Here is a 57,671-nt window from a genome sequence, read left to right on the forward strand (position 1 = left end):
AAATATGCAAAGAACCATCTAGTAAGCTTTCATGAATTTCTCTACGTTTTTTTGTTTTGGTAGATCCTGTTAATAATTCAACTTTAATATCGGTTTTCTCTAATAACTCTATAATCCCATTATAGTGCTGTGTTGCAAGAATTTCAGTTGGAGCCATAATTGTAGCTTGATAACCATTATCAATAGCTAACAACATAGTTAATAGTGCTACAATCGTTTTTCCAGAACCTACATCACCTTGTAATAATCGATTCATATGTGCTCCAGAGCCTACATCTTTACGAATCTCTTTTAATACTCGCTTTTGAGCATTCGTTAAGTCAAAAGGTAAAAGATTGTTGTAAAAATTGGTAAACTCCTCTCCTACCTGTTCAAAAACAAATCCTTTTAGTTTTGATTTTCGTATGAGTTTTTTCTGTAGTAATTGTAACTGAATAAAGAATAATTCTTCAAACTTCAATCGATATTGCGCTTTGGCTAATAATTCTTGATTTTTAGGAAAGTGAATATTTAATAACGATTCTTTTTTACCTAAGAATTGATATTCTTCAATAAAATAAGCCGGAAAAGTTTCTTCTATTTCATTATACGCTTGTTGAAACAAGTTTTGAATCATCGTACGCATAACCTTGTTACTTATTCCTTTCGTGCTTAATTTTTCAGTAGAAGGATATACCGGTTGCATAGCCATTTGTAGCTTGCTTTTGTATTCTTTTACTGTTTCCATTTCTGGGTGTGGCATATTAGGAGTTCCATTATACCAATTTAATTTCCCATAAATAACATATGGAGTATTTACTTTTAAACTATCTTTAATCCACTTTACACCTTTAAACCAAACCAATTCCATAGTACCTGTAGCATCTGAAAAAGTAGCCACTAACCTACTTCCTCTTTTTTGCTTTACGGTTTTTACGCCCGTAATCTTACCTACTATTTGTACTTCAGCAGAGTTTTGTTGCAACTGATTAATCGTATAAAACTGTGTTTTATCAATATATCTAAACGGAAAAAGATGCAACAGGTCATTACAAGTCTTAATACCTAACTCGGTAAATAGTAACTCTGCTCTGGCAACACTAATTCCTTTTATATATGTTACGGGGTGGTTTAAATTCATTAAGAACGAAAATACAAAAAGCCATTAAAATCAACTATCTTTGCACTCTTAAATTCATCAAATGAGATTACATAGAAATTTAGTTTTCGCGGTTATTGATAGCTTACGCGATATTTTTAATGAAGATGTGTATGCAGACAAAGCTGTTGAAAAAGCTTTAAAGAGAGATAAACGCTGGGGAGCACGTGATAGAAAGTTTGTTGCTGAAACTATTTATGATGTGGTTCGTTGGAAACGATTATATGCAGAAATAGCAAATGTAAAAGCACCGTATTCTCGTCCTGATTTATGGCGATTATTTGCTGTTTGGTGTGTACTAAAAGGAATTCAGTTACCAGATTGGAATCAAATAGAACCTACCCCTACTAGAAGAATTAAAGGTAAGTTTGATGAGCTATTAAAAACAAGAAAATTTAGAGAGTCTATTCCTGACTGGATTGATGAAGTAGGTGTACAAGAATTAGGTGAAGAGGTTTGGACCAAAGAAATAGCTGCTTTAAACAAACAAGCAGAAGTTATCTTACGTACAAATACTTTAAATACAACCAAAGCTCATTTACAAAAACAGTTAGCTTCTGAAGGAATTGACACTGAATTTATCAAAGGATATGATGATGCTTTAAAATTAGTAGAAAGGGCGAATGTTTTTAAAACAGAAGCCTTTAAAAAAGGTTTTTTTGAAGTTCAAGATGCTTCGTCACAATTAGTAGCTGCTTATTTAGATGTAGAACCAGGTATGAAAGTGGTAGATACATGTGCTGGTGCTGGTGGAAAGACATTACACTTGGCTTCTTTAATGAAAAATAAAGGACAAATCATAGCAATGGATATTTACGAAAGTAAATTGAAAAAACTAAAAGTGCGCGCTCGTAGAAATGGAGTTCATAATATTGATACTCGTGTAATTGATTCAACAAAAGTAATTAAGAAGTTACAAGGGAAAGCTGATAGAGTATTAATTGACGCTCCATGTTCAGGTTTAGGAGTAATTAGAAGAAACCCTGACAGTAAGTGGAAATTACAACCTGAGTTTTTAGATAAAATTCGTGGTACACAACAAGAAGTATTACAACAATACTCTAAAATGGTAAAGTCAGGTGGGAAAATGGTATATGCCACTTGCTCAGTATTACCTTCAGAAAATCAACAACAAGTTGAGTTCTTTTTAGCTTCTGATGCAGGAAAAGATTTTAAATTTATAAAAGACGAAAAAGTACTATCGCATAAATCTGGTTACGACGGATTTTATATGGCTTTATTAGAAAGAAAGTAAGCTGTAAAAATAAAATATATTAAAAAAGGCTCGGGATAATATCTCGAGCCTTTCCTTTCAATCAACTATTAAAAACTAACTAATCACTAAACATTACTTGTTAAGTAATTATATGTTTATATGACGACTATTTTCTTGTGTCGTTACACTAATTACTAGTCTTTAACATTATTTTATGAAAGCCTACTATTTACAAGCTAATCACTTTCTTTTTTACTTGTACACTACCCTTTGATTTACAGTCTGTTTTGGATTTTGAGTTATTTATAACTACATTTAACAGTAACTAACTAAAAAACTATATTTTATGACAGATTCAAACAAACCCGCCACACTTTTTTGGATTATTAGTATTGCAGCCTTAGTTTGGAATGGACTAGGTGTTATGTCTTATATTGGTCAAGCTTACATGACAGATGAAGTCAGAGCTGCTTTACCTGAAGCAGAAAGGGCTTTATATGAAAATGTTCCTACTTGGGTTACCGCTGCTTTTGCTATAGCCGTTTTTGGAGGATTACTTGGTAGTGCTTTTTTATTAATGAGAAAAAAGTTAGCAAGACCTATGTTTTTAATTTCACTAATAGCTATTGTAGTTCAAATGTCGTATAACTTATTTATGAGTAGAGCAGCTGAAGTATACGGACCTGGAAGCATTATAATGCCTATAATGGTAATTGTTATAGGTGTGTTTTTATTAATGTATTCAAAAAAGACAATAGCGAAAGGCTGGTTGTCATAATACTAAGAAATATAAAACTTTAAATGCTGTCTTTCTTAAGGCAGCTTTTTTTATTCAAATAGAACAAAAATAAATTCGGCAACACAGGCTGGTTTTTCCTGTCCCTTTATTTCTATCGTACAATCAAAAGTTAACTTTTTACCCTTTTGAAAGTCTTCTATTAGTTTAACAGAGCTAATTAAACGTAATTCACTATTTACAGGTACAGGATTAGGAAAACGAACTTTATTCAATCCGTAGTTTAACCCCATAGTTACACTTTTTACTTCAAATTGTTTAGAAATTAACTCCGACAACATAGAAACAGACATAAATCCGTGTGCAATTGTTGTTTTTGTTGGAGAATATTTAGCAGCTTTTTCTTCATCGATGTGAATCCACTGTTTATCTAATGTAGCATTGGCAAAATCATTAATCATTTGTTGAGTTACAGTATACCACTCTCCTACCGGTAACTGTTTTCCTTCTATATTAGAAAGTTCTTTTAAATTTTCAAAAACTAATTTTTTCATATCCTTTATTTACCAAATACATCTTTTTTTATTCGAGGAAGCTCCAATTTATACTGTACAGCAATTGTTCTTACAAGAATAATTATTCCTGCAGAAATAACAAAAAGTACATCTTCATTGATGTTTAAAGGATATAAAAGTAGGTATACAATACCTCCTGCTAAACAGGCTGACGCATATATTTCTCTATGAAAAATTAACGGAATTTCATTTGTTAGCACATCCCTAATTACACCTCCCATTACTGCGGAAGACATTCCCATAACTAAGGCTACAAATGGATGTAAATTAAAATTTATTCCTTTTTGAACACCTAATAACGTAAACACACTTATACCAATAGTATCAAACAAAAACATTGTTCTTCTTAACGGTGCTATTTTACTTCGAAATAAAAAAGTTGCAGCAACAGCTATTAATATTGTCCAGATATAGTTAATATCTCCAATCCAGTTTATAGGATGTGCATTAATAAGTACATCTCTAGTCATTCCACCTCCAACGGCAGTCACAAAAGCTATGATAATGACTCCAAAAACATCAAACTTTTTTCTAATAGCAACTAATGCTCCACTAATAGCAAAGGCAAAAGTTCCAGCAATGTCTATGGCGTAAATTACATCCATTTATATTGATATTTCAGAGAATTGTATTTGTAATGTTCTTTCTACTTCAGCTAAACGACTTCTTTCATTTTGAAGAATTAAAGCTAAAGAAACTCCTCTTTTCCCTGCTCTAGCAGTTCTACCACTTCGGTGTGTATAGTACTCTAGTTGTTCTGGTAATTGATGATGAATAACAAAAGCTAAGTTTTGAACATCAATTCCTCTGGCTGAAACATCTGTTGACACCAATACTTGTAGGTTTCCATTTTTAAAAGCACGCATTACCTTATCACGTTCTTTTTGTTGCATGTCCCCTTCAAGAGCTTCTACCGAAAACCCATCTTCTTGTAATTCTTTCGTTAGTTTTTGAGCTCCTGCTTTGGTTCTTGAGAAAATGATTCCTCTTTCAGCATGTCTTTTTTCCAAAAACTTAATAATAACATCGGTTTTTTCAGGGATCGTAGTTGTTACAAACTGATGTGTAATGTTGGCATTCACCAATACATTTTTGTTTACTTCAACTTGTTTTGCTGAAGCATTCATGTATTTTTTTACAATGCTTCGAATTTCATCTGGCATTGTTGCCGAAAACAACCATGTTTTACGAGTACCAGAAGTATATTTTAAAATACGATTTAACTCTAATTTAAACCCCATACTAAGCATTTCATCTGCCTCATCAAGTACTAAGGTTTTGATATTTTTTAAATTTACATCACCCCTTTCTATTAAATCAATCAAACGTCCTGGAGTTGCTACAATAATATGCGTGGTTCTTTTTAAATTGTTGATTTGGCGCTCTATTTTTTCTCCACCATACACTGCTTCTACAAAAATTTTATCATCAACATATTTTGTAAACTTAAATAGTTGTTTCTTTATCTGTTGTACCAATTCTCTTGTAGGTGATAAAATTAACGCTTGTACATTATCTTTTGAAGCATCTATTTTATGCAAAATAGGCAAGCCATAAGCAGCTGTTTTACCTGTTCCTGTTTGTGCTAATCCTATAAAATCTGAATTATTTTCAAGTAAATAAGGTATAGTTTCTTGTTGTACTTCAGTAGGAGTTGTTATTCCTAACTCTTTCAATCCCTTAACATATTCTTTTCGTACTCCTAATGCGGTAAATGTTGTCATTCTATAAATTTATAAGTGCAAAGATATTGTTTCTTTTACGGTAACAATAAGTTTGTTACTTCTTTCGTAATTCTTTTAGGCTTTTTTGTGTTAGCGTCTAACAAACAAAAAGTAGTTTGAGATTTTACTAATAAAGTTTCTCCTCTATACATTTCAAAATGACGTACAGATCTTATCCCTTCTGTTTTTCCAACCCATGTTCTAAGCGTAACTTCATCTCCTAATACGGCTTGATTTTTATAATCAACTTCATGTCTAATAACAAACCAAACATAATCGATGTTTTGAACGTTTTTAGAAAGTTCTTTCCAATGAGCATCTGAAATGTTTTGCATCCATTGTACATACACCACATTGTTTACATGGTTGTATTCATCTATTTCTTCTGGAGTTACAATATGTTTTTGTTCAAATAAATTCATAAGACAAACTTACAGGATTGATGTTAATTATTACTTAAATCTAACGCTGTTTTTCTTTTGGATGAATAATTCACACTAATTTAGTCAGCATGAATACAATTGCCAACGATCTGGGTACGAAAAGCATTAGTCAACTTATTTTAAAACAAGCCATTCCTGCTTCTATTGGTATTTTAGTCATGTCGATTAATATGATTGTAGATACCATTTTTGTGGGGAGATGGATTGGTGTACTCGCTATTGCAGCAATTACTGTAGTACTCCCCATTGCTTTTTTAATTTCGTCGATTGGTATGGGAGTCGGAATTGGAGGAAGCTCTATAATTTCTAGAGCTTTAGGAGCTAATAAAGAAGATAAAGCCTTTGAAGTTTTTGGGAATCAAATTTCATTAACTATTGTATTATCTGTTTTATTTGTTCTTTTAGGAACATTTTTTAGTATTCCTATTTTACAACTTTTTGGGGCTAATGGAGATATTATAACTCCTGCTACTGAATATTTTGATGTAATTGTTTGGGGTGTTCCGTTTTTGGCTTTTGCTATGATGGGAAACCCCGTTGTTAGAGCTGTAGGGAAACCTAATTATGCGATGCTTACCATGCTCTTCCCTGCAATTGCTAATATTTTTTTAGATATTATTTTCATTAAGTTTATGAATTTAGGAATGTACGGCGCAGGTTTGGCTACCTCTATTTCGTATGCTGTTAGTGGAGTATTTATTCTTTGGTTTTTTATTTCAAAAAAGACTGAATTAAAAATTATTCCGAAGTATTTTAAATTGAATTTTTCTATTGTAAAAGAGATTGTGTCTTTAGGAGGAGTAACTATAGTAAGGCAAGGAACAATAAGTATATTAACTATAGTCTTAAACTATTCTCTTTTTAAGTATGGAGGTGAAATTTCAATTGCAGTCTATGGTATTATTAATAGGGTTATGTTATTTGCTTTATTTCCTGTTTTAGGAGTTACGCAAGGTTTTTTACCTATTGCAGGATATAATTATGGAGCCAATAATACAGAAAGAGTAAAGGAAACTATAAATAAATCTATCCTTTTTGGTACGGGAATAGCTGTTTTAATTTTTATTCTGATAATGCTATTTCCAACTGAATTAGTTGGTGTTTTTACAGAAGACGAAAAACTATTAAAACTTACTCCAGATGCATTAATAGTAGCTTTTTTGGCAACACCTGTAATAACCACTCAACTAATTGGATCAGCATACTTTCAAGCAGCAGGTAAAGCGTTGCCTGCACTATTATTAACACTTTTAAAACAAGGGTTCTTTTTAATTCCTTTAGTGTATTTACTTCCTAAATTTTATGGCGTAAATGGTGTATGGATGTCTTTTCCTATTGCAGATGTTTTATCCACTGTGCTTACTTATGCTTATTTGAAAAGAGAAGTGAGATTACACCTAAATTAATCTAAAATACTCTCTCCGTTTAAATTTGTAGTTAGCACATCACTCATATAATTAAAAAAAGGACGAAGTGCTTTAAAAGAGTCATCTACTTTTGTTAGAAAATCGGGAGCTAATACTTCTTTGTCTGTAAAACGTTGAATAGCTATATATCCTTTTTTGCGAATCAAATCGATATCTGGATGTTGCTTATCAAATCCTTTAGGAGCTGTTTTAAGCTCATCTCCTTCTAATTTACCTCCAAAATGTTGTACGTAATTCTTTTCTTTTAAAATTTCTCTAATTTCAGAAGCATCTACTTCAAATTCCTTTCGAATACGTAAAAGATCTTCTTTATTAGGCTCCCAGAATCCGCCAGCAACAAAACTATCGCCTGGGGAAATATGTAAATAATACCCTCCCCTTAATGCTGGTTTCTTTCTATGAAAAGAACCTCCAAAATGTGTTTTATATGGTGTTTTATCTTTTGAAAAACGTACATCTCTGTAAATTCTAAATAACTTAAACTTATCTATCTCATCATGCTTGTTTAAATTATCTTGAATGGTTTTGTATACAGCTTTTGCGTTATTTTGAGCTTCTGTGAATCGAGGTTTGTGTTCTGTAAACCATTCGCGATTGTTGTTTTCTTTTAAGTCTTTTAAAAACTGAAATGTTTGTTTTTCTATTTGCATAGTAAGTAAGCGATTTAGAATTTCTAAGGTACAAAAAAACTCCACTAGATTTTAGTGGAGTTTAGACTTTATTAAGTAAAAAATTATACGTTAAATCTAAAGTGCATAATATCACCATCTTTAACGATATACTCCTTTCCTTCTACTCTCATTTTACCTGCTTCTTTCACTTTAGCTTCACTACCAAATGATACATAATCATCATAACTAATAGTCTCAGCGCGGATAAACCCCTTTTCAAAATCAGTGTGAATAACTCCTGCCGCTTGAGGTGCAGTAGCACCTACAGGAATTGTCCAAGCTCTTACTTCTTTTACACCTGCAGTGAAATAAGTTTGTAAGTTTAATAACTTATAAGCCGAACGAACTAAGCGAGAAACTCCTGCTTCTTCTAATCCTATATCAGCTAAGAACATCTGACGCTCTTCGTAATCATCCAACTCTGTAATATCTGCTTCCGTACCTACAGCCAATACAATAACTTCAGCATTTTCGTGTGCTACAGCTTCTTTTACCTTATCAACATAAGCATTTCCTGAAACAGCAGAACCTTCATCAACATTACACACATATAAAACTGGTTTTGCAGTAATGAACTGTAATGGTTTTACAAATTCCTCTTCTTTTTCTGTAAATTCAATAGAGCGAACAGATTTTCCTTCTAATAATGTTTCTTCAACCTTTAATAGAATTTCTAATTCTACTTGCGCCTCCTTATTACCTGTTTTAGCTGTTCTTTTTACACGCTCCAAACGTTTTTGAACAGTTTCTAAATCTTTTAACTGAAGTTCTATATCAATAGTTTCCTTATCTCTTATAGGATCAACAGAGCCATCTACGTGTACTATATTATCGTTATCAAAACAACGCAATACATGTAAAATAGCATCTGTTTCACGAATGTTTGCCAAGAACTGGTTACCTAAACCTTCTCCTTTACTAGCTCCTTTTACTAAACCAGCAATATCTACAATTTCTACAGTTGCAGGTAAAACTCTTTCAGGGTTTACTAATTCTTCTAGCTTTTCTAAACGAGTATCTGGCACGTTTACTACTCCTAAATTAGGTTCAATGGTACAAAACGGAAAGTTTGCACTCTGCGCTTTTGCGTTAGATAAACAGTTAAATAAGGTTGATTTCCCTACGTTTGGTAATCCTACAATTCCAGCTTTCATTCTATTGTTTTATTGAAATTTTGCGAGTGCAAATATAGTGCTTTGCTTTCTAAATTTTCTAATTATTTAAGATTCATTTAAGTTAGTTTATAGCTCTTTAATTTATGGTTTTAACATTTTTTTAAGACTTAGGTTGATTTTTTACTATTTTTAATAAATTAACTTAAAAAATATTTTCACATGAAAAAACGTACCCTTCTTATTATTTACCTATTTTTTGGTGGACTTTACTTGTTAAATGCTCAAACATTAATTAGAGGAACAGTAAAAGATATAAATAACGAACCTTTGCCAGGAGCTAACATTGTAGAAAAAGGAACCTCTAATGGTACATCTACAGATTTTAACGGCGAGTTTTCACTTAATGTTAATATAGATGGAACTTTAATAGTTAGTTTTTCAGGTTTTGAAACACAAGAAATTCCTATTAATGGAAAAACTAATTTTAATATTGTTTTAAAAGAAGGTTTAGAATTAGATGAAGTTGTTATCGTAGGGTCTAGAAACCCTAAAAGAACAGCTATTGACACACCTGTACCTGTTGATATAATTGATGTAGGAGATTTAGCAACTAAAAATGGTAAAGTAGAAGTAAATGATATATTACAGTATGCAGCTCCGTCATTTAATGCTACTAAGCAATCAGGGTCAGATGGTGCCGACCATATCGTACCTGCTTCCTTAAGAGGTTTAGGTCCAGACCAAACTTTGGTACTTATCAACGGTAAAAGACGCCATCAATCATCATTAGTTAATATTTTTGGAACACGTGGACGCGGAAATTCAGGAACCGATTTAAATGCAATTCCTGCTGCTGCTATTAAAAGAATTGAAGTTCTAAGAGATGGAGCGTCTGCTCAGTATGGTTCTGATGCTATTGCAGGAGTTATTAATATTGTTTTAAAAGATAATACCGACGGTGTTTCAGGAAGTATTGGTTATGGAGTTTATAGCACAGCAATAGGAAGTGGATGGGCTGAAGCTACAGGAGAAACTTTATACAATGTTGAAGGAAAAAACAGATTAGATGGAGAAGACAAAAGTTTTGATGGTGGAACTTTTAAACTAGATTTAAACTACGGAGCTAAATTGAATGATAAAGGAGGTTTTGTAAACTTTACTACCGAATTATTGTCAAAAGAAAGAACATTGAGACCTGGTTTTTCTTGGCGAAAAGGATATGGTAGCGCTGCTATAGATGGATTCAATTTTATGGTAAATGCTAGTTTACCTATAAATGACAATACCGAAGCATATGCTTTTGGAGGTAGAAATTATAGAGATACTGATGCGTATGCTTTTTCAAGAGATAGTTTTGATGAAGGCGACAATAGAAGTGTTCCTAGCATACATCCTAATGGATTTACTCCTAGAATTACTTCAAACATCACTGATATATCTGTATCAGCAGGAATTAAACATAAATTAGAAAATGGTTGGGAGATTGACTTCAATAATACGTATGGAGAAAACAAGTTTCATTATTTCATCAAAGACTCAAACAACGCTTCTTTAAAAGATGCTTCACCTACCGATTTTAATGCAGGAGGTCATAGTTTATCACAAAATACTACTGGATTAGATTTTAGTAAGTACTTAGAAGATTTAATGAGTGGAGTTAACCTTGCTTTCGGTTTAGAATATAGAACGGAAAACTTTATCATTTTTGCTGGTGAAGAAGCTTCTTATGGATTATATGATGATAACGGAGTATTAATGACAAATCCTGCTGTTCAACCAGTAGCTGTTGACAGTAATGGTGATGAATTACCTGGTGGTTCTCAAGGGTTCCCTGGATATGGACCTGATAATGAAGTTGACCGTTCAAGAAGTAATGTAGGTATCTATTTTGATTCTGAATTTAACTTTACAGAAAAATTCTTAGTAGGCGCAGCTGTTCGTTATGAAGATTACAGTGATTTTGGTAGTACATTTAACTTTAAGTTAGCTTCAAGATTTAAAGCAAGTGATAACTTAACCTTGAGAGGCTCTATTTCCTCAGGTTTCAGAGCACCATCTTTAGCTCAATTATATTATAATTTAAAGTTTACCAATATTGTTAATGGGGAATCTTTACCATCATTATTATCTGCAAATAACAGTACTGTAACTAGAGCTTTCGGAATAGAACAATTAAAAGAAGAGACAGCATTCAATGCTAGTTTAGGGTTTACTTATAAAATTGGTGGATTTACAGCTACCATTGATGCATATTCTATTACTGTTGATGATCGCATTATTTTAACAGATAACTTTGATGCTTCTGGATTGAATTTAGGCGTTGATGCAGCACAATTCTTTGCAAATGGTGTTGATACAAAAACTCAAGGATTAGATATTGTTTTAAACTATAAAAAGTCTTTTGAAGATCATAGAATAGATGTAGGATTGGTAGGAAACTTTAACGATACTAAAATTGAAAAGATAAAGAACGGAAACTTAAACAAATTTACTTTCTTTAGTCCTTTTTCTGAAGCTTATTTAAAAGCAGCAGCTCCAGATCACAAATTCGGTTTAAACCTAAGGTATGGATATAAGAAGTTTGATGTGTCTCTAAATCTAACTAAATTCAGTGATGTTGAGTTGTTTGATTTTCAATGGGTACAGTACTCTCCTGCCAATGAAAGTGAAGCTTTAAATTTTGATACTGATGAGGATGGTATTGGAGATACTAATTTATATAAAGCAGGAAATGATGTGTATAAATCAGCTATTACAACTGATTTAAGTCTAAGCTATGCTTTTACAGATAAAATTACCTTTACGATTGGAGGAAACAATATTTTCAATGTATATCCTACTCCACAGTTTGATGGATGGACTGATCAAGGTGGGTTAGCAGATTCTGTTCAAATGGGGTCAGACGGTGCTTACTTTTTTACTAGACTAGGATTTAAACTTTAATAGTTTTTCATAAAAACAAAAAATCCTGAGAATATTCTCAGGATTTTTTTATTTCATATCTCCAAAAATTTGGAGTTTATTAATCGTTATGCATAAAACGTTGTTTAGCTAATAACTCTTCTTCTGTTTCTACATTATCTTCATCAGGAACACAACAATCAACAGGACAAACAGCAGCACATTGTGGCTCCTCATGAAAACCTTTACATTCTGTACATTTATCTACAACAATGTAATAAATTTCATCCGAAATTGGCTCTTGATCTTCATTCGCATTGGCAGATTTACCGTTTGGTAAAACAATATTTCCTGTTAAATCAGTACCGTCAGCATATTTCCAGTCATCTGCACCTTCGTAAATTGCTGTATTAGGACATTCAGGTTCGCAAGCACCACAGTTTATACATTCATCAGTTATTATAATTGCCATAATTAATCTCTTTCAGTTTTGTAACTTTGCATTTGCAAAAATAGTTCCAATTTAATTTAGAACCAAAATAAATGGATAGTATAAAAAGTAGAATTAACGCTTTTCATAAACTAGGAGAATTTTTAAGTCAATTTTCTCAAGAAAAAATAGAGAAAAAAGAACATATAGAACATAACGAATTGTTTTTTGATGGATTTAAGCATCAATTAAAAATAGCAGGAGAAAATAACACCTGGTTTACCAGAGAAAACATATTATTCTCTATAGAAAATTGGGCAAAAGCACTCACTTCTGAAAACTTAACTCAGTGGATTGCTAACGAAAACTTAGGTAACAACGAACCTAAATTAGTCGCTGTTATCATGGCTGGAAACATTCCGTTAGTAGGCTTTCATGACTTTTTATCAGTTCTAATTTCTGGGCACTCGGTATTAGTTAAACAATCTTCTAACGATAAACATTTATTGCCTTTTTTAGCAAAATATTTAGAATATATTGATCCTGAATTAAAAAGAAAAATCACGTTTACTGAAGAAAAACTAACAGGGTTTGATGCGGTAATAGCTACTGGTAGTAATAATACAGCACGTTATTTTGAATATTACTTTAAAGATAAACCTAGCATTATAAGAAAAAACAGAAATTCTGTTGCGGTTTTAACAGGAAATGAATCGGAAGAACAACTGCAAAATTTAAGCGAAGATGTTTTTCGTTATTTCGGATTAGGTTGTCGTTCTGTTTCAAAAGTATTTGTTCCTAAAGACTATAATTTCGACGCTTTTTTCAATGGAATGTATCAACAACATGAAATCATTAACAATGTTAAATACGCTAATAATTACGATTACAATAAGGCAGTGTATTTAATGAGTGAGTTTGATATTTTAGAAAATGGGTTTTTAATGATTAAAGAAGATGAAAGCTACGCCTCTCCTATCGCTTCTGTTTTTTATGAGTACTATGATAATGCAGATGATTTAAAAATTAAATTGTGGGAAGACAGAGAGCAAATTCAGTGTATAGTGGCCAATAATTTTATTGAAAATGAAATAGCATTCGGACAGACACAACACCCCAAGTTATGGGACTATGCTGACGGCGTAAACACACTAGAATTTTTAGCTAAAATTTAAAAGAGTCTCTATATAAATTTGCACCTTTGTGTAGCAAAACACAACAACACAAATGAAAAAACATAACTTTAGTGCAGGGCCTTGTATTTTACCTGAAGAAGTGCTAAAAAAAGCATCAGAAGCAGTCATTGACTTTAATAATGACAATTTATCTTTAATCGAAATTTCACACAGAAGTCAACCCTTTGTAGATGTAATTGAAAAAGCAAGAAGCTTAGCACTAGAATTATTAGGTCTTGAAAATAAAGGCTACAAAGCATTGTTTTTGCAAGGTGGAGCCAGTATGCAGTTTTTAATGGTTGCTTATAACTTACTAAATAAAAAAGCAGCTTACTTAAATACAGGGACTTGGAGTGATAAAGCAATTAAAGAAGCTAAATTATTTGGCGAATTAGTAGAAGTAGCTTCCTCAAAAGATAAGAACTTCAGTTATATTCCCAAAACATATGAAATTCCTACAGATGTAGATTACTTCCATTGTACTAGCAATAATACCATTTACGGAACACAAATGAAGAGTTTTCCTAAGACTTCTGTTCCAATGATATGTGATATGAGTTCTGATATTTTTTCTCGTCAACTGGATTTTTCAAAATTTGATTTAATTTACGCAGGAGCTCAAAAAAATATGGGACCAGCTGGTACTACCCTTGTTGTAATAAAAGAAGACATTTTAGGAAAAGTTGAGCGCCAAATTCCTTCAATGTTAAATTACCAAGTATTTCTTGACAAAGAAAGTATGTTTAATACACCACCTGTATTTGCAGTATATACTTCCATGTTAACCTTAGAGTGGTTAAAAGATTTAGGAGGTATCGAATTCATTGAAAAAGTGAATGAGAAGAAATCAGCTCTTTTATACAGTGAAATAGACAGAAATCCTTTATTTAAAGGAGTCGCTGCTATAGAAGACCGAAGTCATATGAATGCTACTTTTACCTTAGCTGATAAAAACTTGCAAGCTAAGTTTGATAAAATGTGGCAAGAAGCCAATATTAATGGATTAAGCGGCCATAGAAGTGTTGGTGGTTATCGTGCAAGTATGTACAACGCTTTACCTTTATACAGTGTACAAGCTTTAGTAGATGTAATGCAAGAATTAGAAAGAATAAGTTAGATACAACGTCATTTTTCACAATGACATTTTAATATAAAGAACGATGAAGATATTAGTGAATGATGGAATTTCCGCTAGCGGAATACAAGCTTTAGAAAACAAAGGTTTTGAAGTTATAAATACAAAAGTTGCACAAGAGCAGCTAGAAAATTATATAAACGATCATGCTATTGATGCTATTACAGTAGGTAATACTACACAAGTGCGACAAGAGTTAATTGATGCTTGCCCAAGCATTAAACTTATTGCTTGTTTAGGAACCGAAATGGACAACATTGATGTTGATTATGCTATTGATAATGGAGTTCATATTGTGAATAGTGAAGATGCTTCAGCTACTTCAATTGCAGAACTAGTATTTGCGCATTTATTTGGAATGGTTCGTTTTTTACACCAGTCAAACCGTGAAATGCCTTTAGAAGGAGATATGCGCTTTAACGCCTTAAAAAAGCAATACTCGCAAGGAACTGAGCTAAGAGGTAAAACATTAGGTATTATTGGGTTTGATACTGTAGGACAAGAAGTTGCAAAAACTGCACTAGCTTTAGGTATGGAAGTGATAGCAACTGATGTAGAAATAGACAATGCAACTATCACAATTCCTTTTTTCGATGGTCAATCAGTAGACTTCTTTATTGAAACGGAAAGTATAGATAACCTATTATCAAAATCAGACTTTATTACACTACATCTTCCTGCTCAAGAGGGATATGTTATAGAAACATCTTTGTTTGACAAGATGAAAAATGGTGTAGGAATTATAAACACTTCTCATGGAGGTATTCTAAATGAAGTTGATTTAGTTAATGCTATTGATAGTGGAAAGGTTAAATATGCAGGATTAGACGTTTTTGAAAGCCAACCAAGACCTGAAATTCAACTATTAATGAACCCTGAAATATCGATGACACCTCATATTGGTGCTTCAACAGTTGAAGCACAAGATAGAGCTGGAATTGAACTTGCTAACAAAATCATCGAATTACTAAGCGAATAATCTATGGCAATTGTAAAACCTTTTAAAGCTGTTAGAGCTACCAGAGATAAAGTTGCTTTAGTATCTTCTAAATCGTATGAAATTTATACTCCTGCGGAAATCGGTGCAAAACTCGATTTTAATCCATACACTTTTTTGCATGTAATTAATCCTGGATATAAATACCATAAACAAGATGTAACAGGAGAACAACGTTTTAAGTTGGTACACAATCGTTACTTAGAATTCAAAGAAAATGAAGTCTTTAAGCAAGATGAAACTCCTGCTTATTACATATATCAAAAAATAACTCCAAATGATAATTTCTGTGGAATAATCGCAGCAACCTCTGTAGAAGATTATCATAATGAAGTAATAAAAAAGCACGAAGACACTTTAAAAGAACGTGAGTTACTATTTGAAAACTACTTAAAAAATACAGGTTTTAATGCAGAACCAGTACTACTCACCTACCCTGACAATGATGTAATTAATGTTATTATAAAAAAATATCAGGAAGAAAGAGCCGAATACGAGTTTTCTACATCTGATAGGGATTTACATTTTTTATGGGTAATAAACGAAGAGAAAGATGTAGAGCAAATAGCCAAAGCTTTTAAAGAAGTTAACACCCTATATATTGCTGATGGACATCATCGTTCAACATCTTCATGTTTATTGGCACAAAATTTAGCAGAGAATAATCCAAAACATACAGGTAAAGAAGACTATAATTTTTTCATGAGTTACCTATTACCTGAAAGTCAGGTAAAAATTTATGAATTCAATAGATTTATAAGAGATTTAAACGGGTTAACTCCAGAGGAGCTTTTAATAGAATTAGATACTCATTTTAGAATTGAGAATCGTGGACAGGAATTATATAAACCTAAAGAAAAACACCATTTTAGCATGTATTTAAATGGTGAATTTTATGCTTTGTATTTACGTAAATCAGCTTATGAATTTACTGACTGTTTAAGTGAATTAGATGCTTATATTTTATATACAACCGTATTAGAACCTATTTTAGGAATTGAGGATATTAGAAACGCTTCTAAAATTGTATATTCTCAAGACAAATCTGACGGGTTAGAATTAAAAACAAAGGTTGACAGTGGTGAGTTTAAAGTTTCTTTTGGAATGCTACCTACCAATATTCAAGAACTAAAAACTATTGTTGATGCTGGCTTAATGATGCCACCGAAAACAACCTACATAGAACCTAAGTTAAGAAGTGCTTTAACTATTTACGAGTTTTAGTATAAAGTCTGATAAACAATTATTATGATTACAGAAATTAAAGAAAATCTTCAAAAAATAAAATCAACACTACCAGAAAATGTAACGTTAGTTGCTGTTTCTAAAACCAAACCTATTGCAGATTTAAAAGAAGCTTACGATGCTGGTCAGCGAATATTTGGTGAGAATAAAATACAAGAAATGGTAGCTAAGTATGATGAATTGCCTAAGGACATAAAATGGCATATGATTGGTCATTTACAACGTAATAAGGTAAAGTATATGGCTCATTTTGTTGATTTAATTCATGGTGTAGATAGTTTTAAAACACTGAAAGAAATAAACAAACAGGCTAAAAAACATAATAGAGTTATTAATTGTTTGTTACAAGCACGAATTGCTAAAGAAGATACTAAATTTGGGTTACCTTTTGAAGATATTGAAGCTATTTTAGCGTCAGATCAGTTAGAAGAGCTTGAAAATATAAAAATTGTTGGTTTAATGGGAATGGCTACGTTTACAGATAACCAAAAACAATTACAAGAAGAATTTTCTTCATTAGCTAATTTCTTTAATGGAAATAAAGAAAACTATCCTAATTTACAAACATTATCTATGGGAATGAGTGGAGATTATGAATTAGCCATAAAAAATGGTAGTACAATGGTACGAATAGGAAGCTCAATTTTTGGAGTTAGAAATTATATTGCTTAGATTTACATAAACTAGCTTAAAAAAGGGAGAGATTTGTACGCTATTTTAGACATTGAAACTACTGGAGGGAAATATAACGAAGAAGGGATTACAGAAATTGCCATCTATAAATATGATGGACATCAAATTGTAGATCAATTCATTAGTTTAGTTAATCCAGAAAGGGAAATTCAGGAATTTGTTGTAAAACTTACTGGTATTAATAATAAAATGCTACGAAATGCGCCCAAGTTTTATGAAATAGCAAAAAGAATTGTTGAAATAACTCAAGATTGTTTTATTGTGGCTCATAATGCTAATTTTGATTATCGTATTCTTCGTACCGAATTTGACAGGTTAGGTTATAAATACAAACGAAATACACTATGTACAGTTAGTTTAAGCAAAAAACTAATTCCAGAGTCACCATCTCATAGTCTAGGAAAACTCTGTAAGTTTTTAGGAATTCCTATGTCTGATCGTCACAGAGCAACAGGTGACGCATTAGCTACGGTACAATTATTTAAACTATTAATAGATAAAGATGTTGAAAAAGGTATTATTCAACAATCTATAAAGTATTTTGACAACAGACATGAAAAGTTTCGTATTCAAAGAATATTAGATAGTTTACCTGAAAAAGAAGGTCTTTTTTATGTTCATAACCACGAAGGAACAATCATTTTTGTAGGGAGAGGTAAAAATATAAAGCAAGAAACTAATAAACTCTTTTTAAAAGAAACTAGAAAAGCATTAAAAGTAATAAAAAGAGTTAGTAAAGTTTCTTATGAAGAAACTGGGAATATGCTTTTTACCCGTTTAAAATATCATTTAGAACTTGAAAAGCTAAAACCTAAGTACAATATCATTAGAAAAAGAAAAATTACAGATAAAAACTTTAATCACGATAATATGCTTATTGTTGATAAAGGCAGAATTCCTGAAGAACACGCCGTAATTTTAATCGAAAAAAACGAAGTTATAGGATATACATATACCAATCTTGCTTTTCAGGAAAACCAGTTATCTATTCTAAAATCAATGCTTACTCCTATTGAATACAAAGAGTTAGCAAAAACTATCATTAAAAACTACTTACTAAAAAATAAAGTCTCTAAAATAGTACGATTACAAGTTGAAAATAATTTATAATATGCTATAAAGCATTCAAAAACCTAATCTTTTGGATAGTAAAAAACTTAATTGGAGAGAAAAATTACATGAAGTAATCTATGAAGCAGATACTCCTGCAGGACGATTATTTGACATCATCTTGTTATTTGCAATCTTAGCAAGTATTGTACTGGTTATGCTTGAAAGTATTGAAAGTTTTGATAACAAACATCATAATTTCCTATATATTTCAGAATGGATTATTACCATTTTTTTTTCCATTGAGTATATCCTAAGAATTATTTCAATAAACAAGCCAACAAAATACATTTTTAGCTTTTATGGTATTATAGATTTACTTTCTACTATTCCTATGTACCTAACGTTCTTTTTTGTAGGTACACATAGTAGTTTAATAGCTTTGAGAGCATTACGCCTATTAAGAGTTTTTAGGATTTTAAAAGTCTCTAGGTATATTGGAGAGTCAAATCAATTAATAAAAGCTTTAAATGCTAGTAAAGCTAAAATTGGAGTCTTTCTTTATTTTGTGTTGATTATCTGTATCATTTTAGGTTCCGTAATGTATTTTATTGAAGGGGCTGAAAACGGCTTTACAAGTATTCCTAGAAGCATTTATTGGTCAATAGTAACACTTACAACCGTTGGTTATGGAGATATTGCTCCGCAAACCGCTTTAGGACAATTTATTGCAAGTATTACAGTAATTATTGGTTATGCTATTATTGCGATACCTACAGGAATTGTAAGTTCCGAAATGACTAAAAAAAAGGTACACCTAAACACTCAATCTTGCCCAAATTGCTCCTATGAAGGACATAAAGATGATGCAGAATTTTGTTATCATTGCGGAACAAAACTGAACTAAATGTCTCAAAAAAACACATTAATTACGATTGTTGGTGCAACTGCTATTGGTAAAACAGCACTAAGCATTAAACTAGCTCAGCACTTTAATTGTGAAATTATTTCGTGTGACTCTCGTCAGTTTTATAAGGAAATGACTATAGGAACAGCGGTTCCTGACCCCGAAGAACTGGATGCTGCTCCACATCATTTTATTCAAAACAGAAGTGTTTTTGAAAATTATTCAGTAGGACAGTTTGAAAAAGATGCATTAAAAACTCTAAACGAACTATTTACTAAAAAACCTATTCAAATAATGGTAGGCGGAAGTGGTTTGTATGTAGATGCTGTTTTAAAAGGATTAGATTATTTTCCTGATGTAGATCCACAAATAAGAATAGATTTAACTACTGAGTTAGAAAACAAAGGTATAGAACATCTTCAAAAAAGATTAAAAAAACTTGATATTGAAGCTTACAATACGATTGCTATTGACAATCCACATCGATTAATCCGTTCTTTAGAGATTTGTATAGGAACTGGAGAAACATACAGTTCTTTTAAAAATAAACCTAAAGCACCTCGTAATTTTCAATCTATAAAAATTGGATTGACAGCCGATAGAGAAATTATGTATGATCGTATTAATCGTCGTGTAGCTATTATGATTGAAAAAGGTTTGATAGAAGAAGCTAAAAAACTACATCCTTATAAAAACCTAAACGCATTGCAAACAGTAGGATACAGAGAGTTATTCGAATATTTTGAAGGTAACTTTGCTAAAGAATTTGCTATTGAGGAAATTAAGAAGAACTCAAGAAGGTTTGCCAAACGACAAGGAACATGGTTTCGTAAAGATTCAAACATTTTATGGTTTGATTTCCAAGAAGATCTTCAAAATATCATAAAAACTATTGAAAATAAACTTTAACGCTTTTTAAGAGCACTAAAAAAATCACTTTTTTATATTTGTCAAAAAACAGAAATACATGAAACTAAAAATCACTTTTATACTAACTTTATTTTTTATAGGATTTTCAAATGCGCAAACCAAAGTAGGAACGGTAGATAGCGAATTAGTCATTAGTAAAATGCCTCAAATGAAAGGGGTCTTACAACGAGTAGAAAATTATGGTAAAAAACTAGATTCTAGTTTTCAAATAAAAGCTACAGAATATAAGACAAAAGTTGATTCTTTTAAAGCAGAAGAAAAACTAATGACCGATGATGATAAGAAAACTAGAATTCAAGAATTAAGAACTCTTGAACAAGAAATGGGTAAATTTCGTCAGAATGGATCAGCTATGATGCAAGTGCAAAGAGAGCAGAGTTTAAGACCACTATATAAAAAACTAAGCGAAGTAATAGCTGAAGTAGCAAAAGCTAATGGTTATACACAAATTTTAACTACTACTGGAAACGAATTTGGTTATATCGATGAACGTTTTGATATCACTAAATTGGTATTAGATAAACTAGGAATTAAAGAGTAAATCTTTTATGTCCCTAAAACAAAAAGACTTACAATTACAATATGAAGGATTTTTAAAAACACCTTTTCTATGGCATGGAAAAGGTGTTTTTAATTTAGAACAATTCTCCATATTAAAAATTAAAACAATCTCGTTTAATGAAGAAATCAAACAAAAACTACGTTTGGGTAAATTGGTTGAACGTTTTGTTTCATTTGAATTAAATCAAAATAGTTCTGTATCAATCCTTGCTGAGAACATTCAAATTCAAAATGAAAAAATTACTGTAGGAGAGTTAGATTGTTTATTGTTAAAGGATAAAGAATCAATTCATTTAGAAATTATATATAAGTTCTACTTATATGATGTTTCTGTTGGAAACTCTGAAATTGAACATTGGATTGGCCCAAATCGACGCGATTCTCTTATTCAAAAGCTAACAAAACTTCAAGAAAAACAATTACCACTACTCTATTCTAATCACACTAAAACTTATTTAGATAAATTAAAGTTGGTTATAGATGAAATAATACAACAAGTATATTTTAAAGCACAATTGTTTGTTCCTCTAAAGGATTTCGGGAAAAAAATCAAACAGCTAAATAATGAGTGTATCTATGGTTTTTATATTTACCCGAAAGAATTACCACAATTCTCAGATTGTAAATTCTATATTCCTAATAAACATAACTGGTTAGTAAATCCACATTCAAATATTGACTGGTTAACTTTTGAAACCTTTCAAGATAAACTTCAACAATTTTTAAATGAAGAAAATACTCCTCTTTGTTGGCTAAAGAAACCAAACGGCGAACTTTTTAAGTTTTTTATAGTTTGGTGGAATAATTAGTGTATTTCAAATTACTTATTAAATTTGCTGCTAAAAAATCATGAAAAATTCAAATATATTTCTCTTACTACTTTTCATCATAACTTTTTTTTCTTCTTGTTTTAAGGGTGATGAGCCCATTACTTGTGTTGAAGCTAATGAAGTTTCTCTCGACTATTTTCAACTAGAATCTAAAATACACACAAGTAAAAAGTCAGAATTTAAACTTTCAAATGTATGTGATGTAGATACAAGGATAACTGAAATACTTCTTAAAGGAGATAATCCTAAAGATTTTAGGATTGAAGGATTGTCCATAGGAACAAGTATTAGCAGAAAAGGTACTTATTTCAATCTAGTATTTACACCAACTAAAGTTGGCACAAGAAAAACTATCGTAATAATAAGACATGATACAGGAGAACTAGTTATGTATTTATCAGGTAAAGGAATATAATTACTATGCTTAAAACACTACTAAAACACTCCTGTTAATAGAAGTTTATACTTTTTGTGGTTTAGAAGTTACTTTAAGTTTTGATATTCGTTTTCTTGATGTAATAAAATAAACTCCTGATAATAATACAATAGACGCTATTACCGATTGTGTTGTTAAGGTTTCATCTAAAAAATACCATCCTAAAAACAAGGCTACTACAGGATTTACATACGCTGATGTTGATACTTTTTCTGTTGGAACAATTTTTAACAAGTAGTTAAAAGATGTAAAAGCTACAATACTTCCAAAAACTATTAATAAAAACATAGCTCCTTGCGCTTTAAAAGACCAATCCAAGGGAGAAGACCAGTTTTCACCTAATAATAAAGATGCAGTAAAAAGTAAGCCACCTGCAAAAAGCATTTGGTAACCTGTACTTACAAAAAAGTTTTTAGGAAGTTTGGCTTTAGAAACAAATACACTACCATAACTCCAACTTAAAACACAAGAAAAAATCATAAAAATTCCTATTAGCATATCTTTTGAAGTTGTTATTTCATTTTGACTAACCAATAAATACATTCCTATAATCCCTAAAACTACTCCTATAATTGATTGTCGTTGCATCTTTTTTCCATCAATTAAACGTAGTAGTAATAATACAAATAATGGCTGTGTTGCCGCTAATAACGCTCCAAAACCGCTATCAACAAACTTTAATGCCCAAACAAACATTCCATTTCCATATACTAAAAAAAGGAAGCCTGCTATCGCAGAGTTTAAAAGTTGCTTTTTGGTTACTGTAATAGGTACTTTTAAAAACTTAGCTATTAACATAATTAATGCTCCCGATATAGAAAAACGAATGGCTGCTAATAATAACGGAGATACTTCTGTAACAACAATTTTATTCAATAAATAAGTGGATCCCCAAATAACATAAATAGCAATAAAAGCCGCTATAATTAGTGGTTTAGATTCTTTCATTTTTTTATTCTTAGGCGTTAAATATACAATAAAACCTTTTTACTTATACCTAAAAAATAAAAATCGGCTAAAAATATTTTTAACCGATTTTTATTTTAATATTCTCCCTTAGAATAACTATAATTTTGCCAGTAATTTTTCAGCTACTAACTCTGATGAAGCTGGGTTTTGTCCTGTAATTAAATTTCCGTCTTCAATAACATATTCTTGCCAATCTCCTGCTTTACTATAAATTCCGCCTTTGTTTTTTAGCTCATCTTCCACTAAAAATGGCACAATTGAAGTTAATTGCATTATCTCTTCTTCTGTATTAGAAAAACCAGTTACTTTTTTATTTTTAACTAAAGGCTCTCCATTTACTTGTGCATCTTTTAATACTATAGGCGCATGACAAACAGCACCAACTGGCTTATCGTTTGTATAAAAAGCTTCTATTAAAGCTATAGAATGTTTATCTTCAGCTAAATCCCATAAAGGTCCATGTCCTCCTGGATAAAAAATAGCATCATAATCAGCCTCACTAATATCACTTAACTTTGCAGTGTTCGCCATGACATTTTGAAGTTCTTCATCTTTATTAAAACGAAGTGTTGCTGGTGTTTGAAAATCTGGTTCATTACTTTTAGGGTCAATTGGTGGTTGTCCTCCTTTTGGAGATGCTAGAGTCACTTCTACTCCTTTGTCTTTTAATAGATAATAAGGTGCTGCAAATTCTTCAATCCAAAAACCTGTTTTTTCTCCTGTATTTCCTAGCTCTTCATGACTAGTTAGTACAAATACTACTTTTTTCATGTTATTTATATTTTTAAGTTACTCCAAAATTAGAACATGAAAGTTAAAAAAAAATTGATGTATGGTAATAAAGAGGCTTATAATGTATCTTTTCGTATTCTACTTAAACTTTCGGTTGTTATTCCTAAATAAGATGCTAAATGATAGTTTTTAATTTGTTGCTCTATGTTTGGATAGGTTTGTAAAAACAAATGATACCTCTCTTTAGCTGATAACACCAAATTATTTAAGATTCTTTTTTGAAATCGCACTGTTGAACGCTCTAACTTTTTTCTAAAAAAATGTTCTATTTTAGGAACTTTTTCATAAATACTATCCAAATTACTCTTAGCTACTTTTAACACAACAGCATCGGTAATACATTCAATGGCAAGTATCGATTCTGATTCAGAAAAGTAACCTATATAATCACTAATCCACCAATCGTGAATTGCAAATTGTATGGTATGTTCTTTTCCTTTAGTATCCATAAAAAAAGTTCGTAAACAACCTTTTATTACATAATATTGATAGTATACTTTCTCGTTAGTATGTAATATCATATCACCTTTTTTATAAGTTACTTCTGAAAAAATATCCTCAACCTCCTTTAATTCTTCATTTTCTAACTGAAGATCTTTAAACACATTACTAACAGATGTATTCATTATAAAAAGTTATAGTAAGCCCTCTAAATAGTGTTGTTCTATTTGATAAGCTCCTTTTAAATCTGAAATTTTAGCTTCAATACGTTTTTTATCTACCTTTCTAGATGATTTAGCACCTATCAGCATTACATTTTTACGTGTATGTTCGTTGCTTATAAATTCAAAAACTTTTGTAGTATAATTATTCTTCTCTAAAATTAAAGCGCGTATGGTGTCAGTAACCATTTCAAACTGACGTTCTTTAAAAATACCATATTTTAACAAAGGACTCTCCTGCTCTTTTCCTTTTACTTGCTGACGGATTTGTTTATGACAACACGGTGCACAAATGATTAACTCTGCTTTAGAAACCAACCCTTTGTATATAGCATCATCTGTAGCTGTATCACAAGCATGTAAAGCTATTAAAATATCTATTTTATCATTGTCATACTCCTGAATAGGTTGTGCTACAAATAATAAACCTTTGAACCCGCATTTTTTAGCAATATTATTACAATAATTTACCAAACTTTCACGCAATTCAATACCTGTAACACTAGCTGTATACCCTTTTTGATTTACCAAATAATCATATAAAGCAAAGGTTAAATACCCCTTTCCTGACCCCATGTCAACAATATTGATATGATTAGGTAACTTAACCGATTGTATTTGCGCTTCTATAATTTCTAAATACTTATTAATTTGACGGTATTTATCCGCCATTTTGGGGATTACCTTTCCCTCTTTATCAGTTATTCCCAAATGATATAAATACTCGCTGTTTTTGGCTCTTTTCTCTTTGGGTTTGTCATGGGTTTCTGGTAACTTATTTTTAAAACTAGGTTGTGTAGTTTTATAGCTTACTTTCTTCTTCTTAGAAAGAAACACTAATAAATCATTTTCCAACGTAAATAATGTCGCCGCTCTAAACTTTTCTGAAAGTAAAAGAGTTAATTCTTCTATACTCTCTTCAAATGAATAATTTTTTGCCTGGTCGTTTGTTTTATATCGATATAAAAACTGAAAACACACGTCTCCTTTTAGCGTTATTTGACGAACGTATACATTCGACAAGTCATCACTTTTACGAATTGGTTTACTTAAAGTCAATTTTACAAAATCGTTTTTTTGTATACTATTTTGAAACTCTGTAAACAGTTGGTGTAAGTCTTCTTTCATACCGTAAAAATAGACAATCGATTATTAATATTTCTCATATTTCTTATCATCCTTAACATTTTTTATTCAAAATCGTCTTTAAGAAAATTAAACTGTATTAAATATCTAAAAGTTAATAATTTATTATCTACATCTTTCTTCTTACTTAACTTTAAAAAGAATAATTATAAGTTTTATAATTAATATTAGCACATAACCTTCCCTAATAGTTGACTTTATAAACTTTCTATAAAGGAGGTTGTAACATGTTAACTAACTTTTTTTAATTTCTATTTTTCAAAACACTTTCAATATCTGTTAGCTTAAAACCTTTTGCCTTTAATAAAATTAAATAATGATATAGTAAATCAGCAGCCTCATTTTTAAATAGTTCATCGTTATTATCTTTTGCTTCGATGACTACTTCTACAGCCTCCTCTCCTACTTTTTGAGCTACTTTATTAATACCTCTTTTAAAAAGTTTATTAGTGTAAGAGGTTTCTACATCATTATCTATTCGATCAGCAATAATGCTCTCTAACGAGTATAAAAAACCTTTAGAGGTCTCTTCTGCAAAGCAAGAAGTAGTTCCTTTGTGGCATGTAGGTCCTTTTGGAGTTACTTTAATTAACAAAGTGTCATTGTCACAGTCTAATTGAATGTCTTTCACCCATAAAAAGTTTCCTGATTCTTCACCTTTTGTCCAAAGTCTATTTTTACTTCGGCTATAAAAAGTAACTTTTCCTTCTTTTTGTGTTTTGATAAAGGCTTCTTTATTCATATAACCCAGCATTAACACCTGCAAAGTAGTATTGTTTTGAATAACAACAGGAATTAACCCGTTTCCTTTTGTAAAATCTATATTCATCGTATAGCTATGTTTTGTTTTTTTAATTCGTTTTTTAGTACGGGTACTGGTATTTCATCAAAGTGAAAGATACTAGCAGCTAATCCTGCACTAGCTTGGGTTTTGGTAAAGACTTCAGTAAAGTGCTCTACTTTTCCAGCACCACCAGAAGCAATCACAGGAATATTAACAGCTTTACTCACTGCATTGGTTACTTCAATGTCAAATCCGTTTTTAGTACCATCACTATTCATAGAAGTTAATAGAATTTCACCTGCGCCTAATTTTTCAACCCCTGTAGCCCAACTCACAGTTTCTAGTTCGGTTTCAAAAGTACCTCCTTTGGTGAACACTTTCCATTCCCCATTTACATTTTTCGTATCAATAGCTACAACTACAAACTGACTCCCAAACCGATTTTTTAAATCCGTAATTAATTGTGGATTTTTTACTGCGGAAGAATTGATGCTTACTTTATCTGCTCCAGCTTGTATTAACGCCACTGCATCTTCAACAGTACTAATACCTCCACCAACAGTAAAAGGAATATTAATCTCTCGTGCAATTGTTTTTACTAATGTAACTAAGGTTTTTCTATTTTCTAAAGTAGCTGTAATATCTAAAAATACTAATTCATCCGCTCCTTGTTTTACATATTGTTTTGCTAATTCTACTGGATCTCCAGCATCTTTAATATCTATAAAATTGACCCCTTTAACCGTTCTTCCATTTTTTATATCCAAACATGGAATAATTCTTTTCTTTAACATGTTTTAACTTATAAATTCTTGTAATTCTTTTAAACTTATATTTCCTTCATAAATGGCTTTTCCTACAATGGCTCCTTCACAACCAATTTCTTTTAATCGATGTAAGTCATTGATATTGGCTACTCCTCCACTCGCTATTAAGTTGACTGAAGTTTTACTCAAAATTTCTAAATATAAATCTAAAGAAGCTCCTTGTAACATCCCGTCTTTAGCTACATCGGTACAAATTGTGTTTAAAATACCTATTTCTTGATATTCACTTATAAATTCAACAACATCAACTTCTGAGGTTTGTAACCAACCATTAGTCGCAATTTTTCTATCTTTACAATCAGCTCCCAAAATTATTTTATCCTTTCCGTATTTAGTAAGCCATCCAATAAATATATCTGGATTTTTTACCGCTATACTTCCTCCTGTTATTTGGTTTGCACCACTTTCAAATGCAGTTCGAGCATCTTCATCTGACTTTAGACCTCCTCCAAAATCAATTTTTAAATTCGTTTTCGTTGCTATTTGCTCTAATACTTTGTGGTTTATAATTCGACTAGATTTTGCGCCATCTAAATCAACAACATGTAAGTATTCTATTCCGTTTGCCTCAAATTCTTTTGCTACTTCTAACGGACTTTCATTATATATTTTTTTGGTATCATAATCGCCCTTAGTCAAGCGGACACATTTTCCTTCTATAATATCTATTGCGGGTATAATTCTCATTTTAATTTCTTTTTATAACTCTAAAAAATTCTTCAATAACTGCTCTCCAACATCAGCTGATTTTTCTGGATGAAATTGCATCGCATAAAAATTATCTTGCTGCATAACGGTACTAAACGGAAGAATATAATCGCAGATTGCCAGTGTGTTTTTAGATACTTCTGCATAATATCCGTGAACATAGTATACATCGTCTTCTAAAGCTATGTTTTTAAACAGTTTAGATGATTTTAATTCAAAAAAGTTATTCCATCCCATATGTGGGACTTTTTCTTTTGGTGGAAATTGTTTTGTGCACGCATCAAAAATGCCCAAACATTCGGTATTTCCTTCTTCTGAGTATGTGCACATTAACTGTAATCCTAGACAAATTCCTAGTACAGGTTGTTTTAGGGAAACAATTAACTCATCAAGATTTCTTTCTTTTAAGTATTGCATTGCTGAACTTGCTTCTCCAACCCCAGGAAATATTACTTTATCTGCCAATTGTATTTCTTCTGGATTATCAGTTATAATACTTTCGTACCCCAAGCGAGTTAGTGCATTTTGTACCGATCGTATATTTCCAGCATTATATTTTATAATAGCTATCATATTTTTCAATTATCATTTATCAATCATCAGTTACCTATTATTCTCTTTAACCATTGTCTACCGATAATTGATTATTGTTCATTGTTATAAAACTCCTTTTGTTGATGGTAAAATCATCTTATCTACATCTCTTTTTACTGCTACTTTTATAGCCTTAGCAAAGGCTTTAAAAATGGCTTCTATTTTATGATGTTCGTTTGTTCCTTCTGCTTTGATATTCAAATTACACTTAGCACCATCGGTAAACGACTTAAAGAAGTGATAAAACATTTCCGTAGGCATTTTCCCTATCATTTCTCGTTTAAAATCTGCCTCCCAAACTAACCAGTTTCTTCCACCAAAGTCAATGGCTATTTGAGCTAAGCAATCATCCATTGGTAAACAAAACCCGTAACGTTCAATTCCTAGTTTATTTCCCAATGCTTTATAAAATACTTCTCCTAAAGCAATTGCAGTATCTTCAATGGTGTGGTGTTCATCTACGTCTAAATCACCTGTTACTTGGATGTTTAAATCCATTTGACCGTGACGCGCTATTTGATCTAACATGTGATCGAAAAAAGCAATACCAGTATTTATTGTACTTTTTCCCGTTCCATCTAAATTCAAATCAATTTTAATTTGAGTTTCATTTGTATTACGTTCAATAGTTGCTGAACGTTCTTCTAATTTTAAAAACTCATAAATAGTGTTCCAATCGTTACTCTCTAAAACTATAAAATCATCTAGTTCCTCTCTTTTTACAGTAATTTCATCAGTTCCTAAATTTGTTTCATCATTTATGTAAATTCCTTGAGTTCCCAAGTTTTTAGCAAGTTCTATATCGGTTAAACGGTCACCAATCACAAAAGAGTTTTTCAAATCATATTCTTTAGAGAAATATTTTGTTAATAAGCCTGTGTTTGGTTTTCTTGTAGGTTGGTTGTCTTTGGCAAAGGTTCTGTCAATGATTTCTTCTACGAACTCAATACCTTCTTCTTTTAAGGTGTTCATCACAAAGTTATGTACTGGCCAAAACGTATTTTCTGGATATGCTTCTGTTCCTAATCCGTCTTGATTAGTAACTAACACTAATTCAAAGTCAAGCTCTTTGGCTATTTTACTCAATCCTTGAAAAACCTTTGGATAGAATTGTAATTTCTCAAACGAATCTGTTTGTTCATCTGCTGGTTCTTTAATTAAGGTACCATCTCTATCTATAAATAATATTTTTTTCATCGTTTTTTTAAAATTTAAAATGAATTTTCAACTTCATCAGGTGTAACACTCAATTCCTTTAATGCAGTCATTAATTTCTTGTTTTCTTTCTCGCTTCCTACCGTAATTCGTATGCAATTATTTACTAAATTATTCCTGTTTCTAGTTATAATTTTTTGAGCTACTAATGAGTTATACAATTCATTAGCGTTTGTAACTTCAATTAGTATAAAATTAGCTTCAGAAGGATATATCTTTTTTATCAATTCAATTTCTTGTAGCTGTTTTTCTAGTTTTTCCTTTTCATTGAGAATGATATTTTTCTCAATCTCAAACTGAGCTAAATTATCTAACTTATTAAGTACAGCTTCTTGATTTAAAGCACTGATATTATAAGGAGGCTTCACCTTGTTGTATATATCAATGATTTCTTTACTAGCATAGGCTGCTCCTACTCTAACACCTGCCAATCCCCATGCTTTACTAAAGGTTTGACTTATAATTAGATTTTGATAATTTTTTAATTGATTTATAAAAGACTCTTCAGTGCTAAAATCAATATAAGCTTCATCAATAATTACAATTCCTTTAAATTTACTAAGAATAAACTCAATTGTTTCATCTTCAAAACAGTTACCTGTTGGGTTATTTGGTGAACAAATGAATATTATTTTTAAATTTTCATCTTCTAAATAACATTCTAAAACATCTGTATTTATCTGAAATTCTTGATTTAAAGCTAATTCAATCAATTCAACATCATTAATAGCTGCGGAAACATTATACATTCCATAAGAGGGTGTAAAAGTTAAGGCTTTGTCTTTCCCCGGATTACAAAATATTCTAAATGCTAAATCGATTACTTCATCACTTCCATTTCCTATAAAAATTTGATTCTCTTTTACACCTTTAATCTCAGACAATCGTTTTTTAATTGCTATTTGTTGCGGATCTGGATAGCGATTCAAAGTACCAAACGGATTCTCATTAGCGTCTAAATACACTTCAGCAACACCTTTAAATTCATCTCTAGCAGAAGAATAAGCTTTTAATTGCTGAATGTTTGTGCGTACTATCTTGTTTAAGTTTATTTTTTTCATTGTTAACTATTTTGAGGTGTTACTCAATAAGGTTAAGATTTCTCATATTCATTCGAAATGACGCTTAGCCATTTAACTCTTTTAATCTAACTGTAATGGCATTTTTGTGCGCTTGTAAGCCTTCTGCTTCTGCCATTAATTCTATGGCTTCACCTATATTTTCAATTCCTTCTTTAGTTACTTCTTGAAAAGTAATTTTCTTTACAAAACTGTCTAACGAAACTCCGCTATAGTTTTTTGCATAACCGTTAGTTGGCAAGGTGTGATTGGTGCCACTAGCATAATCACCTGCACTTTCACAACTGTAATTTCCTAAGAATACTGAACCAGCATTTACAATTCCTTCGATATATTCAGAAGCTTTTTCTGATGCTATAATTAAGTGCTCTGGAGCATATTCATTACTAAACTGAATACATTCTTCAGAAGAATTTAAAACAACTGCAAAACTATTCCCTATTGCTTTTTTAGCTAATTCTTTTCTAGGTAATTCTTCTATTTGTTTGTTTAGTTCTGTTATAACATTTTGAGCAACTTTTTCAGAAGTAGTAGCTAAAATAGCTTGACTATCTGCTCCGTGTTCTGCTTGTGATAATAAATCGGAAGCTACAAAAACAGGGTTTGATGTTTCATCTGCAATTACAAGTACTTCACTAGGGCCTGCAGGCATATCAATAGCTACCCCTTGTTGTTGTACCAATTCTTTGGCTTTAGTCACAAACTGATTCCCTGGTCCTAATATTTTATATACTTGAGGAACGGTTTCTGTTCCGTACGCCATCGCTCCAATAGCCTGAGCTCCTCCAACTTTAAAAATTTTAGTTACTCCTACCATAGAAGCAGTGTATAGAATAGCTGGGTTAATCTTACCTTCTTTATTCGTTGGAGTACACAATACTATTTCTTTACAACCCGCTATTTTTGCTGGAACTCCTAACATTAAAATAGTAGAAAATAATGGAGCAGAACCTCCAGGAATATACAAGCCTACTTTTTCTACTGCTACACTTTTTCTCCAACAAGTTACTCCTTTTGTTGTTGTTATTTTTTTAGGTGTTTCTTTTTGGCTGTTGTGAAAAGCTTCAATATTATTTTTTGCTAATTGTATAGCTAATTTTAATTCTTCTGAAACTAAGTTTTGTGCTTCTTTTAACTCTTTTTTAGAAACTTCTAACTCGGTTAATAACACTCCATCAAATAACTGTGTATATTTTTTTAAAGCTCTATCTTTATTAAGCTTTACATCATTTAATATTGTTTGTACTGTTTCCTGTAAACTGTTTTCACTTAAAGTAACTCTTTTACACAGTAACTCCCAAGTTTTTTTTCCTGGATTTTTTATAATTTTCATCTGTTTATTTTTATTGTTTTTAGCTATAATTATTGGCTACTTTTCTGTTATTAAACAACCATTTTTTCTATTGGACACACCAAAATACCTTCTGCTCCATTACTTTTTAATTCGTCTATAATTTCCCAAAATTGATTTTTATTCAATACAGAGTGCACAGAACTCCACCCTTCTTCAGCTAAAGGAAGTACCGTTGGACTACGCATTCCTGGTAAAATATTAATAATTGTTTCTAATTTTTCATTCGGAGCGTTTAATAGCACATACCTTGATTGTCTTGCTTTTAATACTGATTGAATTCTAAACTGTAACTTGTTAAGTATTACTTGTTGTTGCTCTTTTATTTGAGGAGAAACCGCTAATACTGCTTCTGATTTTAATAAAACTTCTACCTCCTTTAAATTGTTTTTAAATAAAGTTGAACCACTAGAAACAATATCACAAATACCATCGGCTAATCCAATATTTGGAGCTATTTCTACTGAACCATTAATAATATGTAATTGTGCTTTTATGTTCTCTTTTTCTAGAAATTTTAAAACTGTATTCGGGTATGAGGTTGCTATTTTTTTATTCTGAAAATAGTTTATTCCTGTATATTTCTCATTTTTAGGAATTGCTAAGGATACTTTACATTTTGAAAAACCTAATTTTTCTATAAATTGAATCTCCTCTCCTTTTTCTATTAATAAATTCTCGCCAATGATGGCTATATCTACAACTCCATCTTTTAAATATTGCGGAATATCACCATTTCTTAGATAAAAAACCTCTAAAGGGAAATTGTTTGCAGAAGCTTTTAATTGATCTTTACCGTTATCAATAGAAACTCCACAATCTTTTAAAATTTGTAAGGAATCTTGGTTGAGTCTTCCTGATTTTTGTATGGCTATTTTTAATTTACTCATTTTAGTTTTGAATGGGTTTGAGCAAATCTTTTGGGAAGTATTTTCGTGGCGCCTTGTTGAAAATAAAAACCCGTTTGATTTACTCAAACGGGTTTAAAATATATCTTGATTTTATTCAATACATTTTCAGCTCGCCTGAGTGCAAGTATGAAAATGATGATGATGTAATTGAATAAAATTCATTTCTTTGTTTTTGTTGTTACAAATATTTGAAATAAAAATTGAATTATGCAAGTATTTTTTTTAAAAAAAACCTGTAATTCAGGTGGTTTTTGGTTTTATCTAAGCGTGTAATATTACTTTACAAAGTTAATTTTACGCATACGTAAACTTTCTGGGGTAACTTCTAAATACTCATCTGGTCTAATATACTCCATACATTCTTCTAATGAGAAATCAATTTTTGGAGCAATTTTCACGCCGTCATCTGAACCTGAAGCACGTACGTTAGTTAACTTCTTTCCTTTAATTAAGTTAACTGCCATATCATCTGCCTTGGCATTTTCACCTACCACCTGACCTTTGTAAATCTCTTGGTTTGGATCAATAAAGAAACGTCCTCTATCTTGTAAACGGTCAATTGCATAAGCAGTTGCTTTTCCTGTTTCAGAAGAAACAATAGCACCTTTTAACTCTTCTGCAAACTCTCCTTTATAAGGTCCATATTCGCTGAATCGGTGGTTTATAATTGCTTGACCAGCTGTTGCTGTTAATATTTTATTACGTAAACCAATTAATCCTCTTGATGGAATGGTAAATTCTAAATGTTGTAAATCTCCTTTTGGCTCCATTACTAATAAGTCTCCTTTACGTAAAGAAACTAAGTTAATTGCTTTAGAAGCTACATCTTCAGGAACATCAATTGATAATGTTTCGTATGGTTCACACTTAACTCCGTCAATCTCTTTTAAAATTACTTGAGGACGACCTACTTGTAATTCGTATCCTTCACGACGCATCGTTTCAATTAATACTGATAAGTGTAATACTCCACGTCCGAAAACGTTAAATTTATCCTCTGTATCTGTTTCATCAACACGTAACGCTAAGTTTTTCTCCATCTCTTTAAATAAGCGATCACGTAAGTGACGAGACGTTACAAACTTACCTTCTTTACCAAAGAATGGAGAGTTATTAATAGTAAATAACATACTCATAGTAGGTTGATCTACTTCAATTCTTGGTAAAGCTTCTGGATTATCTACATCGGCAATCGTATCTCCAATTTCAAAATCATCTAAACCTGTTACTGCACAAATATCTCCACTACGAACTTTTTCTGCTTCAGCCTTACCCATTCCTTCAAAAACGTGTAATTCTTTAATACGGACTTTTTTCGTACTTCCATCTGCTTTACAAAGCATGTAGTCTTTGTTCTTTTCTAAATCTCCACGGTAAACACGTCCAATAGCTATTCTTCCTTTAAATGAAGAATAATCTAACGATGTAATTTGCATTTGAGGAGATCCTTCACGATATGGTGCTTCTGGAATTGTTTCTAAAACAGCATCTAACAAAGGAACAATATCTTCAGTTGGTTTTTGCCAATCTGTACTCATCCAACCATTTTTAGCTGAACCGTAAATAGTTGTAAAGTCTAATTGATCTTCATTTGCTTCTAAAGCAAACATTAAATCAAATACTTTTTCATGTACTAAGTCTGGTGTACAGTTTTCTTTATCTACTTTGTTTACTACTACAATAGGAGTTAACCCTAATTCAATAGCTTTTCCTAATACGAAACGTGTTTGAGGCATTGGTCCTTCAAAAGCATCAACCAATAATAAAACTCCATCTGCCATTTTTAGTACACGTTCTACTTCTCCACCAAAATCGGCGTGACCAGGAGTATCAATTACATTAATCTTCACCCCTTTGTAGTTTACGGATACATTTTTAGATAAAATGGTAATACCACGTTCACGTTCTAAGTCGTTATTATCTAATAATAAATCAGTACGCTCTTTACGTTCATCTAAAATTTTGGCTTGATCTATAATTTTGTCTACCAAGGTTGTCTTACCGTGGTCAACGTGTGCTATAATAGCAATGTTTCTTATTGATTGCATTCGTGCTTATTTTGAAGCTGCAAAAGTAGTGTTTTATTGTTTACGATTAACGAAATTTTATTTATGAATTCGTAATATTTTATTTAAAGCTTTACAAAAAGTACTTTTTTATAACAATATACTACTATTTCTACTTTCATTTAAAGGAATTTTGTAGCTTTAATTAATGCCTAAAAAGGGAGTAATAGATAATTTTTGTGCTATTTTAACTTTCTATTTTCTAGCTCTTCATCATCTTCTCTAAAAGCACTAGGTAAAATATCAGGAATTAATTTTATAAGTAAAGGCAAAAGTAATGCTCCTCCTGGTAGCATAAACACTGTAAAGGCAGGAATTGCTTTACAAATATCAAGTGTTTGTTCTTTTACTTTTGCCTTTTCTTCGTCTGTTAATGAAGTTGTTAGTGATTTTCTAACAAGAAATATAAGCTCTCTGCTTTCTTGAAGCTCTTTTGCTAATCTTTTTTTATTTTTATAGATAGCTTCTTTTATTTCATCAACTGTATTCATTAAAGCTTTCTACGTGCTTTTTCAGTTTTAAGTAAATTCAATTCTCTGGAAGTTTGCCCAGCTACTGAAGTGTTTTCTTCTGCTCTTCGAATTAGGTATGGCATCACATCACGAACAGGTCCAAATGGAACATACTTCGCTACATTATATCCTTCTTTGGCTAAATTGAAACTAATATGATCACTCATACCATATAATTGACCAAACCACATACGTTTATCATCTTTAGCAATATTATGTTCTTTAGCTAAATCCATTAATAAATATGAACTTTCTTCATTGTGAGTTCCTGCAAAAATTGCCATATTTTTATGGTCCATCATATACCGAACTGCTTCATTATAATTGTCATCTGTTGCTTGTTTGTCCACACAGATAGGAGACTCGTAACCATTTTCTTTAGCTCTTTCACGCTCTTTTTCCATATAAGCTCCACGAACAACTTTCATTCCAATATGATATCCCTTTTGGTGAGCTCTTTGGTGTAGCTTTCGTAGATATTCCATACGATCATGACGATACATTTGTAGCGTATTAAAAACAATGGCTTTTTCTTTATTGTAAATTTCCATTAACTCCTCAATTAAATCATCTGCAGCATCTTGCATCCAGCTTTCTTCTGCATCAATTAGTAATGGAACATCTTTTTCTTTTGCAGCCTTACACACGGTATGAAAACGCTCTACAACTCTATCCCACTCTACTTTTTCTTCTGAAGTAAACTCTTTTCCTTCAGTTAATTTTTGATATAAAGCGAAACGTCCGAAACCTGTAGGTTTAAAAACTGCATAAGGAATAGATTGCTTTTCTTCAGCAAAATTGATTGTTTTCAACGTCATTTTTAAAGCATCATCAAACTGGGCTTCATCTTCCTTCCCTTCTACTGAATAATCTAAAACACTGTGTACATTACCTTGTTCGTACATTTTTTCGATATTAGGTAAGCAATCATCTTCACTTACTCCTCCACAAAAATGATCAAAAACTGTTGAACGGATTAATCCTTCAACTGGTAAGTGTGCTTTTAAAGCAAAGTTTGTTACCGCTGTACCTATTCGAACCATTGGTTGGCTCTGAATCATTTTAAACAAAAAATATGCACGTTCTAACTCTGAGTCAGATTTTAATTTAAAAGCAGTTTCTGTATTATCAAAAAGTCTCATTATCGAGGTAATATTATTTCTTTATTTATTGAGACAAATATAATTGAGTAGACTGATATATTTTAATTTTTTCTATTTAATTTCGCCTTATATTTTTTTGTTATTATGACCACAATTAATGCAGCAACATACCCTATTCATTTTGAAGAAAAAGGCTATAATGAATTAACCTATTTAGTTTCTGAAAGAAACTATTCTTCAGTTTTTATTTTAGTGGATGACAACACTTTAGATTGTTGCTATCCTCGATTCATTCAGTTATTTGCTACAGATAAACCTATTGAAGTCATTCAAATTGATGCTGGTGAAGTTCATAAAAACATAGAAACTTGTATGGGAGTTTGGAATGTAATGACTGAATTAGGAGCTGATAGAAAAAGCTTATTAATTACCTTAGGTGGTGGTGTGATTACTGATTTAGGTGGTTTTGTTGCATCTACATTTAAACGTGGAATTGATTTTGTGAATATTCCTACAACCTTATTAAGCATGGTAGATGCTTCTGTTGGCGGAAAAACAGGTGTTGATTTAGGTGTATTAAAAAACCAGATTGGTGTATTTGCTAATCCAGAGTTAATTATTATTGATCCTGAATACTTACACACCGTAACTCCCAGAGAAATTCGTTCTGGTACTGCGGAAATTATTAAGTATGGAATGACCCACGATATCAAGTTATTTAACGAAATTAAAGATAACGATAAACTTAATATTGTTGATTTGATTCATCGTTCTATAGAAATTAAGAATGAAGTTGTTTTGGAAGATCCTAAAGAACAAGGTATTCGTAAGGTTTTAAACTGGGGACATACTATTGGGCATGGTGTAGAGTCTTATTTTTTAGAGAACCCGAAAAAGGAAGCTCTAACACATGGTGAAGCTATTGCCATTGGAATGGTTTGTGAAGCTTACTTATCATCAAAAGTATTAGATTTTCCTGAAGATAAAGTCTCTGAAATAAAAGATACTATTATTAAAATTTATGGTAAAGTAACATTGGTAGAAGAAGATTTTCAGCCTATTCTTGAATTGATGAAACATGATAAAAAGAATATAGGAGGAGAGATTAACTTTGTGCTTCTTAACGATTATGAATATTTTAAAATAAATAATAAAGCTTCTGATGGTTTAATTAGGGAGAGTCTTAGTTATTATAATTCATAAAAAAAAGCAACCCCGTGGGTTGCTTTTTTTATTTTGTTACTGTAATTGGAATACTGTCTTGTGAACCGTATAGTTTTATTTCTGTAATATCTGCAGGCATGTTTAGCCCGTTTTTTATTATCACGTTTTTTACGTTTTTAATTACATCACTTTTAACTTCGAGTGCGCCTCGTTTGTATTCTTTAGTTTTAGTCCAAAAAATAACTTTTAAATTTACAGTACTTACTCCTAAACCGTCTACCGTAACAAAACATTGATGTTCATCTGTATCAATAACTCCTAAAGTATTAACTACCGCATTTATGATTACTTTTTTTGCTGTATCTATGTCATCATCATAATCAATCCCAACCACAAAGTCTGAACGGTAAAAACCATCTTCAGTATAGTTATATACAGCTTTCTTTACAATGTCACTATTGGGAATGTATACATCTCTTCCATCGAATGTTTTTAATTTGGTAAATCTAAATTCCATCATTTTTACTTTACCAAAAATATCTCCAATCATTACTGTATCATTAACATCGAAAGGGCGATTAAAGGATAATATTACCCCTGAGATAAAATTCTCTCCTACATCTTTAAAAGCAAATCCAAAAATTATAGCTGAGGCTCCAGCTGCAGTTAACAATCCAGCAGCAATGCCTCCTAAACCTGCTATCTTTAAAGCAAGCATGATTACCAAAATACTAAAACTAATTTTTATTGTTTTGGCTAAAAAATTAGTCATTAAAGGATCATTTGTTTTCTTAGAAATTGTTTTTCTAAAAAAATTTGATATAAGATTAGCAATAATAATACCTACAGCCACTATAAGAATAGCTATAATTATTTTTGGAATTTGGTTTATAAACTCATTCCAGTATAATTGAACAGATTCTTTTAATTTGGCTATGGTGCTGCTAAAATTCATGTAGGAGAAAGTAGTTTTTGTTTTTAGTTATTAGATAAATTCAACAATAATTTTATGACAATACAATATCCTCATTTAATTGCTCTACGGTACTTTTGCTCCAAGCGTTCAACATCCAACTTGTTTTTTCTAAAGAAGCAATATATCCTCCCATTAAATCTATCGTTCCCTCATCTTCTGCTTCTTCCGCTTTTTTTATCACATTTGCCATTTGCTTTAATAATGTTTTATGATCATCTAATAAAATATAAATCATATCACTATCTGTTTGAAAAGGACTTTCTTCTGATATATTTGCTATCTTTAAATACTTACTATATCTACTAATTGGATGATACTGTAAAGTTAAAATACGTTCTGCGATCTCATCTATTTTAACTCTAGCATCACTATACATTTCTTCAAATTTTTCATGTAGTTCAAAAAAGTTTTTCCCCACAATATTCCAATGAAAATTTCTTAACTTTTGATAGTATATGTGATATTCAGCCAATAATTGGTTTAATTCTTTTGCTACTGGTAATACTTTTTCTGTTTGTATGTTTAAATAATTCATTTTACTGTGTGTGTTTTTTGTTAATAATTAATTATGTTACAAAACTACTTAAGAACTTAAGCCTAAGTTTGCTTATTTAATACGAATCTTTGCTCATTTCATTTTAACCTTTTAGTGATAAAAAAAGGATGAAATTATCACTTACTAGTTTTATAAATTACATTTTAAAGGTTTCAAAAATGGCTTGTTCCAAGTTATTAGATTCTTGATTTTTATATTCAATAATAAAATCACCATATTTATTAAAATAACCTACGCCATTAAAATCCTTACCTTCTACTACATAAAAGTTATTATTAATAGATTTTATAGCTCTTGCTGATGTTATATCTTCATTATTAAGCTTATATGTGATTAGTAAATTATTTTGATCAATTAAAAAGTCATACTTATTACCTTTATACTTAAAATATTTTACTTTTGCTTTTGAGTCATAAAAAATATCAGAATCATTATCTACCATAATGGTTTTATCTACTGTGATTGGAGACTCTACTACATCTTGATTAAGTTTATTCTTTTGATTGGGATTAAACTTAGTTTGTTTTTCTTTTTTTGTTACTACTTTTACTTTTGTATCATAAATCAAACCTTTTTCATTAATCTTTTTTGCTTTTTTTACTTCAGTCGTTTTTATTACTTCCGTTTGCGCGTTTAAAGAGGTAATACTTCCTGTAAGCAATAATCCCATTATTATTTTTTTCATTTTAATCTATTTTAAAATTACAAGTAACTTTATTTGAGATGTGTACTTTTTAACACCTGAAATATATTTTATATATTCCTATACATTTTCGCTATGAAACAACGATTTGTAATGTCTATTACAAAATTAACGCAGGTTTATTTATGTGTTTTGCTCATTTAATTTTGTTTTTTGCTCACTTAATAAATAAAACTTATTCATAAATAAAAAAAAGCGTGAAAACTCACACTTTTTAATACTCTATTCTTTATTTTTTTAAACTTTTCTTTTACCTGTAAATAAGGATATAATAAATAAAATTATAAAAATAAAGAATGCTATTTTAGCAAACCCTGCGGCTGCTCCTGCTATTCCTCCAAATCCTAAAATACCGGCTATGATTGCTATTATTATAAAAGTGACTGTCCAACGTAACATATTATTAAAATTTTAAATTAGTGTTTATAAAGTACATCTTTTGTACAGTTACAAAATTAACTAGATAGCTTGTTTTACATTTACTCATTTAGTTTTGTTCTTAACTCATATAAAAATACACTCATTAAATTTAACAGACTTCAAACTAACTTTATTAGTTAACAAACTAAAATATAATCTCTTGTTAATTGTTACACTTAACTTAATATGAAATGAGTCAATATCTATTTCTAAAGAACAAAGATTGAATCTTTTAACAATATAGTTTTGCAACAAACAAAACATAAATAATTAATAAGTATGAAAAAAAGTAATGAAGATTTTAAAATAATTAAAGAGAATCCTGACTCTAAGCATAAAAATTATATTTTTCAAAACAATAAAATAACTAGAATAGCCTTTTATATTATACTTTCTTGTTTATTAATAGGCATTACTCTCATTTTTATTTTTAATAATCAACAGTAGCTTTATGATTTATAAGCTATCAAACATAGCAAGTATAGAACGTATTGAAACCTTTACAAAACTCCCTTTTAAGTATCCTTATTTACATAAACCTAAAAGAAAAATTAATGGTTTAAAAGAACAAACAGTTTGTATAATTAATATGGAAAATCCTAATCAAATTATGCAAGCCATTTGGGGGCTACTTCCTCAAAATTATGGAGATAATTGGAATAAGTTTCAACATATAAAACAAACACTACATATAAATAAGGAAGATATTAAAAATAATATACTTTTTAAAGAAGCTCTTTATTTACGAAGGTGTTTATTTATCGTAACTGGTTTTTATATTCATAAAGTTATTAATGGAGTTGTAGAGAATTATTTAGTAGAAAAAGACAATCAAGAACCCTTTTATTTAGCGGGTTTATATAACATTACCAACGATGGCTTTTATACATGTTCAGTTATTAACACCAAACTAATTGGAAAACTTAATGACTTTAATAATCTTTATCAGGTAATGCCCATACAAATTCCTGAAATTTTTAAAAATATGTGGTTAAATAAAAAATCAGAAATTATAGATATAAATTACCTTATGAGTACACCTTACATTACAAATTTAAAGGTACAGAGAATAGCTTCTAAAAAAGAAAATGTTTGAAATTAATTTATTCTTTCTTCTAGTTTTTTATCTATGTACTTTTTTGCTGTTTCATATATTGAATCTACTTCTTTAGTGCTAAAACCGCTAAACTCACCTAAAGGAAAACAAATAGTAGCATAAGTTTCAAAAAACTTATATTCTTCAGATGATAGCATTAAAAGTTTAGATGTATGTGCTAAAACTTTCAAAGTGGTATTTAGTTCCTCACTTGTTTTTTCAGAAGGATATACTACATAACTTCCCACTATTGGATATTCTGACTGTTTAAAGGGAGTTGTAGGAAAGTTATCTATAATTCCACCATCAGAATAAAGTGCTTCTCCAATTTTTACAGGATTGAATAAACCTGGTAATGCACATGATGCTAAAACAGGTTTTAGTAAACTTCCTTCATTAAAGTACTCTGTAGTTCCTTTATTTAAATTAGTTGTAGAAACTATTAAAGGTATTTCTAGATCTTCAAAGGTTGGTTTTATTTTATCGTCAATTAATCTTGCATAATTGGATGAATTAAAAATTCCTGGTTTAGCAATTGTTATCCAAGAAAACTGAAATATTTCAGTATTTTTAAAAAAGTTTAATATTTCTTTTGGTTTCATTCCAGAAGCATACATTGCTCCTACCAATGAACCAGCGCTACAAGCTGAAATTGAATTAATTTTAATATTTAACTCTTCTAACTTTTCTAATAAAGCAATATGAGCTACACCTTTTTCGGCTCCTCCACTTAATACTAAATTTATAGGCACTTTTGTGTCCAGGTTTTTTATTTTTTCAAAAGAACATTTATATTTTTCTTTAATCATTTTTTTAGCTCTTTTTTAGTTTTACTTATCTATTTTTTTTAAAATTTTATTTTGGATAATTTTAATTTTTTCTACAAAACTGCTATCAATACTTAAAACTTATTTTCTACTTCTTTTCATCAAGCTAATCATAATATCTATAATCTTTTTGTTCTTGCTAAACTATTTCTAATATGTTTAAGACGCTATACCAATAACACATTCTTTTAATGATATAAAATTACATTTTTTTGCTTAATGTATTCTATCTTTTCTACAAACATTTGATTTTAACAAGAGTTTTGTATATGAGCAAAAAAAGAAAAGATATGAGCTAAACAGCATTTCAAGTAAATATTAATTTTATAATGTAATTAATTAGTCATAAAAATATTAAGCATTTTTATTTACACATTTATGACTTAAAATATTATGAATAGAATAATGATAAACACTGTTTATTCTTACTGATATCATATTAATAAACTAGGATTTTTATAAAAATCATAACATTTTAGATTACATATTATTTAACATTTTTGAGTTTAACTCTCAAAATAATAACAATACTTATGTAAGCTTAGGAATTAGTACCATTATTTTAATTGGTTCTTTTTCTCAAAAAAGAGGGCGGTGTTCTAACTTGATGGTATTTGGGTAAACATCAATAAAAAATTACTCATTAATTTAAAAACTTAAAATATATGTATAGTTACACAGAAGAAGTATCAAATAAGTTAAACGGATTATTAGAAAAAAATTATGATGCTGCAAAAGGGTATAAAACAGCTGCAGAAAATGTAAATAGTGAAACATTAACAAATCTTTTTGTTCGTAAAGCCAATGAACGTGAAATGTTTGGTAAACAGTTAAAATCAGAAATAAAATCTTTTGGTCAATCTCCTGAAAAAGGAGGTAGTTTAACGGGAACAGCACACAGGGCTTGGATGAATACCAAAGCTTTTTTCTCAAATGAAAGTGAAGAAGCTATATTAGAAGAGGCTTTAAGAGGTGAAAAAGCTTCACTTGAAGAATATAATGAAGTAATTAACTCTGAAGAACATTTACCAAACTCTACAACTAATTTATTAAAATCTCAAAGAGATATTATATTAAATGATGCTATATTAGTAAAAGAACTAGAAAAAATTAAATAGTGATAGTTTTTAATTAAAAAAAGGAGAGTTGATAACTCTCCTTTTTTTATGCTTCTACTGAACATTTTTTATAAAGTCTCTCATAAGCTGGGAGAATATTATTTAGTGAAAATAGCTTAATATGTTCTTTTGCATTTTCTTTAAACTCATTCAAAACTTTATCATCTTTTAAAATATTAATAGCATTATTAGCCATACCTTCAATATCACCTAATTTACTTAAAAAGCCTGTTACACCATGAATATTAACTTCTGGCAAACCTCCTGTATTTGTGGATATAACTACTGTGCTTGCAGCCATGGCTTCTAAAGCTGCTAAACCGAAGCTTTCCGTTTCAGATGGTAATAAAAACACATCGGTATAACATAATATTTTTGCCACTTCTGTACTATTCCCCATAAAAAGCACTTTGTCTTCGATTTCTAACTCTTTAGCTAAGTTCTCAGCTTTTAAACGCTCAGGGCCATCACCAACCATTAATAATTTTGATGGAACTTCTTCTTGAACCCTATTAAAAATTCGAATTACATCATCAGTACGCTTTACAGGCCTAAAGTTACTTATATGTGTTAGGATTTTTTCCTCCGGTTTAGCTAGCGCTTCTCTTTTACACTCTCCCTCATGAGCTCTATCATATTTTTCTCCATCAATAAAATTGTACACCACTTTAATATCTTTATCAATATTAAATAACCTAAGAGTATCTTCCTTTAAACTTTTAGACACTGCGGTAACTTCATCTGATTTATTTATACTAAATTCTACTGCGGTTTTGTAGGTTGGATGGCTTCCTACCAAAGTAATATCTGTACCATGCAATGTTGTTACTACTTTTATGTCAATTCCTTTATCTTCAAGCATTTTTTTTGCCATGTAAGCAGCATAGGCATGCGGAATAGCATAATGTACGTGTAACACTTCAAGTTCATATTTTTGAACTACTTCCACCATTTTACTTGATAAAGCTAATTCATAAGGTTGATATTGAAATAAAGGGTACTCTTCTAAAACAACTTCGTGGAAATGCAAACGATGAGAAAAGAAATCTAATCGAACAGGCTGATTGTACGTTATAAAATGTACCTCGTGCCCCTTATCTGCTAATGCCATTCCTAATTCGGTTGCTACTACTCCACTTCCTCCAAAGGTAGGATAACATACAATTCCTATTTTCATCTGTATCTATTTGGTTATTTTATATGATTACAGACGTAAATTTACGGTTTTACTTACTTCTTTTTGTAAAGTTTTTCATAAAATAAAAACGCCATTACAAAGTTGTAATGGCGCTTAAAATATTTAACTACTCTTTATTTTAGTAATCTCCTAAAGTTTCTGGGTTTTGAGCTAAAGCAACTTCTAACTGTTCATCATTAGGTGCTTTACCATGCCACGCGTGGGTATGCATCATAAAATCAACTCCATTCCCCATTTCAGTACGTAATAATACACAAATTGGCTTTCCGTTTCCTGTACGTGATTTTGCTTCTGCCATTCCTGCTAAAATAGCTTCTACATTATTTCCTTCTGCAATTTCTACAACATCCCAACCAAAAGCTTCAAATTTAGCTTTTAAGCTTCCCATGGCTAAAACTTCATCAGTAGATCCATCAATTTGCTTTTCATTTACATCTACGGTAGAAATTAAGTTATCAACCTTTTTAGCAGAAGCATACATAGCTGCTTCCCAAATCTGACCTTCTTGTAACTCTCCATCACCATGTAATGAATATACAATTTTATCATCTCCATTTAACTTTTTTGCTTCAGCAGTACCAATAGCAACACTCATACCTTGTCCTAAAGAACCTGAAGCAATACGAATACCTGGTAAATTTTCGTGCGTAGTTGGGTGACCTTGTAAACGAGAGTCTAACTTTCTAAAGGTTGCCAACTCAGCTACAGGGAAAAACCCACTGTGAGCTAGTACACTGTAATATACTGGTGAAATATGTCCGTTTGACAAGAAAAATAAATCTTCATTTTTACCGTCCATAGAAAAATCGGTAGAATAATCCATAATTTCCTGATACAAACAGGTTAAAAATTCAGCACACCCTAAAGAACCTCCTGGATGACCTGAATTTACAGCATGTACCATTCGTACAATATCTCTACGAACTTGTTGTGTAAAATCTTGTAATTGTTGTGTTGTTGGCATTATTGTTTTGTTTTATACCCACAAATGTACAAAATCAACTTAGAGATTTGAAAAAAACTTGAAGTTTATAAAGTATTGTTAATTTGGTTTTTATTAACAAAAACACATTTTCAAAATTATACTATTGTTTTAATTAACAACGAAACATTTTACTATGAAAAAATTATTACTCCTTTTACTCTTGCATTTTATAAATGTAAATGCTCAAAACACCACTAAAACAGAAGATTACCAATACGTATCAACTATTACGATAGATGAAAAGAATAAAGAAATTATACCCTTTGTAAATATTTCTAATGTTAAAAGACAGATTTACAGAATTTCTAATGAAAATGGTGAAATAGAATTTCCGTATCTAACCAGTCACTTAAATGATACAATTGTTTTTAGTGGAATTGGTATTGAAACAAAGAAAATTGTTTTAAAGAATATTGCCCCTAAAGTTTTGTTAGAAAACTCTTTTGATATTTTAAATGAAGTTATTATAACAACTAAAAGATCGCCCGAATCTATACTGAAAGAAGTAATTTCAAAACTAGAAGAAAACCACCCTACGCATCCACATAATTATAAACGCTACAGCAAAATACTTTCTAATAAAAATGATATTAATATTTTTGAGTTAGAACTTGTAGCCAAAGAGTTTAGTTTTGGGTATAGACAAGAATACATAACTACTTTAGGGTTAGAACGTGTTAATTGGATAACAAAAGACACAACCAATACCTTAAAATATACTTCTCAACTTTTTGCCTATAGAGAAAATCCAATACAATATGCCAACATTTTGCATAAAAGAAAGCATAAAAAATTTACTTTAAATTTTGCTACAACCAACAAAAAAGAAGAGGAACAATATTATATTATTTCATTTAAAACCGAAAAAGATGACTGGAATTTCACTAATAAATCTTATCCTACAGCCTATTTTGGATCAATTTACATAAGAAAAAATGATTTTTCGATAGCCAAAATTATTGAAAAATGGGAAGGTATTCTTAAAAATAATGATTTAGATTATTATCTTAATAAGACTAAACATAGGAACATTATTGATATAAAATTAAAAGAACAAAGCATAGCTGTTTTCAATAAAAAAATTGAGAATAAGTACTATGTTAGTAATTTTGATTATAAAAATTATAGTGAAGTCACTTTTAACAGTAAAAAAACAATAAACTCTAGCTTTAATTCTAAAAGTTATTTATTTGATTTTGAATTAAATGATGTTAAAGAAATTTCTTACGAGAATTATGAAAATGAAAAAATAAACACTGTTTTAAATGATACCGAAATAAATACTAATTTTTGGAAAAATTTCACATTACCTGAAATGTAATCTAAGTATTGATATTAACTAAAGATTCTACCTAATTTAGAATTTCATCTCTAAATAATGCTTACGTTTTTTGCTTTTTCTTCTTAGCTGCAGGAAACAGTACATTGTTTAATATTAAACGATATCCTGGTGAGGTTGAGTGTAAATCTAATTCTGTTTTAGGATCTCCTACTCTATGCTGATAATCTTCAGGGTCATGGCCTCCGTAAAAGGTAAACATTCCTTTTCCTTTAGTTCCGTGAATATAGCGTCCTTCTCCATTGGTTTTATTTCCTCCTAAAACAATAACTGTAGATTTTATAGTATTAGGATCAAACGATGTTGTTTGTCCCATAAAACCTTTCACTAACATGGTATGATTTTGGGTTAACATGGTCGGTACTTGATCCCATTTTGCAGAAAACTCTTTTAAAACAAAGTAATCTACTTCTTTTCTTATTCTTCGTTTACGAGTCATATCTATTGAAGAAAACTCATACGTAGTAGGGTTACGAATCAATTCAAAATCTTTAAAAGCAAAGGTTTTATTAAAGTTTATTTTTGATTGATAATTAGGTTCTGAGGCATCTCCATCAAACATTCCTTCACAAATATCTACGCCATCAGCAGCCAGCGCAATATCAAAACTATCGGTCGCAGAACACATCGCAAACATAAATCCACCACCAACTACATAATCACGTATTTTCTTAGCTACAGCTCCTTTTTCTTCTGACACTTTATTGTATCCTAGTTTCTTGGCTAAAGCTTCTGCATCTTTCTTTTGTTGAATGTACCAAGGCGCTGTTCTAAAAGCTCCATAAAAACGTCCATATTGTCCTGTAAAATCTTCATGGTGTAAGTGTAACCACTCGTACAATAATAGTTTATCATTTAATACTTCTTCATCATATACTACATCAAACGGAATTTCAGCATATGTCAGTACCATGGTTACTGCATCATCCCAAGGCATTTTATCTTTTGGAGAATATACTGCTATTTTAGGTGCTTTTTCCAACGTAACTGCTTCTTGATTTTTAGAAGGCGAAGAAATTTCTTTTAAGATTAATGCTGATTTAGCATCTGAAATTATTTGATAGGAAACACCTCGTATTTTACATTCTTTTTCTACCGCTTCATTATTTTCAATTAAAAAAGCACCTCCATCATAATTTAATAACCATTTAGCTTTCAAACCATTTTGCAAAGCATAATACACAATACCATATGCTTTTAAATGATTCTTTTGATTTTCGTTACTCATAGGTACATAAATAAAGGATGCCCATAGTGAGTTTGAAAAAAGGAAAAATGTTAGTATGTAAAGAAATTGTTTCATATTAAAAACTAAAATACACAATTACTTTTAAGCAATTGTGTATTCAGTTATATTTTAAGTTTTATTTAAAGATTAAAACGGAACATCATCGTCACTTGGACCAAAAGCGTCTTCAGGTGAAGCAAAATTACTAGATGCTACTTCATCGTTAAATCCTGAGTTCATACTCGATTGGAATTCACTACTAAAGCCTTCTTCTAAATCTGAGAATTTTGCTAAGTGTCCTGTAAATTTCAAACGGATATTATCCAATCCGCCATTACGGTGTTTTGCTACAATAAATTCTCCTTGTCCTTCACATGGCGAATGATCGTCGTCATCCCATTCTGTCATTCCATAGTATTCAGGACGATAAATAAACGATACAATATCGGCATCCTGCTCAATTGCTCCAGATTCACGAAGATCGGATAGTAACGGACGTTTACTTCCTCCACGGGTTTCAACCGCACGTGATAACTGAGAAAGTGCAATTACAGGTACATTCAATTCTTTACCTAGTGCTTTTAAGTTACGCGAAATCGTCGAAATTTCTTGTTCACGGTTACCTCCTGCTCCTCCGGCTGTCATTAACTGTAAGTAATCAATAATTAAGATTTTAACTCCGTGTTGCGATACCAAACGGCGTGCTTTCGCACGTAAATCAAAAATAGAGAGTGCTGGTGTATCATCAATAAATATAGGTGCGTCTGAAAGTCTCTTCACTTTTACATTCAATTGCTCCCATTCATGTGGTTCTAAGTTTCCTTTACGTAGTTTTTCAGAAGTTAATCCTGTTTCCGAAGAAATCATACGGGTAATTAACTGTACCGATGACATCTCTAGTGAGAATAATGCTACTGGATGTCCGAAATCAATTGCCATATTTTTAGCCATCGATATTACGAAAGCGGTTTTACCCATACCAGGACGTGCAGCGATAATGATTAAATCGGTAGGTTGCCAACCCGAGGTTAATGCATCTAGTTTGGTAAATCCTGTTGCCAAACCACTCATTCCTTCTTTGGTTGAAATTTCTTGAATTTTATTAATCGATTGCTGAACTAAAGAGTCAGCTCTTTCCGCTCCCTTTTTAAGGTTTCCTTGTGTTACTTCAAATAATTTTCCTTCGGCATCATCTAGCAAATCAAAAACATCAACAGTTTCATCGTACGCATTTTCTATAATTTCAGAAGAAATGGTAATTAATTTACGTTGAATGAATTTTTCTAGAATAATTCTAGAGTGAAATTCAATATGTGCAGATGAGGCTACTTTTTGAGTTAACCCAATTAAGTAAAAGTCTCCTCCTGCTAAATCTAACTTTCCATTTTTCTTTAATTGATTTGATACAGAAAGTAAATCAATTGGTTCTGAGTTTTGGAAAAGCTCGTAAATAGCGGCATAAATTTCTTGGTGCCTTTTATCATAAAAAGCATCAGGATGTAAAATATCAATTACTTCATCAATCCCTTTTTTATCAATCATCATAGCCCCTAAAACAGCCTCTTCTAACTCTAAAGCCTGCGGTGGTAACTTTCCTTTTTCTAAGCTTATAATTCTAGCTTTATCTATTTTTGTTCCTTTGAGAGATTGGGTTCTTTCCATAATAGCAAAAGTAAATTTTTAAGATGATATTAGTAGAGACATTATTCAATTTTCTTTATGCACATTTTTTGTAAATAAACTGTTATTAACTTGTTGATAACGTTACAACTTTCTTATTTTTGGTGGCATGCATAACCTAAAAAAATATTTTTTTGTTGCTTTATTTCTGCCTATTCAAGTAATTTTTGTGCTTTTTATAAGCCAAAAACCACAATGGATTGAATTTTATTATAGTAATGGAATTTACCCGTATATTTCACAATTCTTTCGAATTATTCTAGGTTGGATTCCTTTTTCTGTTGGGGATATAATTGGTTTTGTTTTATTGTATCTTTTATTAAAATCTATCTATTTTTTAATTAAAAAAAGGTTTCAAAACTTCCTTCCTAAGTTAGTAAAATTTATTGCAATTTTATCTATTATTTATTTTTGTTTTTATGCTTTTTGGGGATTAAATTATTTTAGAGAGCCGTTAGCTAAAAGTCTTGAGCTAAAACAATCCTCCTACACTACTGAAGAACTAATTTCAACAACTAAACAGATAGTAACAGAACTAAACAAAGTTCATTTACAAATAACAAAAAATGATTCAGTCCCTGTAATAGTTCCATATTCTCAAAGAGAAATTTATAAGTTAGCTCCTAACGGATTCCAAGAGCTTTCAAAAACATATCCCCAACTTACCTATCAAACTTCCTCGATTAAAAGCTCATTAGTTAGTTTATTTCAATCATACAATGGAACATCGGGGTATTTAAATCCAATAACAGGAGAAGCGCAAGTAAATAATATGATTCCTAAAACGGGTTATCCAGCAACTACATGTCATGAAATGGCGCATCAAATTGGTTGGGCAGCTGAAAATGATGCCAATTTTGTGAGTTTTTTAGCCTCCATAGCTAATGAAGACTTGTATTTTAAGTACTCTGGATACCGTATGGCTTATAACTATTGTATTGGTCAAGTTTACAAAAGAGATAAAGCATTAGGTAAAGAAATTGCTAAGACAGTAAACAAAGGTGTTTATAAAGACTACAAGGCTACTTATTTACATTGGAAACAGTTTAAAAACCCTATTGAACCTTATTTAAAGAAGGGATACAACTCTTACCTCAAAGCTAATAATCAATCAAAAGGGATTCAATCATATAGTTATGTTGTCGATGTATTGATTGCCTATTTTAAAAAGAAAAGTTCTTAAAAATTTCATCGTATTTCAATTGACAAAATACATTTGAAATGGCTATTTTTGATGCTTTAAAAATACTACGATGAACAAACAACATATAATCGACCGATTTGTAAAGTATGTAACTATTGATACTGAAAGTGATCCTAATAACCCAGCATTTCCTAGTACTGAAAAACAATGGAATTTAGCTAAAGTTCTTGAAAAAGAACTAAAGGAAATAGGAATGACAGATGTTGAATTAGATGAAAATTGTTATTTAATGGCAACTTTACCTAGTAATTTAGATTATGAAGTACCTACTATTGGGTTTGTTGCTCATATTGATACAAGTCCAGATTTTACTGGAGCTAATGTAAAACCTCAAATTCATGAGAATTACGACGGAAAAGATATCTTATTAAACAAAGAAGAGAATATCGTTTTATCTCCTGATTATTTTGAAGATTTATTACAATATAAAGGTCAAACTATTATTACTACTGACGGTACTACATTATTAGGTGCTGATGATAAAGCTGGGGTTACTGAAATTGTTTCTGCAATGGAATACTTAATTCAACACCCAGAAATTAAACATGGTAAAATTCGTATTTGCTTTACTCCTGATGAAGAAGTTGGTAAAGGTGCTCATATGTTTGATGTTGAGAAATTTGGAGCTGAGTGGGCTTACACCATGGATGGAAGTCAAATTGGTGAGTTAGAATACGAAAACTTTAATGCTGCTAGCGCTACAGTTACTATTCAAGGTAAAATTGTACATCCTGGGTATGCAAAAGGTAAAATGATTAACTCAATGCTTATTGCTAGTGAATTTATCAATGCATTGCCTGAAGATGAAGTTCCTGAAAAAACAACAGGTTATGAAGGTTTCTTCCACTTACATCATATGGAGGGTAAAGTTGAGCAAACAACATTGAGCTATATTATTAGAGATCATGATATGGATCAATTCAACAACCGTAAAAAAGCAATGCTTGATTTGGCTGAAGTTTTAAACGCTAAGCGTGGACAAAAATTAGTTTCTGTTGAAATTAAAGATCAATATTTTAACATGAAAGAAAAAGTTACTCCTGTAATGCACATTGTTGATATTGCTGAAGAGGTGATGAAAGATATGGGAATTACTCCATTAATTAAGCCTATTCGTGGTGGTACTGATGGTTCTCAATTATCATATAAAGGGTTACCATGTCCTAACATTTTTGCTGGCGGACATAACTTCCATGGACGTTATGAATATGTTCCTGCTGAAAGTATAGTAAAAGCTAGTGAAGTAATTGTTGGAATTGCACAAAAAGTTGTGGTAAAATTTAAGTAATCTTATACTATCTTTTATAAAATCAAAAACTCTAGCTTTCGCTAGAGTTTTTTTATGATATTTTTACCCCTTAAAAAATATCATTCTGTTTGAAATAAATCCCCTTAATTTTATTTCATGGCAAATATGATTCTTTTTAAAAGATTATATTATAGGAAAATACCCTTTTGCCTAGACGTAAAACCCCTAATTTCACAAAAAAACACAAATTTGTGAATTTCTTTCATTTTATTTTTTGTAATCATTCACCTCTATACTTTTGCTTGTAAATATTAAAGTAAATGAATAGACAAGACCTTTTAAAGCTAGCTGACAAATATCAGTCACCTTTGTATGTTTACGACACTGAAAAAATTATATCTCAGTATAAAAAGATAACATCTGCTTTTTCTAAAGTTAAAAATGTAAAAATTAATTATGCTGTTAAAGCATTATCAAACATTAATATATTAAAGGTTTTTAATAAGCTTAACAGTGGTTTGGATACGGTTTCTATTCAAGAGGTAAAACTTGGTTTATTAGCAGGTTTTGAGCCTCATGAAATTATATATACACCTAACGGAGTTTCTTTACAGGAAATAGAAGAAGTTGCTAAATTAGGTGTTCAAATTAATATTGATAACTTATCAATTTTAGAATTATTTGGGCAAAAGCATCCTAAAATCCCCGTTTGTATTCGTATCAATCCGCATGTAATGGCTGGTGGTAATAGCAAAATATCAGTAGGACATATTGATTCTAAGTTTGGAATTTCAATTCATCAAGTACCTCATATAAAAAGAGTTGTTGAAAATACAGGAATGCACATTAATGGAATTCACATGCATACTGGTTCTGATATTTTAGATATTGATACTTTTATAAGAGCTACCGAAATTTTATTTGATACGGCAAAACAATTTAAAGATATTGATTTTATTGATTTTGGTAGTGGATTTAAGGTTCCTTACAAAAAAGACGATATTTCAACTGATATAAATGAACTTGGTAAAAAGCTATCTAACCGATTTAATGAATTTTGTAAAAACTACGGAAAGGAAGTTACCTTAATGTTTGAGCCTGGAAAGTTTTTAGTTAGTGAAGCTGGATATTTTTTAGCAAAAGTAAATGTTATTAAACAAACAACTTCAACTGTTTTTGCGGGTATTGATAGTGGTTTAAATCACTTAATTCGTCCTATGTTTTACAACTCTTATCACTATATAGAAAACTTATCTAATCCTAAAGGAAGAGAGCGTTTTTATAGTATTGTTGGATATATTTGTGAAAATGACACCTTTGGATCTAATAGAAGAATCAATGAAATATCTGAAGACGATATATTATGTTTCCATAATGCAGGTGCTTATTGTTTCTCTATGGCTTCTAATTATAATTCAAGATTTAGACCTGCAGAAGTTATGATTTACAAAGGAAAAGATTATTTGATTAGGAAGCGGGAAACTATGGAAGATATTATTAAAAATCAAGAAAACATTACATTATAATAAACACTTAAAAACTCTGGTCTTAATAAGGCCAGAGTTTTTTTAAAATATAATCAACCCCTCAAAGACTATATTTTAAAACGTTGTAATTAAAGTCCCCTATCTTTATTTACATCTACAAATATCACTTATTTATTTCAAATTTTTCACAGGAAAAGCACCCTTTATTACAAATAATTTTAACTCAAAAACAAATACCACTCAAAAAATGAGTGGTATTATTATTTTTTTATGTTATTTTTTTATTAAAATATATAACGTAAACCTATTTGCATTTGCCAACGAGAAAGTAAACTAGAATCGAATCCAAATGTCTGTTCCTGATTGGTACTAAATGTATAAGTAGGTTCTTTAGAATAATCTGGCACATAATTAGATGGATTGGTGTTAGCTGGATTTACATCAGGAAACCTTACACCTAAAGGTTGTACGTTATTTGGTTGTTGCACTACTCCCCAGTCAGAATTTAGTAAATTTCCTACATTTAAGATATCAAGACTTAATTGTATTGTATTTTGTTTTTCTTCAGAAACGTTAAAATTAAAATCTTGTAATATTTTTAAATCCCATTTGCCTCTCCATGGTGCTAAAGCTCCATAACGCTCTACATACTGCCCTCTTCTTTCATTTAAATAATCATCTTGTTGTATATAACTTTCAAAGGCTGTTGCATGAGCTGGATCACTAAATTGCATTTGATTAAGCTCTGAACTAGTCGGAACATATAATAAATCATTTACAGCAGACCCATCATTATTAATGTCTCCTCCATAAGTATAATTAAACCTTCCTCCTTGGGCATACTCAAAAAATGTAGAAATAGTAGTAGCAAACTTATCTCCTCCATAAGTAAACTTCTTAGACGCTACACCAATAATTCTATGTGTATCTCCATATTTTGAATATGATAAAACATCATTATTAGCATTTCCTACCACTGGATTAAAAGCAAAAGCATCTCCAGTAATTTCTGCCTCAATAGAGTTTACATCTTTAGCATTTAAGTAATTATATGCAACACTTGTATATAATCCGTTATCAAAAGTTTTTTGAAGCTTTAAAGAAGCATTCCATACACGACCTTTGTCAGAATTGGTAAACACATAAGCATTATTTCCTTTATCATTTCCGTTGTATATTTCTCTATTATCAAATGGTGTATTTAAAGTAGCAGTAGGCTCTCTTAGCCCCCAGTTTTGTACATGGGCACCATTAATATCTTTTGTATAAGAAATATCTGTAGTAGCTATAATTCCATTTTCAAATTTCCAGTCTAAACCTAAGTTTGTTCTCCATACTTGAGGAAATTTAAAATCTGGATCAACCAATTGGAAGAAACCATCATCAGCACCACTTACTTGATTTCCAATCCATACAAAAGGTAAACGTCCAGTAAAAACCCCTGAACCTCCACGAAGTTGCATTGTATTATTTCCTTTTACGTCCCAGTTAAAACCAACTCTTGGTGAAATTAACCATTGGTTTGTAGGCATTTTAGTTGAAAGTAACTGTTGTTCTTCTCCTGTATTTGGGTTGTAGTACAGTACAGAATTATCTCTGGTTGCTCCATTATCAGTATCTATAAACTTCTGAATTAAACTAGATGTATTGAAGTACAACGGCTTATCAAAACGAACTCCATAAGTTAACTTAAAATTGTCATTCATTTCCCACTCATCTTGCACATAAAAAGCTAGTTGACCTACATTTAACTCAGATAGTTTCCAACCACCATCATTACCATCTCCATTAGCATTAAATGAATTGTAAGCATTTTGAGTAGCTGCTAAATACTGCTCCACTACTCCACCTGGTTGTGCAGCTGATAAAAAAGTTGCTACATCTGGGTATGGGTTAAATAATCCATAATATGGGAAAATTCCAAAATTGAAAGATTCATAATTTGTTAAATTAAATGAGTTTTCAAACTCAAATTGTTCAAATGAAAAACCAACGGTATACGTATGATCTCCCTTATAAAAGTTCATATTATTTGTTAACTGAAAAACTCGTTGGTCTAACTTGTTATTGATAGAAAACGGTTCATGACCTGCTATAATATAATTACTACCATTACCATCTTGTATGGTAATTACCGGTGCTGGTGCAGATAACGGATTTCTAAAGTCATCAAAATGTGTATAACCTATTTGTAACTTGTTAGTAGTTGTTTCTGATAAATTAGAGTTTAATTCTAACTGAAATGAATTTAAGTTATTATTAATTTCATACCCAGAATTTTCAAATTGTAATGTAGAAAAACTTGGTCCTCTAATACCTAGAGCTGTTGGATGTGCTGGTGTTTCTTTTGAAGCTCTTAAGAAATTATAAATTAACGCTAATCTATTTTTATCATTAATATTCCAATCTAATTTAAAAATTCCTTTAGTAGATTCTGAACCATAAGTGAAACCTTCATAAGCTCCTGTATCATATCCCAAAGCTGCTAAAGCATCACGAACAACTATCATATCCGATTCTAATACTCTCGATTCATTAACAGCTCCACTACCTGTGTTTGGTATCCAACCCGCTGTTCCTAAATCTTCTCTGTCATCTTTTTCAAAATTTGCAAAAAAGAATAATTTATCCTTAATAATTGGACCTCCTAAGCTTACTCCGTATTGGCTTTGACTTAATTTTGGTTTTACAACTTCTTGACCTTTAATTTTGCCTCCAGTCATGTCTTGGTTTCGATAAAACCCATAAACTGTACCTGTAAATTCGTTTGTACCACTTTTGGTTACGGCATCAACCGAAGCTCCTGTAAACCCAGACAAAGTTACATCGTATGGTGCAGTAGAAACCGAAATTTGTTCAATTGCATCTAACGAAATTGGCTGCGAACCTGTTTGACCTCCTGGTGTTGGTGAATCTAAACCAAAAGGGTTATTGAAAATAGATCCGTCTAAAGAAAAATTGTTGAACTGGTCGTTTCTCCCTCCAAAAGAGTTTCCACTTGCAGTTGGTTCTAAACGAGTAAAATCTGCAGCGGAACGTGAAATGGTTGGTAAGGTTTTTAGCTGAACAGCACTTACACTAGTTTGTGCTCCTGTTCTGTCATTATTAAAAACTTTACTTCTGGTTGTTGATATAACTACTTCTTCTAATTGTTCACCATCCTCAGACAAAACACCATCTATATTGGTTGTCTTACCTAAAGTTAAGTAGATATTGGTTACTTCTTGTGATTGAAACCCAATATAACTAAATGTTACTTTATAAGGTCCTCCTACTCTTAAGTTAGGTATGGTATATCTTCCGTTGTCTTGAGCTACGGCTCCAGATATGGTACCTGTTGGCTCGTGTAAAACAACAATATTAGCACCAAACAAAGGTTCACCCTGG

At 30.9% G+C, this 57,671-nt stretch carries 55 protein-coding genes (2 of these 55 cut by a window edge); 22 read left to right on the forward strand and 33 right to left on the reverse strand.

Features of this window, described 5'->3' with window-relative positions; translation table 11 throughout:
* On the reverse strand, nucleotides 1-1,120 hold the 5' portion of the coding sequence (gene recG, locus ABMY20_RS05465) for an ATP-dependent DNA helicase RecG (RefSeq protein WP_349264804.1). 992 nt of this gene lie to the left of the window's left edge; only the first 1,120 of its 2,112 coding nucleotides appear in the window; its start codon is at nucleotides 1,118-1,120; its stop codon lies beyond the left edge, outside the window.
* Nucleotides 1,121-1,181: 61 nt separating this feature from the next.
* On the opposite strand from recG, the gene ABMY20_RS05470 reads away from it, so the two are divergent.
* Nucleotides 1,182-2,393 (forward strand): RsmB/NOP family class I SAM-dependent RNA methyltransferase, encoded by a 1,212-nt coding sequence (locus tag ABMY20_RS05470; protein WP_349264805.1) that lies wholly within the window; start codon nucleotides 1,182-1,184, stop codon nucleotides 2,391-2,393.
* A 307-nt stretch (nucleotides 2,394-2,700) separates the two neighbouring features.
* Nucleotides 2,701-3,132 (forward strand): hypothetical protein, encoded by a 432-nt coding sequence (locus ABMY20_RS05475; protein WP_349264806.1) that lies wholly within the window; start codon nucleotides 2,701-2,703, stop codon nucleotides 3,130-3,132.
* 50 nt (nucleotides 3,133-3,182) lie between these two features.
* On the opposite strand, the gene ABMY20_RS05480 is transcribed toward ABMY20_RS05475, so the two are convergent.
* The 4 genes from ABMY20_RS05480 to ABMY20_RS05495 are packed head-to-tail and all read right to left on the reverse strand — an operon-like array spanning nucleotide 3,183 to nucleotide 5,811.
* Nucleotides 3,183-3,644: a MaoC family dehydratase gene (locus tag ABMY20_RS05480; protein ID WP_167713852.1), complete on the reverse strand. Its 462-nt coding sequence runs from the start codon at nucleotides 3,642-3,644 to the stop codon at nucleotides 3,183-3,185.
* Between the two features lie 5 nt (nucleotides 3,645-3,649).
* On the reverse strand, nucleotides 3,650-4,270 hold the full coding sequence (locus tag ABMY20_RS05485) for a trimeric intracellular cation channel family protein (RefSeq protein ID WP_047788850.1): 621 nt from the start codon (nucleotides 4,268-4,270) through the stop codon (nucleotides 3,650-3,652).
* A complete protein-coding gene (locus ABMY20_RS05490) occupies nucleotides 4,271-5,389 on the reverse strand; it encodes a DEAD/DEAH box helicase (RefSeq protein ID WP_349264807.1) in 1,119 nt (372 codons plus the stop codon).
* A 35-nt stretch (nucleotides 5,390-5,424) separates the two neighbouring features.
* On the reverse strand, nucleotides 5,425-5,811 hold the full coding sequence (locus tag ABMY20_RS05495) for a thioesterase family protein (protein WP_349264808.1): 387 nt from the start codon (nucleotides 5,809-5,811) through the stop codon (nucleotides 5,425-5,427).
* Nucleotides 5,812-5,900: 89 nt separating this feature from the next.
* Here ABMY20_RS05495 and ABMY20_RS05500 point away from each other — a divergent pair, with 89 nt between their 5' ends.
* Entirely contained in the window at nucleotides 5,901-7,238 is a 1,338-nt protein-coding gene (locus tag ABMY20_RS05500) for an MATE family efflux transporter (RefSeq protein WP_073184089.1), read from the forward strand.
* Here the strand turns inward: ABMY20_RS05500 and ABMY20_RS05505 are convergent.
* Nucleotides 7,235-7,909 (reverse strand): DUF2461 domain-containing protein, encoded by a 675-nt coding sequence (locus ABMY20_RS05505; protein WP_047788854.1) that lies wholly within the window; start codon nucleotides 7,907-7,909, stop codon nucleotides 7,235-7,237. The two genes, ABMY20_RS05500 and ABMY20_RS05505, sit on opposite strands and share 4 nt — an antisense overlap.
* A gap of 83 nt (nucleotides 7,910-7,992) precedes the next feature.
* On the reverse strand, nucleotides 7,993-9,084 hold the full coding sequence (gene ychF / locus ABMY20_RS05510) for a redox-regulated ATPase YchF (RefSeq protein ID WP_073184091.1): 1,092 nt from the start codon (nucleotides 9,082-9,084) through the stop codon (nucleotides 7,993-7,995).
* A 180-nt stretch (nucleotides 9,085-9,264) separates the two neighbouring features.
* Between ychF and ABMY20_RS05515 the strand changes: the two genes are divergently transcribed.
* The gene (locus tag ABMY20_RS05515) at nucleotides 9,265-11,988 is read left to right on the forward strand and encodes a TonB-dependent receptor (RefSeq protein ID WP_349264809.1); all 2,724 of its coding nucleotides are present in this window, start codon (nucleotides 9,265-9,267) and stop codon (nucleotides 11,986-11,988) included.
* Between the two features lie 79 nt (nucleotides 11,989-12,067).
* Here the strand turns inward: ABMY20_RS05515 and ABMY20_RS05520 are convergent, their stop codons facing one another.
* The gene (locus ABMY20_RS05520) at nucleotides 12,068-12,418 is read right to left on the reverse strand and encodes a 4Fe-4S dicluster domain-containing protein (RefSeq protein ID WP_349264810.1); all 351 of its coding nucleotides are present in this window, start codon (nucleotides 12,416-12,418) and stop codon (nucleotides 12,068-12,070) included.
* A 71-nt stretch (nucleotides 12,419-12,489) separates the two neighbouring features.
* On the opposite strand from ABMY20_RS05520, the gene ABMY20_RS05525 reads away from it, so the two are divergent.
* From ABMY20_RS05525 to ABMY20_RS05575, 11 genes are read left to right on the forward strand one after another with little or no spacing between them, the layout of a single operon-like run.
* Nucleotides 12,490-13,551 (forward strand): acyl-CoA reductase, encoded by a 1,062-nt coding sequence (locus tag ABMY20_RS05525; protein WP_253680224.1) that lies wholly within the window; start codon nucleotides 12,490-12,492, stop codon nucleotides 13,549-13,551.
* A gap of 52 nt (nucleotides 13,552-13,603) precedes the next feature.
* A complete protein-coding gene (serC, locus tag ABMY20_RS05530) occupies nucleotides 13,604-14,668 on the forward strand; it encodes a 3-phosphoserine/phosphohydroxythreonine transaminase (RefSeq protein ID WP_281979301.1) in 1,065 nt (354 codons plus the stop codon).
* Nucleotides 14,669-14,711: 43 nt separating this feature from the next.
* Nucleotides 14,712-15,665, forward strand: coding sequence for a D-2-hydroxyacid dehydrogenase (locus tag ABMY20_RS05535; protein WP_349264811.1), 954 nt, complete (start codon nucleotides 14,712-14,714; stop codon nucleotides 15,663-15,665).
* 3 nt (nucleotides 15,666-15,668) lie between these two features.
* Nucleotides 15,669-16,907: a DUF1015 domain-containing protein gene (locus ABMY20_RS05540; protein ID WP_047788861.1), complete on the forward strand. Its 1,239-nt coding sequence runs from the start codon at nucleotides 15,669-15,671 to the stop codon at nucleotides 16,905-16,907.
* Nucleotides 16,908-16,931: 24 nt separating this feature from the next.
* Nucleotides 16,932-17,600 (forward strand): YggS family pyridoxal phosphate-dependent enzyme, encoded by a 669-nt coding sequence (locus tag ABMY20_RS05545; protein WP_349264812.1) that lies wholly within the window; start codon nucleotides 16,932-16,934, stop codon nucleotides 17,598-17,600.
* Nucleotides 17,601-17,633: 33 nt separating this feature from the next.
* Nucleotides 17,634-18,731: an exonuclease domain-containing protein gene (locus tag ABMY20_RS05550; protein ID WP_047788863.1), complete on the forward strand. Its 1,098-nt coding sequence runs from the start codon at nucleotides 17,634-17,636 to the stop codon at nucleotides 18,729-18,731.
* Nucleotides 18,732-18,762: 31 nt separating this feature from the next.
* Complete coding sequence (locus tag ABMY20_RS05555) at nucleotides 18,763-19,578, forward strand: ion transporter (RefSeq protein ID WP_082118625.1); 816 nt, start codon at nucleotides 18,763-18,765, stop codon at nucleotides 19,576-19,578.
* Complete coding sequence (gene miaA, locus ABMY20_RS05560; RefSeq protein WP_253680230.1) at nucleotides 19,579-20,487, forward strand: tRNA (adenosine(37)-N6)-dimethylallyltransferase MiaA; 909 nt, start codon at nucleotides 19,579-19,581, stop codon at nucleotides 20,485-20,487.
* Nucleotides 20,488-20,545: 58 nt separating this feature from the next.
* On the forward strand, nucleotides 20,546-21,049 hold the full coding sequence (locus ABMY20_RS05565) for an OmpH family outer membrane protein (protein ID WP_047788866.1): 504 nt from the start codon (nucleotides 20,546-20,548) through the stop codon (nucleotides 21,047-21,049).
* Nucleotides 21,050-21,056: 7 nt separating this feature from the next.
* The gene (locus ABMY20_RS05570; protein ID WP_349264813.1) at nucleotides 21,057-21,878 is read left to right on the forward strand and encodes a DUF1853 family protein; all 822 of its coding nucleotides are present in this window, start codon (nucleotides 21,057-21,059) and stop codon (nucleotides 21,876-21,878) included.
* A 40-nt stretch (nucleotides 21,879-21,918) separates the two neighbouring features.
* Nucleotides 21,919-22,314 carry a hypothetical protein gene (locus ABMY20_RS05575; RefSeq protein ID WP_173360939.1) on the forward strand — a complete coding sequence of 132 codons (396 nt, stop codon included), beginning with the start codon at nucleotides 21,919-21,921 and terminating at the stop codon, nucleotides 22,312-22,314.
* 45 nt (nucleotides 22,315-22,359) lie between these two features.
* On the opposite strand, the gene ABMY20_RS05580 is transcribed toward ABMY20_RS05575, so the two are convergent.
* The 15 genes from ABMY20_RS05580 to ABMY20_RS05650 form a co-directional block, all read right to left on the reverse strand.
* Nucleotides 22,360-23,283 (reverse strand): EamA family transporter, encoded by a 924-nt coding sequence (locus ABMY20_RS05580; protein WP_047788890.1) that lies wholly within the window; start codon nucleotides 23,281-23,283, stop codon nucleotides 22,360-22,362.
* A gap of 117 nt (nucleotides 23,284-23,400) precedes the next feature.
* On the reverse strand, nucleotides 23,401-24,075 hold the full coding sequence (locus tag ABMY20_RS05585) for a type 1 glutamine amidotransferase domain-containing protein (RefSeq protein WP_047788891.1): 675 nt from the start codon (nucleotides 24,073-24,075) through the stop codon (nucleotides 23,401-23,403).
* A gap of 77 nt (nucleotides 24,076-24,152) precedes the next feature.
* Entirely contained in the window at nucleotides 24,153-24,722 is a 570-nt protein-coding gene (locus ABMY20_RS05590) for a Crp/Fnr family transcriptional regulator (protein WP_349264814.1), read from the reverse strand.
* A gap of 9 nt (nucleotides 24,723-24,731) precedes the next feature.
* Complete coding sequence (locus ABMY20_RS05595) at nucleotides 24,732-25,886, reverse strand: SAM-dependent methyltransferase (protein ID WP_349264815.1); 1,155 nt, start codon at nucleotides 25,884-25,886, stop codon at nucleotides 24,732-24,734.
* 262 nt (nucleotides 25,887-26,148) lie between these two features.
* Nucleotides 26,149-26,733 carry a bifunctional phosphoribosyl-AMP cyclohydrolase/phosphoribosyl-ATP diphosphatase HisIE gene (gene hisIE / locus ABMY20_RS05600; protein WP_349264816.1) on the reverse strand — a complete coding sequence of 195 codons (585 nt, stop codon included), beginning with the start codon at nucleotides 26,731-26,733 and terminating at the stop codon, nucleotides 26,149-26,151.
* Nucleotides 26,730-27,482 carry an imidazole glycerol phosphate synthase subunit HisF gene (gene hisF / locus ABMY20_RS05605; protein WP_047788895.1) on the reverse strand — a complete coding sequence of 251 codons (753 nt, stop codon included), beginning with the start codon at nucleotides 27,480-27,482 and terminating at the stop codon, nucleotides 26,730-26,732. Before hisF ends, hisIE begins: the two co-directional genes overlap by 4 nt.
* 3 nt (nucleotides 27,483-27,485) lie before the next feature.
* Nucleotides 27,486-28,202, reverse strand: coding sequence for a 1-(5-phosphoribosyl)-5-[(5-phosphoribosylamino)methylideneamino]imidazole-4-carboxamide isomerase (hisA, locus tag ABMY20_RS05610; protein WP_349264817.1), 717 nt, complete (start codon nucleotides 28,200-28,202; stop codon nucleotides 27,486-27,488).
* 12 nt (nucleotides 28,203-28,214) lie between these two features.
* A complete protein-coding gene (gene hisH, locus ABMY20_RS05615; RefSeq protein ID WP_159491197.1) occupies nucleotides 28,215-28,796 on the reverse strand; it encodes an imidazole glycerol phosphate synthase subunit HisH in 582 nt (193 codons plus the stop codon).
* 84 nt (nucleotides 28,797-28,880) lie between these two features.
* Nucleotides 28,881-30,014, reverse strand: a complete 1,134-nt coding sequence (hisB, locus tag ABMY20_RS05620; protein WP_349264818.1) for a bifunctional histidinol-phosphatase/imidazoleglycerol-phosphate dehydratase HisB — start codon at nucleotides 30,012-30,014, stop codon at nucleotides 28,881-28,883.
* A gap of 14 nt (nucleotides 30,015-30,028) precedes the next feature.
* Entirely contained in the window at nucleotides 30,029-31,093 is a 1,065-nt protein-coding gene (gene hisC / locus ABMY20_RS05625; RefSeq protein ID WP_349264819.1) for a histidinol-phosphate transaminase, read from the reverse strand.
* Between the two features lie 64 nt (nucleotides 31,094-31,157).
* On the reverse strand, nucleotides 31,158-32,444 hold the full coding sequence (gene hisD / locus ABMY20_RS05630; protein ID WP_349264820.1) for a histidinol dehydrogenase: 1,287 nt from the start codon (nucleotides 32,442-32,444) through the stop codon (nucleotides 31,158-31,160).
* A 50-nt stretch (nucleotides 32,445-32,494) separates the two neighbouring features.
* Entirely contained in the window at nucleotides 32,495-33,352 is an 858-nt protein-coding gene (hisG, locus tag ABMY20_RS05635) for an ATP phosphoribosyltransferase (RefSeq protein ID WP_073184144.1), read from the reverse strand.
* A gap of 296 nt (nucleotides 33,353-33,648) precedes the next feature.
* On the reverse strand, nucleotides 33,649-35,421 hold the full coding sequence (gene typA / locus ABMY20_RS05640) for a translational GTPase TypA (protein ID WP_073184109.1): 1,773 nt from the start codon (nucleotides 35,419-35,421) through the stop codon (nucleotides 33,649-33,651).
* 200 nt (nucleotides 35,422-35,621) lie between these two features.
* Entirely contained in the window at nucleotides 35,622-35,930 is a 309-nt protein-coding gene (locus tag ABMY20_RS05645; protein ID WP_047788869.1) for an LETM1 domain-containing protein, read from the reverse strand.
* Nucleotides 35,930-37,096: a proline dehydrogenase family protein gene (locus tag ABMY20_RS05650; protein WP_047788870.1), complete on the reverse strand. Its 1,167-nt coding sequence runs from the start codon at nucleotides 37,094-37,096 to the stop codon at nucleotides 35,930-35,932. The genes ABMY20_RS05645 and ABMY20_RS05650 overlap by 1 nt, the downstream gene beginning before the upstream one ends.
* Nucleotides 37,097-37,198: 102 nt before the next feature.
* On the opposite strand from ABMY20_RS05650, the gene aroB reads away from it, so the two are divergent.
* Complete coding sequence (gene aroB, locus ABMY20_RS05655; RefSeq protein WP_349264821.1) at nucleotides 37,199-38,257, forward strand: 3-dehydroquinate synthase; 1,059 nt, start codon at nucleotides 37,199-37,201, stop codon at nucleotides 38,255-38,257.
* 28 nt (nucleotides 38,258-38,285) lie between these two features.
* Here aroB and ABMY20_RS05660 read toward each other — a convergent pair whose 3' ends face one another.
* The 4 genes from ABMY20_RS05660 to ABMY20_RS05675 all read right to left on the reverse strand — a co-directional run bounded on the left by ABMY20_RS05660 (nucleotide 38,286) and on the right by ABMY20_RS05675 (nucleotide 40,852).
* Nucleotides 38,286-39,173: a mechanosensitive ion channel domain-containing protein gene (locus ABMY20_RS05660; protein ID WP_047788872.1), complete on the reverse strand. Its 888-nt coding sequence runs from the start codon at nucleotides 39,171-39,173 to the stop codon at nucleotides 38,286-38,288.
* Between the two features lie 52 nt (nucleotides 39,174-39,225).
* Nucleotides 39,226-39,729, reverse strand: a complete 504-nt coding sequence (locus ABMY20_RS05665) for a DNA starvation/stationary phase protection protein (RefSeq protein ID WP_047788873.1) — start codon at nucleotides 39,727-39,729, stop codon at nucleotides 39,226-39,228.
* 157 nt (nucleotides 39,730-39,886) lie between these two features.
* Nucleotides 39,887-40,435 (reverse strand): hypothetical protein, encoded by a 549-nt coding sequence (locus tag ABMY20_RS05670; protein ID WP_125064368.1) that lies wholly within the window; start codon nucleotides 40,433-40,435, stop codon nucleotides 39,887-39,889.
* 255 nt (nucleotides 40,436-40,690) lie between these two features.
* Nucleotides 40,691-40,852 carry a DUF1328 family protein gene (locus ABMY20_RS05675; protein WP_047788875.1) on the reverse strand — a complete coding sequence of 54 codons (162 nt, stop codon included), beginning with the start codon at nucleotides 40,850-40,852 and terminating at the stop codon, nucleotides 40,691-40,693.
* A gap of 472 nt (nucleotides 40,853-41,324) precedes the next feature.
* On the opposite strand from ABMY20_RS05675, the gene ABMY20_RS05680 reads away from it, so the two are divergent.
* The gene (locus tag ABMY20_RS05680; protein ID WP_047788876.1) at nucleotides 41,325-41,969 is read left to right on the forward strand and encodes an SOS response-associated peptidase family protein; all 645 of its coding nucleotides are present in this window, start codon (nucleotides 41,325-41,327) and stop codon (nucleotides 41,967-41,969) included.
* A gap of 2 nt (nucleotides 41,970-41,971) precedes the next feature.
* On the opposite strand, the gene ABMY20_RS05685 is transcribed toward ABMY20_RS05680, so the two are convergent.
* Complete coding sequence (locus ABMY20_RS05685) at nucleotides 41,972-42,778, reverse strand: patatin-like phospholipase family protein (RefSeq protein ID WP_173361242.1); 807 nt, start codon at nucleotides 42,776-42,778, stop codon at nucleotides 41,972-41,974.
* Nucleotides 42,779-43,461: 683 nt separating this feature from the next.
* On the opposite strand from ABMY20_RS05685, the gene ABMY20_RS05690 reads away from it, so the two are divergent.
* Entirely contained in the window at nucleotides 43,462-43,914 is a 453-nt protein-coding gene (locus ABMY20_RS05690) for a PA2169 family four-helix-bundle protein (protein ID WP_047788877.1), read from the forward strand.
* Between the two features lie 46 nt (nucleotides 43,915-43,960).
* Here the strand turns inward: ABMY20_RS05690 and bshA are convergent, their stop codons facing one another.
* A complete protein-coding gene (gene bshA, locus ABMY20_RS05695) occupies nucleotides 43,961-45,091 on the reverse strand; it encodes an N-acetyl-alpha-D-glucosaminyl L-malate synthase BshA (protein WP_167713864.1) in 1,131 nt (376 codons plus the stop codon).
* 139 nt (nucleotides 45,092-45,230) lie between these two features.
* The gene (locus tag ABMY20_RS05700; RefSeq protein ID WP_173360867.1) at nucleotides 45,231-46,076 is read right to left on the reverse strand and encodes a transketolase; all 846 of its coding nucleotides are present in this window, start codon (nucleotides 46,074-46,076) and stop codon (nucleotides 45,231-45,233) included.
* 154 nt (nucleotides 46,077-46,230) lie between these two features.
* Here ABMY20_RS05700 and ABMY20_RS05705 point away from each other — a divergent pair, with 154 nt between their 5' ends.
* Nucleotides 46,231-47,418 (forward strand): hypothetical protein, encoded by a 1,188-nt coding sequence (locus tag ABMY20_RS05705; RefSeq protein ID WP_173360868.1) that lies wholly within the window; start codon nucleotides 46,231-46,233, stop codon nucleotides 47,416-47,418.
* A gap of 61 nt (nucleotides 47,419-47,479) precedes the next feature.
* On the opposite strand, the gene ABMY20_RS05710 is transcribed toward ABMY20_RS05705, so the two are convergent.
* Complete coding sequence (locus tag ABMY20_RS05710) at nucleotides 47,480-48,664, reverse strand: asparagine synthetase B (RefSeq protein WP_349264822.1); 1,185 nt, start codon at nucleotides 48,662-48,664, stop codon at nucleotides 47,480-47,482.
* Between the two features lie 147 nt (nucleotides 48,665-48,811).
* Entirely contained in the window at nucleotides 48,812-50,326 is a 1,515-nt protein-coding gene (gene dnaB, locus ABMY20_RS05715) for a replicative DNA helicase (RefSeq protein WP_159491179.1), read from the reverse strand.
* A gap of 127 nt (nucleotides 50,327-50,453) precedes the next feature.
* Between dnaB and ABMY20_RS05720 the strand changes: the two genes are divergently transcribed.
* The 3 genes from ABMY20_RS05720 to lysA all read left to right on the forward strand — a co-directional run bounded on the left by ABMY20_RS05720 (nucleotide 50,454) and on the right by lysA (nucleotide 54,323).
* Nucleotides 50,454-51,527, forward strand: a complete 1,074-nt coding sequence (locus ABMY20_RS05720) for a DUF3810 domain-containing protein (protein WP_349264823.1) — start codon at nucleotides 50,454-50,456, stop codon at nucleotides 51,525-51,527.
* Between the two features lie 70 nt (nucleotides 51,528-51,597).
* On the forward strand, nucleotides 51,598-52,836 hold the full coding sequence (gene pepT, locus ABMY20_RS05725) for a peptidase T (protein WP_349264824.1): 1,239 nt from the start codon (nucleotides 51,598-51,600) through the stop codon (nucleotides 52,834-52,836).
* 281 nt (nucleotides 52,837-53,117) lie between these two features.
* Entirely contained in the window at nucleotides 53,118-54,323 is a 1,206-nt protein-coding gene (lysA, locus tag ABMY20_RS05730; protein WP_349264825.1) for a diaminopimelate decarboxylase, read from the forward strand.
* Between the two features lie 245 nt (nucleotides 54,324-54,568).
* Here the strand turns inward: lysA and ABMY20_RS05735 are convergent, their stop codons facing one another.
* Nucleotides 54,569-57,671 carry the 3' portion of a carboxypeptidase regulatory-like domain-containing protein gene (locus tag ABMY20_RS05735; RefSeq protein WP_349264826.1) on the reverse strand. 95 nt of this gene lie beyond the right edge of the window, so only the last 3,103 of its 3,198 coding nucleotides appear in the window; the start codon falls outside the window, past its right edge; the stop codon is at nucleotides 54,569-54,571.

The organism is Tenacibaculum sp. SSH1-16, assembly GCF_040104435.1.
GTDB lineage: Bacteria > Bacteroidota > Bacteroidia > Flavobacteriales > Flavobacteriaceae > Polaribacter > Polaribacter mesophilus.

Coding starts and splice junctions, on each gene's coding strand:
- ABMY20_RS05470 (WP_349264805.1), top strand. CDS start 1,182: ATGAGATTACATAGAAATTTAGTTTTCGCGGTTATTGATAGCTTACGC.
- ABMY20_RS05475 (WP_349264806.1), top strand. CDS start 2,701: ATGACAGATTCAAACAAACCCGCCACACTTTTTTGGATTATTAGTATT.
- ABMY20_RS05480 (WP_167713852.1), bottom strand. CDS start 3,644: ATGAAAAAATTAGTTTTTGAAAATTTAAAAGAACTTTCTAATATAGAA.
- ABMY20_RS05485 (WP_047788850.1), bottom strand. CDS start 4,270: ATGGATGTAATTTACGCCATAGACATTGCTGGAACTTTTGCCTTTGCT.
- ABMY20_RS05490 (WP_349264807.1), bottom strand. CDS start 5,389: ATGACAACATTTACCGCATTAGGAGTACGAAAAGAATATGTTAAGGGA.
- ABMY20_RS05495 (WP_349264808.1), bottom strand. CDS start 5,811: ATGAATTTATTTGAACAAAAACATATTGTAACTCCAGAAGAAATAGAT.
- ABMY20_RS05500 (WP_073184089.1), top strand. CDS start 5,901: ATGAATACAATTGCCAACGATCTGGGTACGAAAAGCATTAGTCAACTT.
- ABMY20_RS05505 (WP_047788854.1), bottom strand. CDS start 7,909: ATGCAAATAGAAAAACAAACATTTCAGTTTTTAAAAGACTTAAAAGAA.
- ychF (WP_073184091.1), bottom strand. CDS start 9,084: ATGAAAGCTGGAATTGTAGGATTACCAAACGTAGGGAAATCAACCTTA.
- ABMY20_RS05515 (WP_349264809.1), top strand. CDS start 9,265: ATGAAAAAACGTACCCTTCTTATTATTTACCTATTTTTTGGTGGACTT.
- ABMY20_RS05520 (WP_349264810.1), bottom strand. CDS start 12,418: ATGGCAATTATAATAACTGATGAATGTATAAACTGTGGTGCTTGCGAA.
- ABMY20_RS05525 (WP_253680224.1), top strand. CDS start 12,490: ATGGATAGTATAAAAAGTAGAATTAACGCTTTTCATAAACTAGGAGAA.
- serC (WP_281979301.1), top strand. CDS start 13,604: ATGAAAAAACATAACTTTAGTGCAGGGCCTTGTATTTTACCTGAAGAA.
- ABMY20_RS05535 (WP_349264811.1), top strand. CDS start 14,712: ATGAAGATATTAGTGAATGATGGAATTTCCGCTAGCGGAATACAAGCT.
- ABMY20_RS05540 (WP_047788861.1), top strand. CDS start 15,669: ATGGCAATTGTAAAACCTTTTAAAGCTGTTAGAGCTACCAGAGATAAA.
- ABMY20_RS05545 (WP_349264812.1), top strand. CDS start 16,932: ATGATTACAGAAATTAAAGAAAATCTTCAAAAAATAAAATCAACACTA.
- miaA (WP_253680230.1), top strand. CDS start 19,579: ATGTCTCAAAAAAACACATTAATTACGATTGTTGGTGCAACTGCTATT.
- ABMY20_RS05565 (WP_047788866.1), top strand. CDS start 20,546: ATGAAACTAAAAATCACTTTTATACTAACTTTATTTTTTATAGGATTT.
- ABMY20_RS05570 (WP_349264813.1), top strand. CDS start 21,057: ATGTCCCTAAAACAAAAAGACTTACAATTACAATATGAAGGATTTTTA.
- ABMY20_RS05575 (WP_173360939.1), top strand. CDS start 21,919: ATGAAAAATTCAAATATATTTCTCTTACTACTTTTCATCATAACTTTT.
- ABMY20_RS05580 (WP_047788890.1), bottom strand. CDS start 23,283: ATGAAAGAATCTAAACCACTAATTATAGCGGCTTTTATTGCTATTTAT.
- ABMY20_RS05585 (WP_047788891.1), bottom strand. CDS start 24,075: ATGAAAAAAGTAGTATTTGTACTAACTAGTCATGAAGAGCTAGGAAAT.
- ABMY20_RS05590 (WP_349264814.1), bottom strand. CDS start 24,722: ATGAATACATCTGTTAGTAATGTGTTTAAAGATCTTCAGTTAGAAAAT.
- ABMY20_RS05595 (WP_349264815.1), bottom strand. CDS start 25,886: ATGAAAGAAGACTTACACCAACTGTTTACAGAGTTTCAAAATAGTATA.
- hisIE (WP_349264816.1), bottom strand. CDS start 26,733: ATGAATATAGATTTTACAAAAGGAAACGGGTTAATTCCTGTTGTTATT.
- hisF (WP_047788895.1), bottom strand. CDS start 27,482: ATGTTAAAGAAAAGAATTATTCCATGTTTGGATATAAAAAATGGAAGA.
- hisA (WP_349264817.1), bottom strand. CDS start 28,202: ATGAGAATTATACCCGCAATAGATATTATAGAAGGAAAATGTGTCCGC.
- hisH (WP_159491197.1), bottom strand. CDS start 28,796: ATGATAGCTATTATAAAATATAATGCTGGAAATATACGATCGGTACAA.
- hisB (WP_349264818.1), bottom strand. CDS start 30,014: ATGAAAAAAATATTATTTATAGATAGAGATGGTACCTTAATTAAAGAA.
- hisC (WP_349264819.1), bottom strand. CDS start 31,093: ATGAAAAAAATAAACTTAAACAAGATAGTACGCACAAACATTCAGCAA.
- hisD (WP_349264820.1), bottom strand. CDS start 32,444: ATGAAAATTATAAAAAATCCAGGAAAAAAAACTTGGGAGTTACTGTGT.
- hisG (WP_073184144.1), bottom strand. CDS start 33,352: ATGAGTAAATTAAAAATAGCCATACAAAAATCAGGAAGACTCAACCAA.
- typA (WP_073184109.1), bottom strand. CDS start 35,421: ATGCAATCAATAAGAAACATTGCTATTATAGCACACGTTGACCACGGT.
- ABMY20_RS05645 (WP_047788869.1), bottom strand. CDS start 35,930: ATGAATACAGTTGATGAAATAAAAGAAGCTATCTATAAAAATAAAAAA.
- aroB (WP_349264821.1), top strand. CDS start 37,199: ATGACCACAATTAATGCAGCAACATACCCTATTCATTTTGAAGAAAAA.
- ABMY20_RS05660 (WP_047788872.1), bottom strand. CDS start 39,173: ATGAATTTTAGCAGCACCATAGCCAAATTAAAAGAATCTGTTCAATTA.
- ABMY20_RS05665 (WP_047788873.1), bottom strand. CDS start 39,729: ATGAATTATTTAAACATACAAACAGAAAAAGTATTACCAGTAGCAAAA.
- ABMY20_RS05670 (WP_125064368.1), bottom strand. CDS start 40,435: ATGAAAAAAATAATAATGGGATTATTGCTTACAGGAAGTATTACCTCT.
- ABMY20_RS05675 (WP_047788875.1), bottom strand. CDS start 40,852: ATGTTACGTTGGACAGTCACTTTTATAATAATAGCAATCATAGCCGGT.
- ABMY20_RS05680 (WP_047788876.1), top strand. CDS start 41,325: ATGATTTATAAGCTATCAAACATAGCAAGTATAGAACGTATTGAAACC.
- ABMY20_RS05685 (WP_173361242.1), bottom strand. CDS start 42,778: ATGATTAAAGAAAAATATAAATGTTCTTTTGAAAAAATAAAAAACCTG.
- ABMY20_RS05690 (WP_047788877.1), top strand. CDS start 43,462: ATGTATAGTTACACAGAAGAAGTATCAAATAAGTTAAACGGATTATTA.
- bshA (WP_167713864.1), bottom strand. CDS start 45,091: ATGAAAATAGGAATTGTATGTTATCCTACCTTTGGAGGAAGTGGAGTA.
- ABMY20_RS05700 (WP_173360867.1), bottom strand. CDS start 46,076: ATGCCAACAACACAACAATTACAAGATTTTACACAACAAGTTCGTAGA.
- ABMY20_RS05705 (WP_173360868.1), top strand. CDS start 46,231: ATGAAAAAATTATTACTCCTTTTACTCTTGCATTTTATAAATGTAAAT.
- ABMY20_RS05710 (WP_349264822.1), bottom strand. CDS start 48,664: ATGAGTAACGAAAATCAAAAGAATCATTTAAAAGCATATGGTATTGTG.
- dnaB (WP_159491179.1), bottom strand. CDS start 50,326: ATGGAAAGAACCCAATCTCTCAAAGGAACAAAAATAGATAAAGCTAGA.
- ABMY20_RS05720 (WP_349264823.1), top strand. CDS start 50,454: ATGCATAACCTAAAAAAATATTTTTTTGTTGCTTTATTTCTGCCTATT.
- pepT (WP_349264824.1), top strand. CDS start 51,598: ATGAACAAACAACATATAATCGACCGATTTGTAAAGTATGTAACTATT.
- lysA (WP_349264825.1), top strand. CDS start 53,118: ATGAATAGACAAGACCTTTTAAAGCTAGCTGACAAATATCAGTCACCT.